This window comes from Shewanella indica, from assembly GCF_002836975.1.
In the GTDB taxonomy this organism is placed as follows: Bacteria; Pseudomonadota; Gammaproteobacteria; order Enterobacterales; family Shewanellaceae; genus Shewanella; species Shewanella indica.
Genome location: NZ_NIJK01000052.1, coordinates 1 through 57,671, shown reverse-complemented (window position 1 = coordinate 57,671; position 57,671 = coordinate 1). Strand labels below are relative to the sequence as shown.

The 57,671-nt window shown below is 52.2% G+C and carries 58 protein-coding genes and 1 pseudogene (1 of these 59 running past the window's edge); 41 read left to right on the top strand and 18 right to left on the bottom strand.

The annotated features are described in order from the left end of the window. The 12 genes from CX650_RS18315 to CX650_RS18265 all read left to right on the top strand — a co-directional run. Positions 1-374, top strand: the final stretch of a protein-coding gene (locus tag CX650_RS18315; protein ID WP_226684639.1) for a class I SAM-dependent methyltransferase. It extends 928 nt beyond the left edge of the window; the window shows 374 of its 1,302 coding nt (coding positions 929-1,302); its start codon lies beyond the left edge, outside the window; its stop codon occupies positions 372-374. A 201-nt stretch (positions 375-575) separates the two neighbouring features. Then, positions 576-1,625: a 3-oxoacyl-ACP synthase III gene (locus CX650_RS18310; RefSeq protein ID WP_101096657.1), complete on the top strand. Its 1,050-nt coding sequence runs from the start codon at positions 576-578 to the stop codon at positions 1,623-1,625. Positions 1,626-1,713: 88 nt separating this feature from the next. Next, the gene (locus CX650_RS18305) at positions 1,714-2,700 is read left to right on the top strand and encodes an alpha/beta fold hydrolase (RefSeq protein ID WP_101096656.1); all 987 of its coding nucleotides are present in this window, start codon (positions 1,714-1,716) and stop codon (positions 2,698-2,700) included. Between the two features lies 1 nt (position 2,701). Next, a complete protein-coding gene (locus CX650_RS18300) occupies positions 2,702-4,558 on the top strand; it encodes a fatty acid CoA ligase family protein (protein WP_167388659.1) in 1,857 nt (618 codons plus the stop codon). 160 nt (positions 4,559-4,718) lie between these two features. Next, entirely contained in the window at positions 4,719-5,789 is a 1,071-nt protein-coding gene (oleD, locus tag CX650_RS18295; protein ID WP_373297499.1) for a 2-alkyl-3-oxoalkanoate reductase, read from the top strand. A 145-nt stretch (positions 5,790-5,934) separates the two neighbouring features. Next, a complete protein-coding gene (locus tag CX650_RS20110) occupies positions 5,935-6,111 on the top strand; it encodes a hypothetical protein (RefSeq protein ID WP_157823082.1) in 177 nt (58 codons plus the stop codon). Positions 6,112-6,369: 258 nt separating this feature from the next. Beyond that, positions 6,370-7,260 carry an ABC transporter ATP-binding protein gene (locus CX650_RS18290; RefSeq protein ID WP_101096654.1) on the top strand — a complete coding sequence of 297 codons (891 nt, stop codon included), beginning with the start codon at positions 6,370-6,372 and terminating at the stop codon, positions 7,258-7,260. Positions 7,261-7,270: 10 nt separating this feature from the next. Beyond that, the gene (locus CX650_RS18285; RefSeq protein WP_101096653.1) at positions 7,271-10,828 is read left to right on the top strand and encodes an ABC transporter permease/M1 family aminopeptidase; all 3,558 of its coding nucleotides are present in this window, start codon (positions 7,271-7,273) and stop codon (positions 10,826-10,828) included. A 280-nt stretch (positions 10,829-11,108) separates the two neighbouring features. Then, a complete protein-coding gene (locus CX650_RS18280) occupies positions 11,109-11,414 on the top strand; it encodes a hypothetical protein (protein ID WP_025009827.1) in 306 nt (101 codons plus the stop codon). 234 nt (positions 11,415-11,648) lie between these two features. After that, complete coding sequence (locus CX650_RS18275) at positions 11,649-13,370, top strand: phospho-sugar mutase (RefSeq protein WP_101096652.1); 1,722 nt, start codon at positions 11,649-11,651, stop codon at positions 13,368-13,370. A 335-nt stretch (positions 13,371-13,705) separates the two neighbouring features. Further along, positions 13,706-14,728 (top strand): protease SohB, encoded by a 1,023-nt coding sequence (gene sohB / locus CX650_RS18270; protein ID WP_101055904.1) that lies wholly within the window; start codon positions 13,706-13,708, stop codon positions 14,726-14,728. A 129-nt stretch (positions 14,729-14,857) separates the two neighbouring features. Next, positions 14,858-15,868: an AraC family transcriptional regulator gene (locus CX650_RS18265; RefSeq protein ID WP_224867317.1), complete on the top strand. Its 1,011-nt coding sequence runs from the start codon at positions 14,858-14,860 to the stop codon at positions 15,866-15,868. 93 nt (positions 15,869-15,961) lie between these two features. Here CX650_RS18265 and CX650_RS18260 read toward each other — a convergent pair whose 3' ends face one another. Further along, the gene (locus tag CX650_RS18260) at positions 15,962-16,471 is read right to left on the bottom strand and encodes a diguanylate cyclase domain-containing protein (RefSeq protein WP_101096650.1); all 510 of its coding nucleotides are present in this window, start codon (positions 16,469-16,471) and stop codon (positions 15,962-15,964) included. Between the two features lie 79 nt (positions 16,472-16,550). Between CX650_RS18260 and CX650_RS18255 the strand changes: the two genes are divergently transcribed. The 19 genes from CX650_RS18255 to CX650_RS18170 all read left to right on the top strand — a co-directional run bounded on the left by CX650_RS18255 (position 16,551) and on the right by CX650_RS18170 (position 28,123). After that, positions 16,551-18,386 carry a DUF885 domain-containing protein gene (locus tag CX650_RS18255; protein ID WP_101096649.1) on the top strand — a complete coding sequence of 612 codons (1,836 nt, stop codon included), beginning with the start codon at positions 16,551-16,553 and terminating at the stop codon, positions 18,384-18,386. A gap of 118 nt (positions 18,387-18,504) precedes the next feature. Beyond that, positions 18,505-18,861 carry a peptidylprolyl isomerase gene (locus CX650_RS18250; RefSeq protein ID WP_472544889.1) on the top strand — a complete coding sequence of 119 codons (357 nt, stop codon included), beginning with the start codon at positions 18,505-18,507 and terminating at the stop codon, positions 18,859-18,861. A gap of 19 nt (positions 18,862-18,880) precedes the next feature. Further along, positions 18,881-19,414, top strand: coding sequence for a GNAT family N-acetyltransferase (locus CX650_RS18245; RefSeq protein WP_101096648.1), 534 nt, complete (start codon positions 18,881-18,883; stop codon positions 19,412-19,414). A gap of 87 nt (positions 19,415-19,501) precedes the next feature. Then, the gene (locus tag CX650_RS18240; protein ID WP_037475159.1) at positions 19,502-19,723 is read left to right on the top strand and encodes an RNA-binding S4 domain-containing protein; all 222 of its coding nucleotides are present in this window, start codon (positions 19,502-19,504) and stop codon (positions 19,721-19,723) included. Positions 19,724-19,739: 16 nt separating this feature from the next. Beyond that, positions 19,740-20,126 carry a ribonuclease E inhibitor RraB gene (locus tag CX650_RS18235; RefSeq protein WP_025011246.1) on the top strand — a complete coding sequence of 129 codons (387 nt, stop codon included), beginning with the start codon at positions 19,740-19,742 and terminating at the stop codon, positions 20,124-20,126. Between the two features lie 99 nt (positions 20,127-20,225). Further along, positions 20,226-20,423 (top strand): nuclease-related domain-containing protein, encoded by a 198-nt coding sequence (locus CX650_RS18230; protein ID WP_101096647.1) that lies wholly within the window; start codon positions 20,226-20,228, stop codon positions 20,421-20,423. Next, positions 20,390-20,986, top strand: a complete 597-nt coding sequence (locus tag CX650_RS18225) for a serine/threonine-protein kinase (RefSeq protein WP_157823080.1) — start codon at positions 20,390-20,392, stop codon at positions 20,984-20,986. Before CX650_RS18230 ends, CX650_RS18225 begins: the two co-directional genes overlap by 34 nt. 327 nt (positions 20,987-21,313) lie before the next feature. After that, on the top strand, positions 21,314-21,595 hold the full coding sequence (locus CX650_RS18220) for a 7(1) septoil knot domain-containing protein (RefSeq protein ID WP_039033949.1): 282 nt from the start codon (positions 21,314-21,316) through the stop codon (positions 21,593-21,595). 163 nt (positions 21,596-21,758) lie between these two features. After that, entirely contained in the window at positions 21,759-22,508 is a 750-nt protein-coding gene (locus CX650_RS18215; RefSeq protein ID WP_229799964.1) for an alpha/beta hydrolase, read from the top strand. After that, positions 22,483-22,896: a hypothetical protein gene (locus CX650_RS20490; protein WP_229799966.1), complete on the top strand. Its 414-nt coding sequence runs from the start codon at positions 22,483-22,485 to the stop codon at positions 22,894-22,896. The genes CX650_RS18215 and CX650_RS20490 overlap by 26 nt, the downstream gene beginning before the upstream one ends. A 69-nt stretch (positions 22,897-22,965) precedes the next feature. Beyond that, entirely contained in the window at positions 22,966-23,823 is an 858-nt protein-coding gene (locus tag CX650_RS18210; protein ID WP_101096645.1) for a hypothetical protein, read from the top strand. 110 nt (positions 23,824-23,933) lie between these two features. After that, positions 23,934-24,602 carry a Type 1 glutamine amidotransferase-like domain-containing protein gene (locus CX650_RS18205; RefSeq protein WP_071476234.1) on the top strand — a complete coding sequence of 223 codons (669 nt, stop codon included), beginning with the start codon at positions 23,934-23,936 and terminating at the stop codon, positions 24,600-24,602. Between the two features lie 129 nt (positions 24,603-24,731). Next, the gene (locus CX650_RS18200; RefSeq protein ID WP_039034013.1) at positions 24,732-25,025 is read left to right on the top strand and encodes a hypothetical protein; all 294 of its coding nucleotides are present in this window, start codon (positions 24,732-24,734) and stop codon (positions 25,023-25,025) included. Between the two features lie 44 nt (positions 25,026-25,069). After that, positions 25,070-25,375 (top strand): hypothetical protein, encoded by a 306-nt coding sequence (locus tag CX650_RS18195; RefSeq protein WP_101096644.1) that lies wholly within the window; start codon positions 25,070-25,072, stop codon positions 25,373-25,375. Positions 25,376-25,780: 405 nt separating this feature from the next. Then, complete coding sequence (locus CX650_RS18190; protein ID WP_101096643.1) at positions 25,781-26,362, top strand: GAD-like domain-containing protein; 582 nt, start codon at positions 25,781-25,783, stop codon at positions 26,360-26,362. A 103-nt stretch (positions 26,363-26,465) separates the two neighbouring features. After that, positions 26,466-26,711: a hypothetical protein gene (locus CX650_RS18185; RefSeq protein WP_101096642.1), complete on the top strand. Its 246-nt coding sequence runs from the start codon at positions 26,466-26,468 to the stop codon at positions 26,709-26,711. 6 nt (positions 26,712-26,717) lie between these two features. Beyond that, the gene (locus tag CX650_RS20605) at positions 26,718-27,143 is read left to right on the top strand and encodes a DUF6559 family protein (RefSeq protein ID WP_039033955.1); all 426 of its coding nucleotides are present in this window, start codon (positions 26,718-26,720) and stop codon (positions 27,141-27,143) included. 133 nt (positions 27,144-27,276) lie between these two features. Beyond that, on the top strand, positions 27,277-27,618 hold the full coding sequence (locus tag CX650_RS18175; protein ID WP_101096641.1) for a hypothetical protein: 342 nt from the start codon (positions 27,277-27,279) through the stop codon (positions 27,616-27,618). Between the two features lie 97 nt (positions 27,619-27,715). After that, positions 27,716-28,123, top strand: a complete 408-nt coding sequence (locus CX650_RS18170; RefSeq protein WP_101096640.1) for a PaaI family thioesterase — start codon at positions 27,716-27,718, stop codon at positions 28,121-28,123. A gap of 293 nt (positions 28,124-28,416) precedes the next feature. On the opposite strand, the gene CX650_RS18165 is transcribed toward CX650_RS18170, so the two are convergent. The 7 genes from CX650_RS18165 to metG form a co-directional block, all read right to left on the bottom strand. Beyond that, positions 28,417-30,468 (bottom strand): TonB-dependent receptor, encoded by a 2,052-nt coding sequence (locus CX650_RS18165; protein ID WP_101096639.1) that lies wholly within the window; start codon positions 30,466-30,468, stop codon positions 28,417-28,419. 442 nt (positions 30,469-30,910) lie between these two features. Further along, on the bottom strand, positions 30,911-34,510 hold the full coding sequence (locus CX650_RS18160; RefSeq protein WP_101096638.1) for a DEAD/DEAH box helicase: 3,600 nt from the start codon (positions 34,508-34,510) through the stop codon (positions 30,911-30,913). 16 nt (positions 34,511-34,526) lie between these two features. Further along, entirely contained in the window at positions 34,527-34,961 is a 435-nt protein-coding gene (locus tag CX650_RS18155) for a hypothetical protein (RefSeq protein WP_101096637.1), read from the bottom strand. Positions 34,962-35,050: 89 nt separating this feature from the next. Continuing rightward, positions 35,051-35,584: a hypothetical protein gene (locus CX650_RS18150; protein ID WP_025010489.1), complete on the bottom strand. Its 534-nt coding sequence runs from the start codon at positions 35,582-35,584 to the stop codon at positions 35,051-35,053. Then, the gene (locus tag CX650_RS18145; RefSeq protein ID WP_157823078.1) at positions 35,581-36,603 is read right to left on the bottom strand and encodes a non-structural maintenance of chromosomes element 1 family protein; all 1,023 of its coding nucleotides are present in this window, start codon (positions 36,601-36,603) and stop codon (positions 35,581-35,583) included. Before CX650_RS18145 ends, CX650_RS18150 begins: the two co-directional genes overlap by 4 nt. Before the next feature lie 158 nt (positions 36,604-36,761). Beyond that, the gene (locus CX650_RS18140; protein ID WP_101096635.1) at positions 36,762-37,187 is read right to left on the bottom strand and encodes a DUF7079 family protein; all 426 of its coding nucleotides are present in this window, start codon (positions 37,185-37,187) and stop codon (positions 36,762-36,764) included. A 151-nt stretch (positions 37,188-37,338) separates the two neighbouring features. Next, entirely contained in the window at positions 37,339-39,369 is a 2,031-nt protein-coding gene (metG, locus tag CX650_RS18135; RefSeq protein ID WP_039033962.1) for a methionine--tRNA ligase, read from the bottom strand. Positions 39,370-39,528: 159 nt separating this feature from the next. Between metG and apbC the strand changes: the two genes are divergently transcribed. Genes apbC through CX650_RS18090 form a run of 9 tightly spaced genes read left to right on the top strand, consistent with a single transcriptional unit; the run spans position 39,529 to position 46,501 of the window. Further along, positions 39,529-40,644, top strand: coding sequence for an iron-sulfur cluster carrier protein ApbC (gene apbC, locus CX650_RS18130; RefSeq protein WP_101096634.1), 1,116 nt, complete (start codon positions 39,529-39,531; stop codon positions 40,642-40,644). 12 nt (positions 40,645-40,656) lie between these two features. After that, entirely contained in the window at positions 40,657-41,295 is a 639-nt protein-coding gene (udk, locus tag CX650_RS18125) for a uridine kinase (protein ID WP_100142708.1), read from the top strand. A 30-nt stretch (positions 41,296-41,325) separates the two neighbouring features. Continuing rightward, on the top strand, positions 41,326-41,907 hold the full coding sequence (gene dcd, locus CX650_RS18120) for a dCTP deaminase (RefSeq protein WP_071477180.1): 582 nt from the start codon (positions 41,326-41,328) through the stop codon (positions 41,905-41,907). 14 nt (positions 41,908-41,921) lie between these two features. Continuing rightward, positions 41,922-42,755: an aminodeoxychorismate lyase gene (pabC, locus tag CX650_RS18115; protein ID WP_101096633.1), complete on the top strand. Its 834-nt coding sequence runs from the start codon at positions 41,922-41,924 to the stop codon at positions 42,753-42,755. Beyond that, positions 42,752-43,759 (top strand): endolytic transglycosylase MltG, encoded by a 1,008-nt coding sequence (gene mltG / locus CX650_RS18110; RefSeq protein WP_101096632.1) that lies wholly within the window; start codon positions 42,752-42,754, stop codon positions 43,757-43,759. Before pabC ends, mltG begins: the two co-directional genes overlap by 4 nt. After that, a complete protein-coding gene (gene tmk / locus CX650_RS18105; RefSeq protein ID WP_025887713.1) occupies positions 43,759-44,391 on the top strand; it encodes a dTMP kinase in 633 nt (210 codons plus the stop codon). Before mltG ends, tmk begins: the two co-directional genes overlap by 1 nt. Before the next feature lie 19 nt (positions 44,392-44,410). Continuing rightward, on the top strand, positions 44,411-45,328 hold the full coding sequence (holB, locus tag CX650_RS18100; protein WP_101096631.1) for a DNA polymerase III subunit delta': 918 nt from the start codon (positions 44,411-44,413) through the stop codon (positions 45,326-45,328). Positions 45,329-45,338: 10 nt separating this feature from the next. After that, entirely contained in the window at positions 45,339-45,665 is a 327-nt protein-coding gene (locus CX650_RS18095; RefSeq protein WP_025011164.1) for a PilZ domain-containing protein, read from the top strand. 44 nt (positions 45,666-45,709) lie between these two features. Further along, positions 45,710-46,501, top strand: coding sequence for a TatD family hydrolase (locus CX650_RS18090; RefSeq protein WP_039034016.1), 792 nt, complete (start codon positions 45,710-45,712; stop codon positions 46,499-46,501). Positions 46,502-46,603: 102 nt separating this feature from the next. Here CX650_RS18090 and CX650_RS18085 read toward each other — a convergent pair whose 3' ends face one another. From CX650_RS18085 to sodB, 4 genes are all read right to left on the bottom strand, one after another. Next, entirely contained in the window at positions 46,604-48,124 is a 1,521-nt protein-coding gene (locus tag CX650_RS18085; RefSeq protein ID WP_101096630.1) for a SpoVR family protein, read from the bottom strand. Between the two features lie 12 nt (positions 48,125-48,136). Next, entirely contained in the window at positions 48,137-49,405 is a 1,269-nt protein-coding gene (locus CX650_RS18080) for a YeaH/YhbH family protein (protein WP_101096629.1), read from the bottom strand. A gap of 51 nt (positions 49,406-49,456) precedes the next feature. After that, positions 49,457-51,391, bottom strand: a complete 1,935-nt coding sequence (locus CX650_RS18075; protein ID WP_039033972.1) for a PrkA family serine protein kinase — start codon at positions 51,389-51,391, stop codon at positions 49,457-49,459. 266 nt (positions 51,392-51,657) lie between these two features. After that, positions 51,658-52,242, bottom strand: coding sequence for a superoxide dismutase [Fe] (sodB, locus tag CX650_RS18070; protein ID WP_025011619.1), 585 nt, complete (start codon positions 52,240-52,242; stop codon positions 51,658-51,660). 221 nt (positions 52,243-52,463) lie between these two features. Here sodB and CX650_RS18065 point away from each other — a divergent pair, with 221 nt between their 5' ends. Beyond that, positions 52,464-52,799 carry a Grx4 family monothiol glutaredoxin gene (locus CX650_RS18065; RefSeq protein ID WP_039033973.1) on the top strand — a complete coding sequence of 112 codons (336 nt, stop codon included), beginning with the start codon at positions 52,464-52,466 and terminating at the stop codon, positions 52,797-52,799. A gap of 316 nt (positions 52,800-53,115) precedes the next feature. Here CX650_RS18065 and gloA read toward each other — a convergent pair whose 3' ends face one another. The 6 genes and pseudogenes from gloA to CX650_RS18035 form a co-directional block, all read right to left on the bottom strand. Further along, complete coding sequence (gloA, locus tag CX650_RS18060; RefSeq protein WP_039033974.1) at positions 53,116-53,526, bottom strand: lactoylglutathione lyase; 411 nt, start codon at positions 53,524-53,526, stop codon at positions 53,116-53,118. A 363-nt stretch (positions 53,527-53,889) separates the two neighbouring features. After that, positions 53,890-54,531 (bottom strand): endonuclease III, encoded by a 642-nt coding sequence (gene nth, locus CX650_RS18055; RefSeq protein ID WP_039033975.1) that lies wholly within the window; start codon positions 54,529-54,531, stop codon positions 53,890-53,892. A gap of 9 nt (positions 54,532-54,540) precedes the next feature. Then, entirely contained in the window at positions 54,541-55,236 is a 696-nt protein-coding gene (locus tag CX650_RS18050; protein ID WP_039033976.1) for an electron transport complex subunit E, read from the bottom strand. Beyond that, a complete protein-coding gene (gene rsxG / locus CX650_RS18045) occupies positions 55,233-55,868 on the bottom strand; it encodes an electron transport complex subunit RsxG (protein ID WP_189484294.1) in 636 nt (211 codons plus the stop codon). The genes CX650_RS18050 and rsxG overlap by 4 nt, the downstream gene beginning before the upstream one ends. An 18-nt stretch (positions 55,869-55,886) precedes the next feature. Then, on the bottom strand, positions 55,887-56,939 hold the full coding sequence (gene rsxD / locus CX650_RS18040) for an electron transport complex subunit RsxD (protein ID WP_101096627.1): 1,053 nt from the start codon (positions 56,937-56,939) through the stop codon (positions 55,887-55,889). Between the two features lies 1 nt (position 56,940). Next, positions 56,941-57,671, bottom strand: a pseudogene (locus tag CX650_RS18035) (electron transport complex subunit RsxC); the annotation flags it as partial.

Below are 57,671 nucleotides of genomic sequence, written 5' to 3'. Positions count from 1 at the left end.
TCGGATTCGATAGTCTGCAGCGTGAAGTGCGCGCTCGGGACACTTATCTACCACTGCCTGCTGTGCGGCAGAGTCAGTTGTCCGGCAGCTTCAAGGAGTTCTGTCTTTGGGCCGCGGCGCAAAAGGGAGTGCTATTGCCTGAGACTGTGGATTTTGCCGCCTATCAGCACCTGGGGGAGCAAAGGCGCAGATTAACCGCCCGTATTGACTTGGCGGCACATCTGTTTCGGCCGGTTATTGAACGGTATCTGCTGCTTGACAGGGTATGTTTCCTGTTGGAGGCCGGTTACCGGGTGCAGCTCGGCGCCTTTTGTGAGCAGGCCACCACGCCGCGCAACGCTTTGATCCATGCCTGGTTGCCTGGCGGCCGATAAATGAAATAACAAGGCCCGCTTGGACAGAGATGTCTCGCAAGCGGGGAATTAGTCGGCGCCAGGTACCGGCTTAATGCGTTTTTTATTGAATACCCCGCCATTTCTTGTTCAAATGGCGCCAGCCTGGGGCATAAGACTTAATTATCACGACCCCAAAAGATAACAAGGGCACAGAGCGCCCGAGAGAGCGATTGGCTTTTCATGAATTATTCCCGTGTGTATATCAATAGTCTGGCTTATGAGTTGGCGCCGGAAATGGTGTCCAGCCGCGAGTTGGAATCCCGGCTTGCGCCGCTTTATCAAAAGTTTCGTATCCCCATTGGACAACTCGCTGCCCTGACGGGTATTGAGGAGCGTCGTTGGTGGCCCAAGGGCTTCAAGGTCTCCCAAGGCGCTGTGTGCGCCGCCCAAAAGGCGCTGGCCGAGACTGGGCTGGATCCCAAAGCGCTTGGCGCCTTGGTTTACACCGGCGTGTGCCGTGACCAGCATGAGCCGGCCACGGCTTGCGCTGTGGCTTCTGCCATAGGTATCGGGCGCGGCTGCGCCGTTTTTGATATCAGCAACGCCTGCCTGGGAGTCCTGTCCGGTATTCTGGATGTGGCCAACCGTATTGAACTGGGGCAGATCCGTGCCGGTATGGTGGTGTCCTGTGAATCATCCCGGGAGATAGTCGAGGCGTCCATAGAGCAGATGCTGGCCGAACCCAGCATGGCAAACTTTGCGGCGTCTCTGGCCACCCTGACCGGCGGCTCAGGTGCCGTGGCCGTTGTCCTCACAGATGGCAGCTTGCCGCTTACCACCTCCCGCAAGCATCAGCTGCTCGGTGCCAGTCAGTTGGCGGCGCCGGAGCATCATCAGATGTGTCAGTGGGGCTTTGTCGAAGTCGGTAACCGCCTCTACCGCGAGGTGATGCGCACAGATGCCGTTGCCCTTTTGAAGGAGGGGGTGGAGCTGGCACGCCAGACCTGGGAGCAGTTTTTGCAGCAGCGCCAGTGGCTTGCCGGACAGGTGGATAAGGTTATCTGTCATCAGGTGGGGGCTGCCAACCGTAAGCAAGTACTGGGCGCCCTGGGCATTGCCGAGCACAAAGAGTTTCCCACCTTTGCCCGCCTTGGCAATATGGGCACTGTCTCTTTGCCTGTGTCGGCGGCGCTGGCCCACGGTGAAGGCTTTTTGCAGGCAGGCGACCGGGTGAGCTTTCTTGGCATAGGCTCGGGGCTCAACTGCATGATGCTGGGGCTGCGCTGGTAAGCCCTTGATACAGGTTTTAGACAATGCCCATTCGACAGGGCCCATTAGAATAGTGCCTAAATAACCAAAATTAACAACAGGATAGCCAATGGCCACCCTAGATACACTCTTCCCGTTCAAGCGTCATTTCATCACGCTCGGCGGCCACAAACTGCATTATGTGCATGAAAAACCCGCCGGAATTAACGGCCGACGCCCCGATGCCGTGGTGATGGTGCACGGTAACCCCAGTTGGTCTTTTTACTACCGTAACCTGGTGCAGGCGTTAAGCGACCAATATGAATGTGTGGTGCCGGATCATATAGGTTGCGGCTTGTCCGACAAACCGGGCGATGATGCCTATGACTACACTCTGGCGCAGCGTATCGACGATCTGGAAGCACTGCTGGACAGTCTGGATATTCGCAGCAATATCACACTGGTGCTGCATGACTGGGGCGGCATGATAGGCATGGGCTATGCCGCCCGCTATCCCGAGCGGATTAAACGCCTGGTGCTGCTCAATACCGCCGCCTTCGGTTTGCCAAAGAGCAAGCCCTTACCGCTGGCGCTAAAAATCTGCCGCGATACCGCGCTTGGCACCCTGCTGGTGCGGGGCTTCAATGCCTTCTCGTCCGCCGCTTCCTATGTGGGGGTCAAACGTGCGCCCATGGCCGCGGATGTGCGCCGTGCCTATGTGGCACCATTCAACTCCTGGCAAAATCGAATCTCGACTTTGAGGTTTGTACAGGATATTCCGCTCAAGCCCGGCGACAGAAACTGGGACTTGGTACAGTCGATTGATGCCAGTTTGCAGCAGTTTACCCAGGTGCCGACCATTATTCTTTGGGGCCTCAAGGACTTTGTCTTTGACCGGCACTTCCTTGAAGGTTGGCAGCAGCGCTTGCCCAAAGCCGAGCTGCACGCCTTTGCCGACTGCGGCCATTATATTCTTGAAGACGCCAGTGATGAGGTGATAGCCCATATTCGCCGCTTTATCGCTGAAACGGCCGTGGCTGAAAGCGCCGACGAACAAACATCTAACCCTGAAGAAAAGGCATCGGCGGAAATCACCCCAGCCGGGAGCGCTGACTGAGATGCTCCCACCCGCCGAAGACTCGCAAATGGCTGCCAATGAACCGGCCCCGGAGGCAAACTCCGCCAAGGGGCACAACCTGTGTCGCCACCTGAAACAGGCGGCCATCAGCCAGAGCGAGGACCTGGCGGTTGCAGTGCAGCGCCGCCGCGCTGGCAAGTTCAGTTACCAGGAGCTTGATTTCAAGACCCTGGACAGCGACAGCGACCGACTCGCCAGCGCCTTGCTCGACTATGGCTTCAAGCCCGGGATGAAAGCCGTGCTTATGGTGACTCCTGGGATAGAGTTTTTTGTGCTTACCTTTGCCCTGTTCAAGGCGGGGATCATCCCTGTGATGGTGGACCCAGGTATGGGGATCGCCAAGCTCAAGCAGTGTCTGGCCGAAGCCGAGCCCGACGCCTTTATCGGGATCCCCAAGGCCCATGTGGCCAGATTGCTGTTCGGTTGGGGCAAACCCAGTATCCGCTTGTTGCTGACGGCAGGTGAAGGCTTTCTTGGCCGTAACCCTCCTTGGGGTGGCAGCAGTGTCAGCCGTTTGTTGGCCAGGGCACCCGAGTCAGTCACATTTCCCATGGCGAAGCTCGGCGCGCAGCAGATGGCGGCCATCTTGTTTACCAGTGGCAGCACCGGCACTCCAAAAGGCGTGGTTTACAGCCACGGTATGTTTGAGGCGCAGATAACCGCGCTGCGACATGACTATGGCATTCGTCCCGGCGAGCGGGATCTGTCTACCTTCCCACTGTTTGCCCTCTTTGGTCCGGCGCTGGGGATGGCATCAATTGTGCCTGAAATGGATGCCAGCAAACCGATAACCGCCAGACCGGAAAACCTGTTTGCCGCCATAGAGCACTATGCCTGCAGCAATATGTTTGTGAATCCCGCCTTGCTCGACCGTTTGGGACAGGGCGGAAACGGGTGCCGGCTGCACAGCTTGAAGCGGGTGATATCCGCCGGCGCACCGGCCGACCCCAAGGCGATAGCGCGTTTCTCCGCCATGTTGGCCGAGGATGTCGAAGTGCTCAACTCCTATGGTGCCACCGAATCCCTGCCTGTCTCCATGATTGGCAGCAAGGCGCTTGGCGCTACCGCCGCCATCACCGACAAGGGGGGCGGCATCTGTGTCGGTAAGCCGGTATCCGGAATAAGGGTCAGTATCATAGGGATCAGTGAAGAGGTCATCGACAGCTGGTCGCCGACTCTCGAGTTGGCGACGGGGGAGATAGGCGAAATCGTCGTTGACGGCGCTGTGGTCAACCAGAGCTACTATCGCCGCGAAGGCGCCAACAAGCAGGCCAAGATTGCCTATGAAGGCAGGCAACTGCACCGGATGGGCGATCTCGGTTATCTTGATGCCGAGGGCCGCTTGTGGATGTGTGGCCGTAAGGCCCACAGAGTGGATGTCATTGAGGACGGTGAGCTGCAAAAGCGCTATCTGTCTATTCCCTGTGAGCGGATTTTCAATACCCATCCTCAGGTTAAACGTTCGGCATTGGTTGGCGTTGAACTGACGCAGAATAAGCCTGGCGGCGGTGGGAAAGTCCAAGAGAGCACTTTCTCTTATACTACTGGCGCTGAGAGCACTTTCCTTGATAGCACTTCTCTTGATAGCACTGTGCCCGAAAAAGTACCGCTTATCTGCATCGAGCTTGAGCAATTCCTGTCGCCAACTGAGCAGCAACAGCTGTTTACCGAGTTGCAGGCACTTGCCGACAAGCAGCCACTGACCCGGGGCATCAGGCATTTTATGTTGCATCCTGGTTTTCCCATGGATGTGCGCCACAATGCCAAGATATTTCGCGAGCAACTTGCCGTTTGGGCGCAAAAACAGTTGGCTGGAAACGGCTGGAAGCCAAAATAGATAACAGAGACAGAAACCCACTATGGCCACATCTGCACCGCAATCTCAATCACCTGAGTCAATAGCCTCGTCATCACAGGACTGTTCACCGGCCTCGTCGCAGGATTTGCCCGCGGCTTTGTCACAAGAGACTGCGGCTTTATTACAAGAGACAGCGGCTTTGTCACAAGAAAACGGGCATGATGAACTTCATCCCGAGCTGTTGGCGCTGGCCCGGGAACTCGCGACCCGAGTCAAGCGGGTGTTGGTGACAGGCGCCGGAGGCTTTTTGGGAGAAGCCATATGTCGGCCGCTGCTGGCCGCCGGTATTCAAGTAGTGGGGGTGGCCAGGGGCCATTATCCGGCGCTCGAGGCCATGGGCGCCACCATGGTGCGCGCCGATATTTGCGACAAGCAAGCATTGAAACAAGCCCTCGATGGCTGTGAGCTTATCTTTCACGTTGCCTCCAAGGCTGGAGTCTGGGGCAGCAGAGCAAGCTATTTTCGCCCCAATGTGTTGGGGACAGAAAACATCATCGCCTGCGCCCGTGAATTGGGGATTGGTTATTTGGTTTATACCAGCACGCCGAGTGTCACCTTCGATGGCAAGGATGAGGCAGGTATCGATGAGTCGGTTCCCTACGCCAGGCGTTATCTCAACCATTACGGCGCCTCCAAGTCGGAAGCGGAAGAGTTGGTGCTGGCCGCTGCCCAAAACGGCTTGAAGACAGTGGCTATTCGGCCGCACCTGATTTGGGGGCCTGGCGATCCTCATCTGGTGCCCCGCGTGCTGGAGCGAGGTCGCAAGGGCCGGCTCAAGTTGGTGGGCCGTGAAGACAAATTGGTGGACACCATCTATATCGACAATGCCGCCTTTGCCCACCTGAGTGCGGCCAGAAGCCTGCTGGCCGAACCTAGCCGCTGCAATGGCAAGGCCTATTTTGTCAGTAACGATCAGCCCCTGACTATGGCGGCCATGCTCGACAGCATTCTTGCCTGTGACAATTTACCCGCGGTGGAAAAGCGGGTGCCGGCCACTTTGGCCTACGCCATTGGCGCCATGCTCGAAGGAATATACCGACTGCTGGCTATCAAGCAGGAGCCACTGATGACCCGCTTTGTCGCCAAACAGCTTTCCTGCAGCCACTACTACGACATCTCAGCCGCCAAGCGGGACCTGGATTACAGGGTCATCGTCAGTATGGAGCAGGGAATGAATAAGCTAAGGCGCTCTCTTGGTCACTCGAGCTAAGGAAGGTGCGAATAAGTCCTCGTGGCCTTCACTTTTGTAGAGAGTGGCTTACACAGCAATTGGCGTTCAAGGCATCTGACTGAAGGCATGCCGGGGCAAGTCGAAGTCGGCTTCCCTAAGCTCAAGAAAATCATAAGCAAATGATATGTTGCAGCTGTTGTCCGGCACAAAGCCGGCGCTTATTTATATCGAATTCAATGCCAAACGTATCAGGCTCACCCTTGCCGACAGTCGCCTTAGCCTGGGACAAGTCAGCCTTGAGCCCCTTCCTGAGGTGGCGCTGCAAAAAAGTGAAATAGTCCAGCCAAGGTACTGCACATAGCATAATCCATCACCGGCGACATTTTTTGGAGCGCGAACCAGGGGTGCCCGCTCAGGATAATCAATGTATCTGCTAATTCTTCTTGATGATGCCTCGAGCCGTTGGCAAACGGCACAAGAGAAAGTGTCCAGTAAAAGGTTATCGGTGTTAGCGAACAAAGTATGTTAAATGTATGATTTTTTGTTACAAGTTTTGCGGGTCGCAAGGTTTAAATCATGCTAGCTTGGTCATCATTTATCTCTCCGGCATGAGGAAACTATGCTCAGTATCGAAGCCCTAAGCAAGACCTATGATAACGGTGTTAAGGCACTGGATAATGTAAATCTACAGGTAGAGAAAGGGATGTTTGGTCTGCTCGGTCCCAACGGTGCAGGCAAATCCTCTTTGATGCGCACCATAGCCGCATTGCAAAGTGCCGATAGCGGCAGCATTAGTTTCGACGGCATAGACATTCTCAAACAGCCGCAAAAATTGCGCCAGACCCTGGGGTATCTGCCGCAGGATTTTAATGTTTACCCCAGGATCAGCGCCTGGGACTTGCTCGATCACCTGGCTATTCTCAAAGGGATCAACAACAAGGGTGAACGGCGTGAGATGGTGGATGGCTTACTGGCACACACCAACCTTTATCAACACAAGAATAAGGCGGTCAGCGGTTTTTCCGGCGGTATGCGTCAACGTTTCGGGATTGCGCAGGCGCTGCTTGGCGACCCCAAACTGTTGATTGTTGACGAACCCACTGCCGGCCTGGATCCTGAGGAGCGCAACCGTTTCCACAACCTGTTGGTGAGCCTGGGGGAAGAGAAGGTGATTATCCTCTCGACCCATATAGTGGAAGATGTCTCGGAGCTTTGCGCCAATATGGCGGTGCTCGCCGCTGGTCAGATCCTGCTGCAGGGTAATCCCATGGATTTGGTGGCCTCTTTGGAGCAAAAAATTTGGACTCGCACCGTTAGCCAGGCCGAGGCCAGCGAGCTTGAACAACAGCTCAATGTGATTGCCAAACGCCTGTTTGCCGGTCGCACTGTGCTGCATGTCTGGGCCGATTCGGCGCCGGAAGGTTTTACTCAGGCAACGCCGGGGTTGGAAGATCTTTATTTCAGCACCCTGCATCGCCACCGCAACAGCAAGCCGGCTCAGGCTGCCTGAGGAACTGCCCATGTTTGTTTCCATGTTACGCTTTGAATGGCGCTACTATCTGCGGCAGCCATCTTTTTATGTTGTTTCTTTGCTGTTGTTTTTAATCAGCTTTCTATCCGTTGTATCCAACAATGTGCAGATAGGTGGTGGTGGAGAGGTGCTGAAGAACAGCCCCTTCAGCATTGCCCAGACCCTGCTGATCATGAGCTTTATCTCCATGTTTGCCGTGGTCAACTTTGTCGGTAGCACAGCGGTGCGCAACCAGCAGCACGGGATGGAGGAACTGATCTATTCCAAACCGCTGACACCGCTGGCCTATCAGTTGGGGCGTTTTTTCGGCAGTTATCTGGTGGTCATGGCGGTGTTTTCTATGGTGCCGCTGGCGATGTGGCTCGGCTCTTTTATGCCTTGGGTCGATGCCAGCCGTTTCGGTGAAAATCGGCTCAGCTATTATCTGCTGCCCTTGCTGCTGTTGGCCGCGCCTAGCCTGTTGCTGATATCGGCGCTGTTTTATGCCATGGCCAGCCGTTTTCGCTCCATGATGGGTTTGTATCTGACCGCCGTAGCACTGCTTATTATCTATAACCTCACCGGCGAACTGGCCAGCCAGCCGCAGTTTCGCACCCTGGCGGCCATGTTGGATCCCTTTGCACTGCGCACCTTTGCCGACCTTACCCGTTACTGGACCATAGCCGAGAAAAACACCCAGTTGGTGGAGCTGACCGGTGTTATGCTCAGCAACCGCGCCATGTGGCTTTCTCTGGCTGTCATCTTGCTGCTTGTAGCCAAGGTTTGGCGCCAACCAACACTTACTCGCAAGAAGGACAAACGCGCCGGCAAGCAGTCTGCAACCCCGACATTGCAGCCTTTGCAGCAACTGAGCCGCGCAAGCTCGCCATCGACTTCGGCGCAGTTCAAGGCTCGAGTCGGCTTTGAAATCCGCCAGGTGCTCTACACAGCACCGTTTGTGATTTTGGGGCTGCTCACCGTCTTTAACCTGGTTGGGCCCATGTTCGGTGATTTTGGTTGGTATGGTACCTCCAACTGGCCGCTGACCCAGGACATGGTCGATAATATTGCCGGGGCCACCGGCTTGTTGATGGTGATAGTACTCATCTACTACAGCGCCGAGATTGTCTGGCGTGAGCGCAACTCCGGAATGGGGGACATAGTCGACAGTCTGCCTGTGCCGAACCTGGTGTTCTGGGCTTCCAAACTGGTGGCTGTGGTGTTGGTGATGGCGCTGCTGTACCTGTTGGCGACCCTGACTACAATTACGTTCCAACTGTTCAAGGGGCAGTACAATCTCGAATTGGCTCAATACGCCATCAGGTTGGGCTTTTACTATCTGTTGCCACTGCTGATGTCGGCGGTTCTGGCGTTTTTCTTTCAGGTGCTCAGCCCGAACAAGTATGCCGGTATGGGGCTGTTTGTCGCCTACTACCTGACGACCTTTGTGATGGCCAGTTGGGGATTTGGTCATTCGCTGTATAACTTCGGCGCTTCCCCTTACCTGGTTTATTCGGATATGAATGGTTACGGCTGGGGACTCTTGAGCCACAGCCTGTATATGCTCTATTGGGGCGGTTTCTCACTGCTGCTGTTTGTGCTCGGTTATGGTCTCTATCACAGGGGGCCGAAACAGCCTCTGAAACACAGGTTTGCGCTGCTGGGCAGTCAGCTGGGGTCCAAGGGACGCTTGCTGGCGGCCTTTGGTGTGCTGCTGTTTGTTGCCAGCGGCAGCTATATCTTCTACCAGACCAAGGTGGTCAATCATTACTATACCAATGATGAGGAAACCGACCTGCGTGCCGACTATGAGAAGAAGTTCAAGCAGTATGCGTCTTTGCCCGTGCTGACCACCACTGCGGTCAAGGCCGACATTGATATCTATCCCGAGTCACGGCGAATCGAGGCCGATATCAAGCTTGATTGGGTCAACAAACAGGACAAGCCGATAAGCAAATTGCTGGTCAGTCTACCGTCCCACACCCGCGCGGAAGATCTCAGTATCACCTTACCGGGGGCGACTCTGGGCGAGTTTGACGATAAGTTCAATATCAGTTGGCTGGTGTTTGACAAGCCGTTGCCGCCGGGGGAGAAAATCAGCGGCCGCATTCATTTGATTCGGGAAACCCAAGGGGTTGAAGAGTCCAACTTCGATCTGTCCATGGTCGAAAACGGCACCTTTATCAATAATATCGAGCTGCTGCCTCAGTTTGGGTATCAGGAAGGCTATGAACTCAGCGATCGCCACGAGCGTGAGAAACGTGGTCTTGAAGACAAACCAAGAGCCAATAAGCTGGAAGACACGCGCTTTTATCGGCAGAACTTCTTTGGCGTAGACGGCGACTTTATCGATTTTGAAGCCACGGTTTCCACCTCAGGCCAGCAGATGGCACTGGTGCCCGGATACCTGCAGCGGCAATGGCGTGAAAATGGTCGCAACTTCTTCCATTACAAGATGGATAGCCCCATGGTTAACTTCTATTCGATCCTCTCCGGACGTTTCGAAGTGGACCGGCAGAAGTACAAGGACATAGTGATCGAGGTGTACTATCATTCGGCCCACTATTGGAACGTGGAGCGAATGATAGAGTCGGTGAAAGACTCTATCGACTATTACACCCAGGCTTTTGGTCCCTATCAACACAAGCAACTGCGTATAGTAGAGTTTCCCGGTTATCGCTCCTTTGCCCAGAGTTTTGCCAACACTGTGCCTTACTCTGAGCGTATCGGCTTTATCGCCGACCTGCGCAACTCGGACAATATTGACCCCGTCTATTATGTGACGGCCCACGAAGTGGCACACCAGTGGTGGGGGCATCAGGTTGGCGCTGCCGATGTACAGGGCAGTGCGGTTATCTCCGAGAGCCTGTCGCAATACTCGGCGCTGATGGTGATGGAGCACAAGTATGGCCCGCAGATGCTGCGCCGCTTCCTCAAGTATGAGCTTGACCGCTACCTGCGAGGTCGCTCATCGGAAAGCAAGGGCGAACAGCCGTTGCTGCGCAGTGAAGGGCAGGGCTATATCCATTACCAGAAGGGCTCGGTGATCATGATGGGGATCCGTGACCGCCTGGGTGAAGAACGGCTCAATGCCAATTTGAAGGCATTCCTTGAGCGTTACAAGTTCCGCGGCGATCCTTTCCCGACCACTCTGGAACTGCTCAGCTATCTGAAACGGAATACGGACGGTGCCGAGGCGCGTTTCATTGAGAACTCCTTCTCTGAGATCAGTCTCTATGACCTGCGTCTGACCGAGGCCAAGGTAACCGAAACGCCGGAAGGCCAGTTTAAAGTCAGTCTGGATATCTATGCCCAGCGCCGGGTCGCTTCAGAGAAGGGCGCCGAGCAGGAAGTACCGCTGGATGAATGGATTGATATAGGCGCCTTCAAGGTCAACCCGGACAAGCTCAAGCAGGATGATCAGGTGTTGTCGCTGCAGAAATATCGGCTCAAGAGCGGAGAGAACCATCTCGAACTGGTGCTGAGCGAAAAGCCTGCCTATGTCGGGGTCGACCCCTTCATCAAGCTGGTGGACCGGGATTCAGGGGATAATATTTTCAAGTTTTAGAAAACCTTATAATAATTTCTGACGTTTTGCTAAATGCCTCGCAATCAAGTTTGCGAGGCATTTTCGCCTCATGTATTCCCCATCAATTCAGCTGTGCAATTCGGTTTGAAGGCTATTCAACTCCTTAGTTTGCTGTGCTCGACTATAGTTTATGAATATAGCCAGCCGATGACTAACTAACTTGGCTCGCCATAGGCACTCTATGCCATCGCCAATTTGGCTGGGTTTCAAACGGCTGACAAAGCTTTGAGTGGCTCAAACTTCTATAAGGAATGGGATTATGTCTATGGTCAGTGCCAAAGAGTTTGCCGACTGGCTTTACAAGCGCTTCGAGCAGGTAGAGCATGGGGTAAGCATGAGCCGTGAGGATATCAACCAGCTAACCGGGCGGCAGAATTTCTCCATGGTGTTTGTCCATGATATCCACTACGAATTGATGCAGCACGGTATGGCGTTTGTGACAGACACTTCTCGTGAGCAGTTCTTTCTGGTGCGCGTCTGTCCCATGCCCTGGCGGCAGCAACTGGAGCAGCAATTTGACAAGGAGATCTTCAACAATGTCATCTCCATTAATATGTCCCGCTGAAATAGTTGCACCTATCTGTTTGTAAGTCACAGGTGTTATGAAAGCCGAGAGCTCAACCTTCCTTAGTCCTTAATTGCCGCTGTAGACACCCCAAACTGACGACAAACAGCTAACTTAAACCGGAAGAGGGGCTCTAAAGCCTGAGCAAAATCATAAAATTAATGCAAATTCACTTGTCGCGGACCTGAGATTTTCTTACTTTGGAATGAAACTGATTATCAAAGAGGCCACCCTATGAATACTCATCTGGAGCTGCAACTGAAACATTGGCTGGAGATAGATCCCGACCCTAAAACCCGGGATGAGCTATTGAGTCTTAAAGCCGAAGGCAATGAAACTGAATTGGCCGCCCGCTTTGCCGGCCGTTTGGCCTTCGGCACCGCCGGTCTCAGGGGCGTGGTCGGCGCCGGTCCAATGCGAATGAACCGTTTGGTTATCCGCCAAACCACAGCGGGCCTGGGGCAGTATCTGCTCGCCCAGGTTAAAGATGCCGCCAGCCGCGGTGTGGTGATAGGTTTCGATGGCCGCCATGATTCACGTACCTTCGCCCATGATGCCGCTAGCGTGTTGACCGCCATGGGGATTAAGGTGCGACTCACCGCCAAAGTGGCCGCCACGCCGCTGGTAGCCTTTGGGGTGAAACACTTTGAAGCTGCCGCCGGCATCGTAGTGACCGCCAGCCATAACCCGCCGCAATACAACGGCTACAAGGTTTATTGGGGGAATGGCGCGCAGATCATTCCGCCACACGACTCAGGTATTGCAGCCTGCATAGATAAGGCTGCCAACGAAGAGCTGCCTTGGCTGGAGCAGAGTGAAGCCACCAAGCAGGGTAAACTCATCTGGCTGCAGGATGATTTCTATCAGGACTATCGCCGCGGTGTGTTCCATGCCGATGTGTTGCAGCACAAAACGGCGCCCGAAAGGGTGAGCCTGGCCTATACCGCCATGCATGGTGTTGGCGCAGAAATGGCCAAGACAGTGCTCAAGGATGCCGGTTTTACCCAGGTTTATTCTGTCGCCGCCCAAGAAAAACCGGACGGTGACTTCCCAACGGTTAAGTTCCCCAACCCGGAAGAGAAGGGCGCCATGGATCTGGTGATTGCCGAGGCCAAGCAGCATCAGGCGCTGCTGGCCTGTGCCAACGATCCGGATGCAGATAGGCTGGCGGTGGCCGTGCGCCGTGATGACGGCGAATATCAAATGCTTACCGGCGATCAGGTGGGAGCCTTGCTGGGCCACTATTTATTGTCCAAGGCGCCGGCCAATCAGCGTCTACTGGGAACCACCATAGTCTCTTCAACCTTGCTCTCCAAAATCGCCAAGGCCAAGGACGGTGAGTTTTATACCACGCTCACAGGTTTCAAATGGCTCACCAATGTTGGTATGCAGCGACAGAGCGACAGCAATAAATTCCTGTTTGCCTATGAAGAGGCGCTGGGCTACACAGTGGGCAGCATGGTGTGGGATAAGGACGGCCTGTCGGCGCTGGTGGCTTTTGCCCAGCTGACTGCCGAGCTGGCGGCACAGGATAAAACCATCTGGGACAGACTGGAACAACTCTATCGCGACTATGGCTTGCACCTCAATACTCAGGTGAGCATAGCGCTTAAGCCGGGAACGCCGGATATCGGTGCCCATCTGCGGGCCAATCCTCCCGAGTCCATTGCGGGCATGGCGGTATTGGTGACCGAGGATCTCAAATCGGCCGAGCGGCGTTACGCCGATGGGCGGCGGGAGATCATCGAATTACCGGCCAGTGATGTGCTGACTTTCCATCTTGAAGGCGGTGCCCGAGTGATAGTAAGGCCTTCGGGAACCGAACCCAAGATCAAGTGCTATTACGAAGTGGTTGAGCCTATGAAGGCAAGCGACAGCCTGGCTGATGCTGAAAGCCGCGCCAGAACAGCATTGGATGCTTTCGTCAGTGGCCATCAGGCATCGTTACCCAAGTAGATACTCGCACCGGCGATATTTTACATAGGAATTGATTCATTTTGAGAGTGAAAGAAAGGCATTAACGAATACAAGCGCCAAATGCGGATTAGTTTGCCACTTCTTTAGATAATCAGGCATGTTCGACTCACAACTTGGCCGAAAAAATAAAACGGCGTTTTAATAGGCAAACGATAGAGACAACGAGGGCTTTAGAGGGACTTTCAAACTCCTTCTGAAGCCCTCAAGTTTATTGATGTTCGCTTAACTGATTTGCATCGGGTTTTTTTATCCGTAAAAGGACTGCTAGAATAGCGCAATTTTGTGTGCTTTCTCGCAGTGAAAGGAACCCCTTAGTGGAATTTTTATACGAGTACGGACTATTTCTTGCCAAGGCGATTACCCTGGTGGTTGCTATCGGCGCCATAGTGGTGATTGTGGTGGCTTCGGCAGTAAAACAAAAGAGTGACAGGGGCGAGTTGAAACTGACTCATCTCAGTGATGAACTCAAATCGCTCAAGCATCATCTCAAGGCTGAACTCTTGGGCAAAAAGGCATTCAAGGCCTATGAGAAACAACTCAAAGCGGAGCAAAAAGCCCATGACAAGGCACTGGATGCCGGGGACGTCAAAGATCCCAAGGTATATGTCGTCGAGTTCAAAGGCGGCATAGAAGCCGCCGAAGTCGCATCGCTGCGGGAAGAGATCAGCGCTATTTTGGCGATTGCCGAGGAAGGTGATGAAGTTGTAGCCAGTGTTGAGAGTGGTGGTGGCATGGTTCATGGGTATGGCCTGGCTGCCAGCCAACTGGACAGGATCCGCAGTGCTGGATTGCCGTTGACCATATGCGTGGATAAAGTGGCTGCCAGTGGCGGTTATATGATGGCCTGCGTTGCCGACCGCATTATTGCTGCACCGTTCGCTATCATAGGCTCCATAGGTGTTGTTGCCCAATTACCTAACTTTAACAAGCTGCTGAAGAAGCATGACATTGATTATGAACAGCATACCGCCGGCGACTTTAAGCGTACCCTGACACTCTTTGGTGAGAATACTGATGAAGGCAGAGCCAAGTTTCAACAGGAACTGGAAGAAACCCATTTGCTGTTCAAGGACTTTGTCGGTCGCTATCGGCCGCAACTGGAACTGGACAAGGTGGCAACAGGTGAGCATTGGTATGGTCAGCAAGCTATAGAGCTGGGACTCATAGATGAAGTGGGCACCAGTGACGATCTCTTGCTGAAGCTGGCCTCGGATCGGACTGTGATCAAGGTAAAATATCAGCTGCGTAAGAAACTGGCTGACAAGTTGGCTCACAGCGCTTCTTTGATGCTTAATGCCTGCTATAACAAGTTGGCTGAGAAAAATCGACCAATCTAACCCTTGATATCTCGCTAACTCGATAATCAGACCCCGGCTTCCCGGGGTTTTTTATGCGGTACGTCTTTAATTCTCTTGCTGGATACGCTAAAACAGTTTTGGGTGATTAACAAAAAGATAACAATGGCAATGCAGATCAAATACCGAGCCAATATGATGGTTGGGGATCAGGCGTACCCGGCTTTTGAACTGGCCAACCTTATTCGTTTTATTCAGTCACAATTGGGAACCGAGGCTACCGAAGAGCTATGCCAGCACATAGGCACGGGTATCAATGAGCTCAAGGAGTGCCAATGGGTAAGGGTTTGGCAACTCAGCGCCACGATAGCGTTTTTAATGCAGCGCAGCCGACGTGAGGATGTTAGCCTGCTGGCCGGTCTCTACACTCGGGTAACTGACTTGGGCTTTCTGTTGCCTTTGCTTGGAGAATGTCGGAGTCTTGGTGAGTGCCTGGAGTTTGTGCTAAATCATCCCAAGTGGGTGGGAAGTTTTGCTGATCTTTTACTGCTGGAGGATGAGCATCAAATCAGCCTGCGCTGGCTCAATACCGGCCGGGCCGAGCCGTTAATCTATCGTGGCGAATTTCTTCACAGCATAGGCGCACTGCTGAGTTTAGCGCGGGAGTTGACCGGCCAAGAGATCGTTTTTAACGCTATCAGTATTACCGGCACCTTGAGGCCGTCTGCAGGCTTGGCAAAACTGGCCAAGCGGGTGGAGTTTCAGAGTGATTTCAATGAATGGCGCCTCGACAAATCTTGGTTGGCGCTTGCAGTGGATCTGACTCAGTTCTCGGCTCGCAGTCAAAACTTTGAGCAGCAGAGTTCGCTGATTGAAAAAATTATTGACGAACTTGATGGCGATTTCCCCTTTGTGCCAACGCTGGAAACCATGGCACTCAGGCTACACATGAGCAGTCGTAGTTTGAGGCGCAAGTTGGCAGCCCTGGGCAGCAGTTATCAACGCCTGGTGGATCAGCAAAGGTGTCAGCGAGCGGTAAGCTGGATCCTCGAAGGCCAATTGTCGGTGAGCGAGATTGCCGAGCGTTTGGGGTATAGCGATAGTTGTCACTTTCGTCAAAGTTTCAAGCATTGGCTCGGGTATCCACCCGGTTATTTCAGCCGTTTGGGGCAGCAAAACTAACCAAGGCCAGGTTCATTTTATCCTGGCCAGTTTAGTCATCAATAATCTGCTGTTGAGACCTTTGCGATTCTGCGATAAACCTTTTGCAATGATTCAGTGGATCTCTCTGACACTGGAAAGTGTGTTGTCTTGCTGTTCCAACTGATGGGTCAGGGTTTCAACATCAATAAACAGGGTTTCGGGTTTCAGTTCTCTGCTGGGTTGGCAAATACAGGCCGCCAGGCGGTAGTCCAGCTGCAGGTGATGAAATTTGTTATATTCTTCGCTGAACTTGTTGATTTTCTCATTAATCCGTTCAATTACCTTCTTGGCTCCCATCTTATCGACGTTGAATAGACCGAGGGCGAACAGATGGTGGTTCATGCGTCCCATTAGGTCGGTATTGCGCAGCAAGGCTTCTTGTATCTGTTTGGCAAAGAATTCCAGCAGGTGAGGTTGGTTAACTGTTTCATGTATGTGAGGGCAAAGATACAATAGCGCCAGACTCTGGTGATCTCGCAGATGGCGATACCATTCGCGGTGGAAGACTTCCATAAAATAGGTCCGGTTATAGACCCCGGTTTCCGGATCCCTGAAACCCGAGTTACTGAAGGAATAAATCATGGGTTGGCTCCGAGCTAATGAATGTTACAAGTATAGTTAACCAATCCATCTACTGAGTTGTGACAGGAGAATGACGACAATGAAAAAAGGGTTTTTGCTGTGCTCTATTATTTTGGCGTTGAGCGGTTGCTCCAAAGAGGAGAGCAGTTTGGTGACTCAGCCTCAGGCGGAGCAACAGCCCGCTGCGGTAATGGTACAAACGGCAGAGCAGGCTTATCTCGCCATGGTGGATCAGTTCTTCAAGGACTACCTCAAGCTTGAGCCCATCTACGCCACCTTTGTTGGGGTCAATGACTATAACGATACTTTCGGTGGCGACCTATCCGAGGCCTACCTCAAACAGCGTCATGAACTCAACAGCCGCTACGCCGCCCAGGCCAAGACCATAGACAAACAAGCCTTGCCCGAACAGTTGCAACTCAGTTACGACATGTTTGTCTATGACAGGGATATGGCGTTGGTGGATGAAACCTTCCCCAGCCGTTTTATGCCAATAAGCCAGTTCTACAGCACAGTGATTACCATGGTGCAGCTTGGCAGCGGTGAGAGTGCCCAGCCTTTCAATACCCCGCAGGATTACGCCAACTGGCAGCAGAGGGTGAAAGGTTTTGTCAATTGGACAGAGCTGGCGAAACAGCGTATGGATGAGGGCATTGCCAGCAAGGTTGTGCTGCCACGGGTATTGGTCGAGCGGCTTATCCCTCAGTTGCAGGCACAGTTGGTGGATAAGCCTCAAGACAGTATCTTCTACGCCCCTGTGACCAAGATGCCTGAGAGTTTCAACGCCGCCGAACGCGCCTTGATTGAGCAGGAATATCAGCAGATGATCAGTCAAGAATTGCTGCCGGCTATCGCTTCTCTCAAGCAATATTTTGAGCAAACCTATCTGCCGGCCTCGCGGGCCACTGACGGTTGGTGGGCGCTGCCTAACGGTAAAGTTTGGTACCAACATCTGGCCAATGCTCATACCACAACCACTATGGCGGTGGACGATATTCACCAAATCGGCCTCAAGGAAGTGGCGCGGATCCTCGATGAAATGGACAAGGTGCGCCAGCAAGTGGGTTTTGAAGGTGATCTCAAGGCCTTCTTTGCTTCACTGTCATCCGAGCCAGAGTACTTCTTCAGTGACAGGCAGGGCTTAATTGACGGCTATATGGTGCTTAAGGATAAAATCAATGCCGTATTGCCCGGTTACTTCAATGTGATGCCCAAGGCCGACTATGTGGTGAAGCCGGTTGAAAGCTTCCGTGAAAAATCGGCCGCGGGAGCTTCCTATGAAGCACCGGCCGTCGATGGCAGTCGTCCAGGGGTGTTTTACATCAACACCTATAACCTGAAAGCTCAGCCCAAGTGGGGCATGACTACCTTGTCATTGCATGAGGCGGCGCCGGGTCACCACTTCCAAATAGCCATCAAGCAAGAGCTGCAGGGCGTGCCTGAGTTCCAACGTTTCAGCGGTTATACCGCCTTTGAAGAGGGCTGGGCCCTCTATGCCGAATATCTTGGAATAGAGATGGGTTTGTTTGAAGATCCGTACCAATATTTCGGCAAGCTCTCGGATGAAATGCTGCGGGCGATGCGTCTGGTGGTGGATACCGGCCTGCATGCCAAGGGCTGGAGCCGCGAACAGGCGATTCAGTATATGAAAGACAACTCTCCACTGGCGGAAAGCGACATCATCGCCGAGGTGGAGCGCTATATGGCAATTCCTGGTCAGGCACTGTCTTATAAAGTTGGTCAGCTGAAGATCCTGGAGCTCAGAGCCCGGGCCGAGAAAGCCCTGGGGGATAATTTCGACCTCAAGGCCTTCCACGATCAAATTCTCACCACAGGTTCCTTACCCATGGCGGTGATGGAAGCCAAGATAGATCTCTGGATAGAAAAACAGCTGAAGCAAAAAGCATCAGCCTGAGACTGAATTAAAGTCGAGTCTTTGATAAGCAAACTCAAAACGCCGTCATCTGACGGCGTTTTTTATCTTTGACTCACGGCCTGCCATTATTGTTGTGTCAGTTAACTTCTGACACAGAATGATATTATACTGGCCGGGTTTGTTCGGTGACCGACCGAAAAAAGGCCACTTGGCCAAGATTACTGAGGAGCAAATTATGGTACAGGCAACAGCAAGACATCTACTGGTAAAAACCGAAGCAGAATGCGCCAGCTTGAAACAACAGATTATCGATGGCGCCGATTTTGCCGAGTTGGCCCGTCAACATTCTGCCTGTCCTTCTGGTGCACAAGGCGGCGAGCTGGGCTCATTTGGCCCGGGAATGATGGTGCGTGAGTTTGATGAAGTGGTGTTCAGCGCGCCGCTCAATGAAGTACAGGGGCCGGTGAAAACGGCTTTTGGTTTTCACCTGCTTGAAGTTACCAGTCGCGGTTAAGCTGTAAGAGTTTAAGCAAGTGATAGAAATCTATACCGATAGACTCAGGCTCAGGACTCTGAAGGAGCAAGATTGGCCGGCGTTTCTGGCACTGCATTGCGATCCTGAGATGGGCCGCTTTGTTAGAGATCCCGAACCCGAACCACTGCTCAAAGCCAAGTTTGAGCAGCGCAGCCAGCCTTGGCATTACGAGTCCGGCGACTGGCTGACGCTGGTGATTGAAGAACTGGGCAGTGATAGCTTTGTCGGCTTGACCGGCTTTTATTGCGTCGATCCTGAGCTGGCGCAGGCCGAGGTGGGTTACCTGTTGCATCCAGATATGCAGGGGAAGGGCTATGCCACTGAGTCGCTGCGCGGGGTAATAGATTGGGGCTGTTTGAGCTTCAATATTCATAAGTTCATCGGTCACTGCGCCAATGATAATCTGGCTTCGGCCAAGGTCATGGAGAAGTGCGGCTTCGAGCTTGAGGGAATATTGCGGCACAACTTCCGTATCGGCGGTCTTTGGGTGGATGACAGAGCTTATGGCCTGCTCAGTGATGAGCGTCGTTGACTTCTCTCCCCCAAGCGGATGCTTGCTGCTATAATCCGCCCCAAATCGAGTCAATTCCAGCAAGGCAAGGTCACAGTGACACAGAAAATGAGCGAATTCACCCTCAATAGCGGCGATGAGTATATTGAGCTTTATAAGGTGCTGAAGGCAGAAGGCATGACCAGTGCCGGCGCCGAGGCCAAGCATGTGATTGCCGAAGGGCTGGTGCTGGTCAATAACGAAGTTGAAACCCGCAAGCGCAAGAAATTGCTGCCGGGCGATCTGGTCAGCTTCAACGGCGAAACGGTTAAAATAGTGGCGGCACAATAAGCGCAAGGGGAACAAAATGCAATTTCCAGATGATGACAACGGCAAGATGCTGCAGGCAATGCAGGAGTCGGGTATCGACCTGAGCAAGCCTTTGGATGTGGACTTTTTCCTGGTGTTTGATGATCAGCGCGACGCTGAATCGGCATTGGAAGATTTGAGCCAATCCGAGCAGGCAGGCGAAGTTGAGCTGCAGTTCAACGAAGAGATAGAAAAGTGGGAGCTGATTGTCTGCATCAATATGGTGCCCGAGTATCAGGCATTGGTGGCGCGCGAAACCGAACTGAACAGTTTTGCCGCCGAGTTTGATGGTATGACAGATGGCTGGGGTGTGATGCAGCATCAGGACGGCGATGACGAGTTTGCCGATGATGACCATGAGTGTGATGAGCACTGCCACCACTGAAGATAAGTGAATTTTCCTAAGCCACCCAAATTTGGGTGGTTTTTTATTCTCTAGCTTTTTATTCTGCCCCCACTGATTGCCAATCTCAGGGAGAGTGATATGGCCAAACACATCAGTTTTGGAACCCCGGTCAACGACGCCGAGCGCTGGGCCTTTGAACTGCTGGGTGATGAGTTACCCAAAGATTATCTGCTGCTGACCAATATTGAGATCCCGACTCAGTCCGGGCAAGCGATGGAGGTGGATGTTCTGGTGGTCGGCGAGTGGGGCGTGTATGTCATCAATACCGCAGCCTGAGCCGCATCTATCACCCCAATGTGGAGCGGGTATTGGCCTTTGGCGAACTTGGCGGCAGCGACCGGGTCTTCATTGCCAGGGCCTGGGAGCGGGGCGTTGCTTTGGATTGCACCGAGATCCAATCGCCGCAACAGGTGATAGGCTGGTTTCGGCAGTTGCTGACGGCGCTGCAGTATCTCCACAGATTGGATATCTTCCATCGAGCCATCTGCCCGAAGAATATTATCTGTAATGGCGACAGCGCCGTGCTTTTGAACTTTGGCCTGGGTCAGGACATAGCGGCCAGACACTATGCTGCTCAATATGCCGACCCGGATCTCTGGGCCCTGGAAGGGGATGCCGAACGGGATCTCTATGGTTTGGTGGCCAGTTTTATTGACGTGTTCACCCCTATAGAGCTCAAGGGCGATGCCGGCCCTGCAGGCATGCTCAGGGCCCTCGAGGCTTTTGATCCCCGTTGGTTGGGAGAGTCTTTGTTTGCCATGTGTTACAAGGTGCTGCGCTTAGAGGTCAACCCAGGAGACAATAATGACTATATGCCGCTATTTGGTTTTAACTCATAAGCAGCACAACTACGAGTGACGACTGAATATGAATGCATCATGCACAAACTCACTCGATTTTGGGTAAATGATTATTTTGGGCATGGATGATAAGAAACAAGAAATGTGACGCCTGTGCAATCAAGGTGATTAAGTTATCCAACGAAACTGCATGGTCATAGTGTTGAACTCCTAATCCAGTCTCTGGCTTTGAGTCTGAGAGGAAGGATGTTTATACCTGTCGTCATTGTAATACCGAAAAATATTGTAATTGGATCTTGAGTTTGCTGATTATCTCGGGAGTTAACATCCACATTACAAATAGCCAAGCTACTACAGGGAGGTTTTATGGCACTTATTTATGAGGTTCAGGTTCGGGGAGCGGCCAAGGTGCTGGTATATGAAGTCAGCTCCCGCGCGGCCGCCGATCTATTGGTTTATCGAGTCGACAGCCGCGGCGCTACGCACAATCAGGATAGTCTCTGGTATCAGGTGGCGAGCCGCTCAATGGCCACGTCACTGATTCATTGGGTCAGCCATCGCAGCGCCGCTGATCTGCTGGTGTATTTTGTCAGTAGCCGCGGAGCCAGCGGTTGGCAAACTCAGCACCCGCTCAAAGGCCGTTTGTAACCCGGCGCTTTTAAATCCAGGTAAAGAGGACGCCGGGAAGGTGAATACAGACTTTTGGCAACGACGGATGCCTGCGGTCATCAGCTATTGACCGACAGCCTTTCATCCCGCGCCGGCCGACCTTTGAAAGCCCGTTAAAGACGTTTTACTGACAAGGATTTCCATGAGATTTGTATTTTTGCTTTGTGCCTTGCTGCCTCTGACTGTATTGGCCGAACAGCAGCGTTTTACACTTGCGGCCGGGCTTATCGATGAAGCCGTGACAGTTCAGATTGCTTTGCCCGAGAGTTATCGACATTCAGACAGTTTTCACTACCCCTTGCTGTTGGTACTTGATGGTTCGACCCAGTTTCATCATGTGGCATCCAGCGTCGGCTTTTTGAGCACATACGCCATAGTGCCGGAAATGATAGTGGTGGGCATAAGCACCCGCGACAGACTCAAGTACTTTACTCCCACAGAGCCGGAAGATTTCGCCGCAAGGGCGGGAAAGGCTGATGTTTATAACCGTTTTATCGCAGAGGAACTGCTGCCTGCATTGAGTGAACGTTACCGTCTTGCGCCTTACCGGACGATATTTGGCCACTCTTTGGCCGGGCTTTACAGCAGTTATCAGGCGCTCGGTCCGGCGTCTTCCTTCAATGCCGCGATAGCCATTAGTCCCAGCCTCTGGTGGGACGATGGCGCCTTGATTACAGATTATGACAAATACCAGGCTCGCGAGCGCAAAGCGCCCATGCGCTGGTTTCTCAGTATGGCGAGTGAGCCAGGCGAGATGGCGCAGGCCTTTGACGCCATGCTGCAAAAACTGGAAACCAAACAGCCGTCAAAGCTACAGGTTTTCAATGCCCGTTTTGCCCGAGAAACCCACGACAGCAAGCACCCCCTTGATTGGCAATGTCGAGGGGCTTAAAGCCATCTTCAGTGGCTGGAACGCGGTACCGGAAGTTGATGTGATGTCGCTGCAACAACTGCAGGCGTTCTACAGGGGAAAAACTGCCGAGTATGGCTATATCTTTCCGTTGTCGGCACATCAATTCAATGTATACGGCCTAAAGGCCGCCTATGAGGGCCAAACTGCCTGGGGCGTTGCCATATTGGAGCAAGGAGTAGAGAAATTCGCTCGCTCGGAAATCCTTTGGGACAGCTTGGCAACGGCCTATACGCTTAACCAACAGCTCGATAAGGCAATGGCGGCTTCTATCAAGGCGCTGCAATTGGCCAGGCTGCATGGTTCGGTTTTTCTCGAAGAGATTATGGCTCAGAACCGGGCGCTTGAGCAAAAACTGAGTCAGCCCTAACTCAGGTCTTTTACCTACCTGGCCCGGGATTTCCCGGAGAAGATTTACACCTGTTATGAGAGAAATGCCGTGTTTCGTGGATTAAATGAGATAAAACAACATATTGAAGAAGGCAATCTGGACTATTTGCGCCAGCATATGCCGAAAGCCTGGTCCCAATATATGTTCAGGATAGAGAAAGACCCGGCCGGGCTTGAGATCATCTCTTATCTCAGGGCGAACGCCGTTATCAAGGACTATCAAATCTATTACCTTATGTATTGCCGTGTGACGTATTATTCCGAGCCGAAGCAGTTTACGCCGCTATTTGACATCATCAAAGTCAACGGCCCGGATGGCAGCTTGGTCGAAGACGACCCTGAACATCTTTACCGGCTGTGTCACGATGTTTATCTCGGTTTTATTAGCGCGTTTATTTCAGTGGGTGGCCGCCTGGACCATAACCGGTTGTTGGAATTGGTCTTTGCAGGAGAGTCTGACGCTTACGCCATTTTTAATTTTCTACTGCCCAGATACGCCTTCTCCCATGAGGCACTGGCTACGGCGGCGGCCTGTTTGTTTTACAATGAATACCATTTGAATGGAGCCGGTGAACAGGCTTTGGCTGCCTTGCTAAGTCGGGGCATAGCGTTGGATTACTGCTTTGATGATGACAGTGAATTCGGCGAATATGCTTGCTTGGCGGCATTGATCTTCGGTCACAACCCAAAAAGGTTTAACCAGCTGTATGCCGATGGTGTCGAGCAGGCGCTTGTCGACAGTTTCGATTGGTCGTTCCTGCTTACCGAGCATGAACTGACTCTTGAGCATATTGAATCCCTTAAGCTGTTGTCCCTCAGCGCTACGTTACCCATAGATGAGATTGGCGAGTGCCTGTTAGAAAGAGAAGATGAAGCACTGCTGGCTGCTTTTGACTCCCTGCGCTGATGTCTTGGGCTGAAGAACTTTATCAATCACGGCGCGAATGGCCGTTGAGGCTGTGAGCGGGAAACTCAGGGTGTTGTAAGAAGTTGCCGACTTTCAAGGAGTGAAAAAGTATGAATCTACTGCTGCTCAGTAATCACCAAAGCGCAAGAGGCCGTGAGGCGCTTGCGTTTGTTATTGAGGCTCTGGGGCTTAAAGGGCAAGCGGGTGGTTACATAGGTTCAGAGCCTGATCCCGAGGGGGATTTCTACCGGCCAACACAGGCGTTTTATCAAGGCCTTGGCATAGGTCTCAACACCTACCTGGATTTTGAACAGGGTTTTAACAACACTGTGATGCAGAGGTTACTGGATAAGCCTTTAGTGCATCTCTCGGGCGGGGATACTTACCGTTTTTTACATGGCTTGCATAGTCGCAATCAACAGCAGAAACTCAAGAGTTATGCTGCATCCGGACATCTCTTGGTTGGTGTCAGTGCCGGCGCCATGCTGCTGACTGCCAACATAGAAACCGCGGCGCTTTGTGGTGACAGCAATACAGTGGGCCTTGAAAACCTGAAGGCGCTGGGCTTGGCCGACCTTTTATTTGTGCCCCATGTGGTTCATTCGCAGAGCCGAGACCAATCCCATGGCCTCAGCCAAAAACGGCGTGCAAAGCAATTGGCAGAGCGGCATGGTTTGCCCGTTTATCTCTGCTCGGATGAAGACGCGCTGGCCATTATTGATGGCTATCTTCACAGTTTTGGCGCGCCGGAGATCATCCTGCCAGAGGCTATCGCCTGAGCCCTGCAGTGCAGCAGTGCCTGTTCATCGGGATGACAAATCCCATTTATTGGGGTAGTTTGAACATTATTGATGGCTTATGCCAACAAGGCCTTAAGGAAGCAAGGCATCACCCAAGAGGAAGCAAGGATGGCAGCAGAACTGATCAAATCGTCAATGACTACAGTGCAGAACGGAGTGGCCAAAGCCGATGGCAAGATTTCTTTGACCGGCAATGAACTCAAGTTTGTGCCTTTCAATCAGCAACTGGGGCTGGGGCCCTACACTCTCAAGCGAGATGATATCTGCGCGGTAGAAAAGTGTCTGGCTACTGGCGGCGGTATTTTTCCTATATCGGCAGATGCGCTGCGGATCATTCTCAATGATGGCAAACGCTATGAGTTTATTCTGGCAGATACCTCAGAGTGGCTTACGCTGCTGTAATTTTGTGCCTCTTTCGGCAAAAGCGGCATAATCGGGAGCTGAGTATGAGAGTACTGGCGATGGCTCAAGGGCAATGGTATTTGTTGGAGCATGAAGGGCAGCTATATCTGGACGTGCTTTGCCAACATAACAACCGCTTTATGGTCCAGCTCAATGAGCGGGAAGTGGCAGAGTATCGCCGCTCCGGCAATGCCTTTCTTAAACAACAAGCCCGTGATATTCAATATGCAGTACCTATTCGCAAGGGGACTCGCTGCGGTTTGCAAGGGCGGGATCAGCGTCGTCAACTGGGGGAGTTGGCTAATACCGCGGAATGTGAATGGCTGGCGGCTAAAGAAGCTGAGCAGTGACCAACGGAGGTACAGCTTCAAAAAAAATTTTATAAGGAAAGCCGTGCAAGCAGTATTTAAGCAAACCGAGGGTGATTACCTCTAAGCCGTTATTGAAGTGGCGGGGCAGCCGCTTACTGTGATGGATGAATTCGGTGGTGACAGCCTGACTTATGGTGGAGGGCTTTGTTATCGGAAGATGTTTCCGGAAAAATACTGATACTGTCGCAGCGATTTTTGGGCTCTGTGTATAAGCCGGTGCGTCTCTCGGGATTGCAATCATGCTATCAAAGGCCGCATAATCGAAGCCGGCCTTATCCAGGTCTTATATCTATACCTAGGTGCCTTAAGGCTTTCAAATCAAGGTCACGGAAAACCCAAGGTTTTGTGACAGTTATTCTGATAGGAAAAAGGAATTTTACCTCAATGCTTCTGCAATCTTTTATCGACCATCTGCCACCCGGCGCAGATATCAAATCAGTATCGGCGCCAACTCTTGCCAAATATCAGGAGCATTTGCCCGAGTGCTTATTGGAACTGTGGCAACAACATGGCTTTGGCCACTATGGTGATGGTTTAATCCAACTTATTGATCCGGATGAATACCTGGACAATCTCTGGGGCTGGCTGATGTTGGATGAAGACATGAGTCGCATCCCGTTCGCTATCAGCTGTTTTGGCGACATTTTTTATTATCGGCTCCTGAGCGATGAAGGGGATGAAGATATCGCTTTTATCGATCCCCACACTTCACAGACAGATGTGCTCACCTGGAACATGGAAGACTTCTTCAACGACTGGTGTTGTGACGATGAAGTGCAAACCAGCTTCTTCAGGAAGAGGGAACTTCAACAAGTCAGCGACCAGCAAGGCAGGCTGCAGCCAAACCAGATCTACTTTTACACCCCGGCACTGCGTCTCGGGGGTGAACCAGCTATTGATAAGACTCAAAGAGGCGATGCCAGAGTGCAACTGGACTTCTTGCTGCAGTTGGCTCTGGAAGCCTAGCCGCGAAACCAGGATGAGAAATTGAACCGGGCTGTGGTCATAGTTTACTGCCTGGTCTGATACGCTCGGCAAGCTGGTTTTATCGGCGACAAGACGGAGCGCCATGAACGTATGCTGGTTGGCCGCCGGGCTTATCTTTATTTACGGTTTGTTGCGGATTCTGGGACAAGGCTCAGGCGGCGCCGAAACCATCATGACAGGTTTGGGTGTGGCGTTGCTGTTGTTTTATAGCCTGATCATTAACTTATTTGCCGCGCCATATCTGTTTTTTGGTGCTGCTCGGCAAGTGGGATCCAATCAGGCTTTGAGCACAAAGCGGCATATTGGAGAAGCGAGCCAAGCAGAGTGAGTTCTTATGTTTGCCCATCTGTTTCGAAAACAAAAAATAAAGCAATATGCCCGTAGGCTATCCAGGGATTTGCTAAAGCATTATGGCAAGAAGAGATATTACTCCAGAAATCAGCTGGAAAGGGCCTTAATCAGACAAAAGCTCAGGCGTCCTCCCAGAGCCTGTGATAGTCATGGCGGTATTTCGACCAACGAATATTATGCCTATGCCATGTACTGCTCACCGGCCGAATTTTCCCGCATTTCGATGCAAACTTCCATAACTCAAGGTTCCAGTGAGCCGGACTATGGTCAACTGAGAAGGGAAGCTGCGGAGGTTATCTTTGGCCGGCCACAGGATTTTACGGTCGCTAGCCTGCATGAGGCCAGTGCCGGCCATAGTGCAGCGGAAACCGCCGCTGCGGATCCGGGGTGTGATTCTGGCAGTGATTAAGCTGAAAGTGAGCGAGTTGGCCGTGGGTGCTTGACCTTTGTTTCTGCGATGACCACTCCTGGCTGACAGGCGATCTCCGGTCAGCGCTGTAAATCGGGTAAAAGGGTTGGAAGCTTATACTCAGGGAGAGGGAATGCCGGAACTATTGATCCAGTTTGTGCTGGGTTTTGCGCTGTTGACGGGCGTTTGGGGCTGGTTTGCCTTGATGTTTGCCTCGCTTCCCTGCGCCGAGCTGCGTCGCAGTTTGTCTATGCGTCTGGTGCGAGGATTGTTCTACAGCTATCCCCTTTGGGTGTTGGTGCCGCTATATCAGCTTAAATACACCATGGTAGCAAGCTCAATGGGTTTGCTTTGGGGGATAGTTCCAATGCTGCCTTTGCTGTTAGTCTGGTTGATATTTACCCTTCAGGGGCGGGAGCTTAAACGGCGGCAACAATTAAAAGCGGTATCAAAGCCCAGAACCAAACAGGAGTAGAAGGGCAAACATGGCTAAACCAGAGGCTGTTAATGCTCAAGTGATACCCATGGCCCATTGATACCGCAAGATTGACCAAATAATCAAGGAGGTTTAGATGGTGACTATCGCTGAGCTGCAAGCTTTTATCGAACGCGAGCTGCCACAGAGCGGTATTGTGATTGAACATCTGGGAGATAAGTCGGCCAGAGTGCGTAAGCCGATAACTCAGGTGCACCTGCGCCCCGGCGGTACTGTCTCAGGGCCGGTCATGATGGAGTTGGCCGATATTGCCATCTATATCGCCTTGTTGGCGGAAATAGGCATAGTGCCTCTGGCAGTAACTACCAACCTGAATATCAACTTCCTGCGTAAACCCAGCGCCGAGTGTGACATAGTTGCCGATTGTAGGTTGCTGAAACTGGGTAAATCATTGGCGATTGCCGAAGTGTCTGTGTTTTCAGATGGACACAGCGAAGTTGTGGCTCATGCCGTGGGCACTTATTCTATTCCGCCGACGAACTAGCCCCTAACTCCATTCAAAAATTGTTGCTGCCCTTGTGATTCGATCCTTCCTGGGGCTTGGGCCTTGCTCAATGCCGAACTCGATAACTGTGATGTATCGTTTTTTGGGCCTTCGGCATCCAGGGAGTATCTGCAGCCTGGCCAAGTGTTTTCTGGATAGATGCTGTAAAACTATGCCTACTTCATGTGGTTTGCGGCTCAGTCATGAACCGGCTTTGAAACCGTAACCCTTTGTCAAAGGGGCTTCAATAAAATTAAAAAGGCTCCCTTTGGAGCCTTTGGGCTTATCTAAGGCTAAAACCGGTAGGTGACAGAGACCCCAAAGTTACGGGGATCGACTATTGCCGCATAGCCATCCGGGTAGTTACGGGCAGCCGGAGAGCGACTCAACACGGCTTTCTCATCAAAGGCGTTGTTGACGAAGGCGTTGAAGATCCAGTTGTCTGTCTCATAATTGAGCGACATACGTGCCAGCACATAGTCACCGGCAACTCGTTCCTCCGTGTTCTCAAAGTCACCATAGTACTCACCAACATAGTTGGCGGAGACACTCAAGGTAAGCTGATCTGTCAGCCAATACTGGGCACCGAGATTGGCGGTCATTGAGGGGGCCGAATCCAGTTCATTGCCCTTGGCAGAAGCATAACCTTCTCCCGGTTCCTTGATTTCCGAACTCAACAGCCCAAGGCCGCCGTGCAGGCGCAGATCCCGGGTCACCATGGCTGAGGCTTCAAACTCGGCACCATAGGTAATCACCTTGTCCATGTTGATAACCCGTCTGGCAGAGCCAGTGGCCTGATATCCGTCGTAGTCGTTGTAGAACAGGTTGGCGCTCAGGTTGATATTACCGCCATCCAGGCTGGTTCTCAGCCCAAGTTCATAGGCGTTAACGTACTCTTCATCGTAGAAGTAGAACTCATTTTCCGGGAAGCCTATCGCCGCACCGGCGGCGTTGTAGCCACGGCGACCGCTTAAGGAGACTGTGGTCTCGGCATTGATATCGTACTGCAATACCAGCTTGGGCAACTTGATGGTCTTACTGTTGTCCAGGGTATCTTCTATGGGCGTTTGCGGCTGCTTCATCCAGAAATTACGCAGTTGGGATTCCCGTTCAACCCGGCCTCCGGCGGTGATCCTGAAGTCATCGGTGACGTTATAGGTAAATTCGCCGAAAACCGCCTTGGAGTCACTATTGTCGTCGCCGCGATAAACCGTACCGCCGCTACTGTTGAAGTCTTGATCGCGCTTGAAATAGTAGAGGCCGATAAAGCCGCTGTAAAGCTCGCTGTTAAGGCCAAAATGCAGCTTGGTTTCAGCCGTGGTGTTGGACTCCTCCATACTCACCACTTGCTCGGTAGCAGGATCCTTGTCATAGGTATCCATCACCCAGTGGTAGTTCATTCTGGCCAGCAAGAAGTCGACCGAAAAATTGTCACTGATCCTGTAGTCCAGCTTGATGCTGCCGGTATCTGATTCAGTGTCCATGTTTCTGGGGTTGATGGGCTGATACTTAAAGGGATCGTCACCACTGAAGTATTGTCGTCCCGTGTTGCCGCGCTCATGGTTTTTGGCATAGCTGAGCATGGCCTTGAGGCCGTCAATGGCTGCGGGCTCCCACAGGAGTTTGGCTCTTATTCTGTCTGTGTTGAGCTTATTCAGATCAAAGCCCGGCGGGTTAGCTTCATGGATAATCGGGTTGGCGTAAGTTTCACCATCGGTATGCTGCGCCGATAGGCGAAAGGCCAGTTCATCCTCAATCAAAGGGCCGGAGATGGCGGCGGCCGAGTCTATATATTGGCTCTCACTGCGGTAACCCACCCGAGCGGCACCCTGCCAGTCAAAAGTCGGATCCTTGGTCTTGATAAACATGGCGCCACCTATGCTGTTGCGGCCATTACTGGTGGATTGGGGACCACGGAACACTTCAATCTGCTCTATGTCCCACATGCCGGTATCGCCGGTCAAATCCGCCATAAAAGGTTCTGCCACACCATCGGTTATGGTTGATACCCGGGTCTTGGCGCCGCCGGAAACCCCACTAAAGCCGGTGGCGGCGCCGTTACCGGAAATCCCGCGGATATTGGGCATCTGCCCTGACAGCACTACCAGGTTGGGTATTTCAGAGATGGCTTCATGCACCGACAGGTATTGCAGCGTCTTAAGCTGCTCCTCGGTGATGACAGATACAGATGAACTTACGTCTTTCAATGATTTCTCTGTCTTTTCCCCCAAAACGACAATTTTTTCGATTGATTGATTTCCGCGCTCGACAGCATCGTCGGCAAAGGCCGGTGATGCCAGCATAGCGAGCAGCAGGGCATTGAGCTTAAATTTATAGCTAGGCATGAGTATCTGTCCTGATTAACAAATGAAGCGAATGAGCAAATAAGCGTTAAGTGGGGGACAAAGTTATAGACCTATAAATACGATCGCAAGTGATAATTGTTATCATTTGATAAAATGTGATCGAATGCCGGAATACCTTTTGTAACCGGGACAAAATGGATACACCAAATGAGCTGTTGCAGACGAAAGGATAGATGGAGCAAGTATCTGAGCGCTCACAAGGTGAGTTGTCAGAGTTAAGTTTGCTCTTGGAGGGAAAATACGAACAAAAGGCTTGCCGTCGCTTTGATAATCAGGCCTTTGCAATTGTTCGGGCGCAGTTGAAGTTTACGGCTACTTGAAAGCCACACTCCGGATAAGTGAGCATGGCTTACCTGAGAATTTATAACAGTATGGCGCCCGAACTCCATTTCGGGCCAAGCCCAAGGAAAACAGACAGTTATTAAACCGTCTGCTCGGTCTTGGGCGCGCGTTTGTGCCGTTTATGCCTTGATTGTTTATCATTGGGAGGCCGATTCTTTGACGGTTTTCCCATTGGTCTGTTGGGTGAATGTGTCGCTTTTTTGCCTGTAGCTTGTCTTGGGCTTTTGCCGTCGGCATCCGGTTTTCTTCGTAATCGGCAATGTTTGGGAATTCTGGCTATCACTTCGGCAAACAGGTTTCTGTATTTCCCGGCGGCGCCAGGGCGACTCAGAAACTCGAGATCGCCGAAGAAGAGCAGGCTTTGCTTGGCGCGGGAGCAGGCCACATTGAGTCGTTTCCAGTCGAGAATAAAGCGCAGGTTGCCCCGGGTTCGCACTGTGGAATAACAGACTATCTCATCTTCGCTGCCTTGAAAGCTGTCCACTGTATTGATGCGGATATTGAACTGACCCAGGCGATATTCCCCACTTGCCGCGGGCGATGATAACTCGCTCATCAGGGCACGGATCAGTCGTTTTTGGGCGCCATAGGGGGTGATGACGGCGATGCCCAGAGGCGTGGCAGGCTGATGAGTCACCCGGCTCTCAGTGGTGTTTTCCTGGAGATTATTTTTGTCTGCCAGATTCTTGATAAAGGTGACTATCGCCTCGGCTTCTTCGCGATTGTACTTACTGGTGCCTTCTTGTTGCTGTTGACCGGCGACATCTTTCCAAATCAAGGTGTGCGGCAGGACGAAGTCTTGTTCATTCAGTTGTCGGCCGTTGAACAGTTGTCGCTCACCGTCCGAGCTGTAAAAGAGCTCGGCGACCAGATCGCCTATCTTTTCCGGCATTCTGAACTGTTCAGCCAAAAAGCTTTTGCTTGTGGGCGGCAATTGTTCATAAAGGCCTTCAAAGAAACTGGTTTCCAGGAAACATTCGTTCAAAAAGGGTAATTCGTCATTGGCTTCATCTGTTTGCAGTAGCGGCGCAACGCTGGGAGGCAGTTGGAAATGATCGCCAATCAGTATCACCTTGCGGGCTCTGAGCAGAGGGATCATGAGTTCGGGTACCGTGGAGCGACCGGCTTCATCAATGATCACGAGGTCGAACCTGAGCTGATCTATGCTTTGACGTCTGGAAGCCAGTCCAACGCAAGTCGCGCCAACCAGATTATGATCTGCCAGTAACATCCAGTTGAGCTCTTTATCAAGCCTTTGTTGTTCCTGCTCTGTGCCCAAAACGCCGTAAAGCCAACGGTGAGCTAGCTCAGGCAAAGGTTCGGCTTCGGTTGTACAGGCCAGGGCACTGCGGCGACTTCGCTGTTCAAAGTCATTCAGCTTTTGTTTAATGGTGTAGTCGCTGAGTTTGCCACTGACCTTGTCATCAGCCCCAATTCTCAATAGCCGTACCTCTTGCTGCTCCAGCAAGGCTTGGTGTAAATCAATAAAGCGTGCCAGGGCGTTGTCCACCGCCGCATGTTGCTGCGATACCAATAATACCCGGGTCTCTGGACTATGGTGGAAAATCTGGTGCAGCATCTCCACTATGCAGGTGGTCTTGGCGGTACCGGGTGGCCCCTGGATCAGAGCAAGATACTGCTCACTGAGTGCTGTGCGGATAACCTGCTTCTGGCGTTCGGTCAGTTGGGTATTTTGCCAGCAAAGATCTGCGCGCAATCTGTGTTGCCAGAATGGATCCTGTTGCGGCGTATAGCTGCCCGGTGCCAGAAGTATCTGCTTTAGCCTGGGCTCGACCAAGGCATCGTTACGAAATGCATCCAAAGCCGCTTGTTGTCGCTGAAGCGCATCGTCAAACAGCTTGAGACTGAGCCGCAGGCATGTTTTTGTTGAACCGACCTGAGTGGATTGCAGCTCTTGTGCCCATTTTTGCGGCAACCTCAGCTGCATACTACCGGAATCGATAGTCACTTCGAGGCGGTTTTGTTGCCGGGCGGGAAGGGGATTGAGCCAGACAAATTCGCCTGCGGCGGTTTCGCCCCAGTATTCGAGGGTGCAACGAGGCGAAAAACCACTGCTTTGCTGCGCTTTGAACCCGGCTTTGAAATCCGCCAGCAGCTGGTGCTGACTGCCATCGACGATAAAGTGCAGCAGTAAGTCCTGCTCTTGCTCCTGCAGCTTGTCGGCCCGTCCCACTAAGGTGATATCCAACTGCGCCTGCTGATAATCGAGCACGCTTTGCCACTGACACAGCATTTTCAGTTGCGCCATCCGCGTCTGGCTGTCGGCTTCACTGCTGCTCAAGTGGTTGATAAAGGCGACAAGGGCACTGATACCATCCGGATTGGCCAGCACACTGGACTCAAGAGCACTGTCTGCCGGGATCAACATAAAGGGCAGCTCATACCCCTGACCTCTGTCTTCAAAGTCTTCGACATCGCTGACCCGCAAACAGGCTTGCTTGGTATCAATTTGGCAGTTCAGCGCCAGAGTGTGGCGGGCCAGTCGCAAGTCACCGCTGTGCTGTTCCATATCGGAATGGAGCAAGCGCCAGGGCGTTGGATCATCCGCCCGCAGCGCCATGAGCTCCTGCTCAGAAAATAGCTCTGAAGGCAGGTAAAGATAGAGTGAGCCTTCATCTGTGCCGCCGAGTTCGGCCGTGTCCAGCATATTGAGTTGAATTCTTCCCCGGGATTGCTGCTGGCCAGGGCTGGCGTCTAGCGTCAGGTTGTAAAGCTCTGGCCAGGCTTGTATCTGTTGGCCCGGTAGCAGTTCCAACATGGGGTTGGGGGTCATCTGCCTTGGCAGAAAGGCGGATATGGCCTTGCCTTGAGTATGGGCCAGATAACCTTTGGCTACCCGGCGTTCAATTTCGAATGCCATTGGCCTGGCCGCCATTATCGCCTCTACCCAGGCGACACCTCTGGCGACACAGGCATAGAATAACCGGGTGCCATTCTTGCCGCTGCGTTGGTGAGTTATTTGCAGCGGAATGGCTTGTGGATCGTCATAGCTGAAAAACAGCTTGCGCTGCAGGTCGTTGCTCCAGCCCTGCAAGCCCAGGTTATTGCCAAGATGCAGCCTGCTGTTGAAGGGCAGGTCTGTATCCAGTTCATCTTGCTCTACCAGCACCACTTTCCCGACATAGAGCCATTCTGCGGGTAAGGTCGGGCTCGGTGGCGTAAGCTCATCCAGGTGTTTTTTGAGTTCAGATACCGAAGGCTCGGTGTCGAGCGTATCCCGCACGGCTTTGAGTTGTGCCAGATACCAGTCGAGATAGTCTTTGTAGGCCACCAGGCGGCTGCGGGCATCTTCTACCTGACAATAACTTTGCTGCAGCGCCCGGCGCCGATAGGGGCTCAGCCCCTCATCATTGAGCTCTGTGGCTATTTGCTCGGGTAACAGTTGGAGTTCGGCGTCTATCAGGCTGACTTTATTCAGCAGCTCATGATATTGAGCTTCCATTTTGGAGAAGAGTTGCTGCAACGATTGACTCAACTGTAGAGCTTGCTGCCTGTCGTGCTCTGCCGCCATGCGGCTATAACGCCGATTGAGAGCGTCTATGTCTCCGCGCAACTCGTCGTGGCGCTGATGCTCTTTAGCTGTGGCTCTATCGAACAACCAAGCGGTCGCAGTTGCTGTGACAGTAACCCCTATGCCTATGATGATGGCTGGCAGCACTCAATAAACTCCTGGATTAAAGGTTTGGCAATTTATGCAGCAGTTGCAGCAGCTGATATTCTTCATCGCTGGCTTCACCCAAACTCACCTTACGGCGCAAAATCTCAATCGTTTGCTCGCGACTTTGATGATTCTGTTGCCAGCGTTGATGGGCCAGTTCATTGAGTTGATGTTCATTGTCGGCCTTGAGCCTGTCGAGGGCGATTTCCTGACAGCGCTCCTGATGTTTGAGTTGCGCCTGACGTAATTCGTTGTCGGACAGCTCTATCTCTTTTAACGCTTCGGCTTTTACTCTTTCAGTTTCCGCTCTGGCAGTTTCCAGTTGGTTGTAACTCTGATAAGCACTGACCGCCTCTTTGGCTAGTGCAACGACTTCTGCGCCGCTTAGCTCCGGGGTTTTGCTTTGTGGTTTGGCCGGGGACTTGGTGACAATTCGGCTGGGAGTTTTCATTTGTGTATGCCCTCTGAACTTCAATAGCCTTGATTTAGGTGAATTAGGGTTGACGATAATGAATCGCAAATCTTTAACTAAGCTTGGTGTTACTCAAAAGCGCTGACCAAGCACAAGAGTTGTGCCTTCATTAACTCATCGGTCAGTCTGCTGAGTCGTCTGAGCTCTGGGCACTCACGGCGAGCGGTACTTCTCAGATGCTGCAACTGTCCAAGAAATAGCTCCAGACTCTGGCGGCGACTCTGTAGTTCTGCGACAAGTTGAGTCGTCAGGTGATTGTCGTGCTGTAATCTGTGTTGCAGCAGTGTCATGCGCTCCTCGGCCTCCATTTGCCAGAGCGTTTGCTCCAGTGCCATCTGTTTGCTGAGGTTTTTGAGTTGATGCTGCAACGTACGTTTTTGTGCTTGCAACTGCTCGGTGACTTCTTTGGCACGCTGCAGCTTAAAATAGGAGTTGAGGCAGTCAAGTACCGAAATGGCGGCATCGACCCACACCAATACAGGGTTAACCCCTTTGGCGCCGCGCATCAGTTGGTAACCTATTCGGCCAGCCTGGTAGAGCCTCGCCTGCCGGGCACTGCCAATTTCCAGGGTCTTACTGGCAAACAGTGAAACAGTTTTCATTGGTTTGGCTCCAACGAGGTTTCAAATTGTGCCTTGAGTGCCGCCATCAGCTGCGGCTTGTCGAGTCGCAGTGGGCGCAGGTTCTGGTTCAGCGTGATGTGACGACTAATGCCGGTATCAAGGGGCTCATCTTTCGTGCCGATGACCTGCAACAGTTCGCTTATGGGCTTTTCAGCACTCTTGGGCCAACTAGCGTTGCCTTCAACTCGCTCGCTGGTGTTGATAATGGCGCCGCTCAACTGGCACAAGTGGAGTCGACTGGGAGGGGGACTTGCCAGTGTTGAATCGAGCAGGGGCGGCACAGTGTAATTAGCTTGATATTCGAGTATCGGGGCTTTTAATAGCAGTGTGCCGCGTTTTTCCGAAGTTAATGATGTTTCGCTATCAAGCTCGACCCAGGCATAACGAAGCTCTGTTTCATCGCCGATAATCTCAAGCAGTGGCTGCCAGGCAGTACGCTGCTCCTGGAGCATCCTGTGATACTTGGTCGGACAAAGCTGTTGCATCAGCTCTGTTAGCTCCCCTTGATTTTCCAGGCTGGAGGCCAATCGGCGGTTCAGTCTTTGCTGTTGCAGCACCGTCTGAATATTCCAGTCTGTTTCGTACTCTCTCAAGGTCATCCAGGGTTCGGAGGGGTTATTTTTCAATAATAGTTGTTCATCGTGGCACCAAACGGGATTGAGTTGCGGATCCATCACATCAAGCCACAGCACAAAGCTCAGCTCGGTCAGCTCACAAGCCAGCGCCATCTGACTCCCTTGTGGGGTCAATTGGCGCAGATCATCTTCCAGCCAGCCGAGCGCACATAAACGTTCGAGTAGTGGCGTCAGTTGTGAGCTTGTCAGTGCCGTAACTTGCTGGATCTGTTCCTGGGTTACACCGTATAAGGTAAAAGATTGCAGCAAAAAACGTGAGACCTTACCCAGGATATCCAACTGTTGATGACGAAAGCTCAACCGATAACGACGCATGGGCAGAAGAATATTCAAAGGGGCTGGAAGGCTATTTGTATGGGCCACTGTTGGATCTTACTTATCTGTTTGAGCTGGAGGTTTATGTCATGAGAGACGGCGCAAACCTTAACACGAAAGTTGAAATAAAAAACCAGATATTGAGTGTTTTTTTGAAAAAATATTAATATATGCAACAGCTTGCATAAAATTGATTCAATATGATTTCAAAGCTTGTCAGCGAGTGTGTTATTGCGCCTACCATGAATCTGTGTCGATAGCAGTTGCCAGTGAGGTGTTAAGTAATCATTGAACATTCGTTGCGCCAAGTGCAGCTTTACTCTTTGCCAAAGACTGGGAGAATTGTTGAGTCGCAGTAAGATTTGCTCCTTGAGCCATTGTTCATCAAAGCCCGCCCATTCACCACAGACGTCGAATAAATTGGGGCCACAAACAGGCGCAACTTCCCGATAGAGAATATGCTCCAGTTCTTTTAGGGAATAAGGAGAAAGAGCACATACCCGGATAATGCCGGGGTAGTGCAGAGTGACATCGGTATCGAGAAACAAATCCGACATTGCGCTCCATACCGCTTGGCGGATGGGGAGTTTTGCTGTTTCCTCCAGCATGATATGGAAGGGGGGTTCAGCCATAGGATCCTTCCTTTAGGGCTGTTATTTATGCACAGAGGGTAACCAAAGGCATCAGAGACATCAAGTTATCAAGCTCTAATTGCTAATTTAGCTGGGTAGATCCAATAAAAAGGCCACGGAAGTGGCCTTAGGGGGATTTATGGATGTGAGTTTATTTGACTCTCATGCCCGGCTGAGCACCTTCATGGGGCTCAAGGATCCACAGTTCTTTACCACCAGGGCCCGCGGCCAGCACCATGCCCTCAGACAGGCCGAAGCGCATCTTGCGAGGAGCCAGGTTGGCCACCATTACTGTCAGTTTGCCTTCGAGATCTTCCGGCGCATAAGCCGACTTGATACCGGCAAATACCTGACGGGTTTCGCCGCCGAGATCCAGCTGTAATTTGAGCAGCTTGTTGGCTTCAGGGACATGCTCGGCCTTCTTGATAAGCGCAATCCGCAGATCCAGCTTGGCAAAGTCGTCAAACTCTATGGTTGGGCTGATAGGGTCATCCGCCAATGGACCACTGGCCTTGGGGGTGTCTTCGGTTGCTTTGAGGCTTTCCTTGGAGGCTTCCACCATGGCGCTCACCTTATCGAGCTCGATACGTTGCATCATAGGCTTGAATGGGTTGATTTGGTGACCGGCCATATCCATTGCCAAGCCGCTCCAGCTGAGTTCCAGCTTGAGGAAGGCTTCAACATCGGCGGCCAAGCGCGGCAGTACCGGCTTAAGATAAGTCACCAGAATACGGAACAAATTCAGCGCCACTGAGCATACCTGATGGGCGCGGGCCAAGGTTTCTTCGTTTTTCACCAATTGCCAAGGAGCTTCATCGGCAACGTAAGCGTTGGCGACATCGGCCAGCGCCATGATTTCACGCATCGCCTTGCCGTATTCGCGACCTTCATACAGCTCGGCGATCAGCTCCTGTTTGGCCAGGAAGGATTCGGCCAGGCTGTTGTCTTCCACTTTGGCCAGTTTGGCGTCAAAACGCTTGACGATAAAGCCGGCGGTGCGGCTTGCCAGGTTAACCAGCTTACCGACCAGATCCGAGTTGACTCTGGCGGCAAAGTCTTCCAGGTTCAGGTCCAGATCGTCAATGCGGCTGGAGAGCTTGGCGGCATAGTAGTAGCGCAGATATTCAGGATCCAGATGATCCAGGTAAGTACGGGCCTTGATAAAGGTGCCCTTGGACTTGGACATTTTGGCGCCGTTGACCGTGACATAGCCGTGGGCATAGACACTGCTTGGCTGACGGTAGCCGGCACCTTTGAGCATGGCCGGCCAGAATAGACTATGGAAATAGACTATGTCTTTGCCGATGAAGTGATACACCTCAGCTTTTGAGTCGGCATTCCAGAACTCGTCAAAGTCCAGCTCCGGGCGCTTGTCGCAGAGGTTCTTGAATGAACCCATGTAGCCCACAGGCGCATCGAGCCAAACGTAGAAGTATTTGCCCGGCGCATCGGGGATCTCAAAGCCAAAGTAAGGCGCATCACGGGTGATATCCCACTGCTGCAGGCCTTGCTCGAACCATTCATCCAGCTTGTTGGCCATTTCACTCTGCAATGACCCTGAATGGGTCCACTCTTTGAGCATGGTTTCAAAGGCAGGCAGATCGAAGAAGAAGTGCTCTGTCTCTTTCATGACCGGGGTGGCACCGGATACCGCAGAGCGCGGATTGATCAGCTCGGTTGGGCTGTAGGTGGCGCCACAGGCGTCGCAGTTGTCGCCGTATTGGTCTTCAGACTTACACTTGGGGCAGGTGCCCTTGACGAATCTGTCCGGCAGGAACATGGACTTTTCCGGATCGAACAGCTGGGAAATAGTCTTGCTCTTGATATAGCCGTTATCGCGCAGTTTGAGGTAGATCTCGTTGGCCAGCTGGCGGTTCTCTTCGCTGTGGGTGCTGTGATAATTGTCAAAGGCAATATTGAACTCGGCAAAATCCTGCTGATGCTCTTGATTGACCTTGGCGATCATCTCTTCGGGTTGGATCCCCATCTGCTGGGCCTTGAGCATGATAGGTGTACCGTGGGCATCATCGGCACAGATATAATGACACTCATGGCCACGAAGTTTTTGAAAGCGGGACCAGATATCTGTCTGTATGTACTCGAGCATGTGGCCCAGGTGAATGGGACCGTTGGCATATGGAAGCGCGCTGGTAACAAGGATTTTACGTTGTGTAGTTGCCATCTTTTCTCTGTTAAATCTAGGCCCTGAAAGAATGGCATAGATACTAACCGATTAATCCGGCTTTTTCATCAAAACCTGACATGAGTGGGTTAATTCTACTCTAATAATCGCATCATTATCTGGTACACTTGGCGAAATTTATCAAAAGGGGATTGCGTTTTGTCTTCTGCTTCTCAGGACTATCGTCTCAGTGACGATCTGCTCGGTCCGGTTCTTGCCATTCTCAATGCGTTTCAGGATCCATACCTGGCCCAGGGTTTAGTCGATGCCGGTTGTATTCGTAAGTTGGATTTGGATGGTAAAAGGCTGCTGCTGACCATCTTGTATCCATATCCTTGTCAGACCCAATATCGCGATACTGTGATTGCGCTGACCAATGAGTTGTCCAAGCTCGATGCCATCGACGAGGTGGAGTGCGAGATTGGCTTTGAGCCTTTCAGCTACTCGGCCCTTGGCAATATAGCCCCTATTCCTAACGTGAAGCAGGTGATTGCCGTTGCTTCCGGTAAGGGTGGTGTGGGTAAGTCTACCACTGCGGTTAACCTGGCCTTGGCCCTGGCGGCTGAAGGCGCCCGGGTGGGTATTTTGGATGCCGATATCTATGGCCCCTCCATTCCATTGATGCTGGGGATCCCGACATTCAGACCAGTATCCCCCGATGGCGTGCATATGACAGCCGCCACGGCTCACGGTATCAGCGCCCAGAGTATCGGTTTCATGCTGACCGATGATCAGGCCGCGGTATGGCGTGGTCCAATGGCCGCCGGCGCTTTGGCGCAACTGCTCAATGAAACCCAATGGCCTGAGCTGGATTATCTGATGATTGACATGCCTCCGGGCACAGGGGATATCCAACTTACCCTGTCACAAAAAGTGCCGGTCAGCGGCGCTGTGATAGTCACAACGCCTCAGGATATCGCCCTGGCCGATGCCAAGAAAGGTATCACCATGTTCCAGAAGGTGAACATCCCCGTCGTCGGTATTGTGGAAAATATGAGTTTCCATCTGTGTCCTGCCTGTGGTCATAAAGAGCATCCTTTCGGTACTCACGGCGGCAGCAAGATAGCCGAGCGTTATCAAGTGCCTTTGCTGGGTGCCTTACCTCTGCATATCAATATCCGTGAGGATATGGATAACGGTGAGCCGACTGTGGTGGCCGCGCCTGAGGGTGAAGTTGCCGCCATTTACCGGGATATCGCCCGCCGTGTGGGTGCCCAACTGGCAAAACAAAAGAATCACAGCGGTATTTCAATCGCAATAGCAGATGATGAGTAAGGTTTTCGCAGCATGAATTCGCCACAGTGTGTCGTTATCGGGATAGCAGGGGCTTCGGCGTCAGGTAAAAGTTTGATCGCCAAGACCATATTTGAAGAGCTATGCCGAGACTTAGGGACAGATCAGATAGGGGTTATCAATGAGGATGCCTACTATCGGGATCAGAGCCATATGTCCATGGAGGAGAGGGTCAAGACCAACTACGACCATCCCAAGGCGTTGGACCATGAACTGCTCAGCACTCACCTGGTAGCGCTCAAGCAGGGGCAAGCAGTGGACATTCCCTGCTATAGCTACGCCGAGCATACCCGCACCAGCGATACCTTGAAGATGACCCCTAAAAAGGTCATCATTCTCGAAGGTATTCTGCTGTTGACCGACCCTAAGCTGCGTGAACTGATGGATGCCAGCGTGTTTATGGATACACCGCTGGATATCTGTCTGCTGCGACGTCTGACCCGTGATGTGGCCGAGCGAGGCCGCACCATGGAGTCAGTGATCAGCCAATATCAGAAAACGGTAAGACCCATGTTTCTGCAGTTTATCGAACCCTCAAAGCAGTATGCAGACATCATAGTGCCAAGGGGCGGCAAGAACCGGATTGCCACCGATATTCTCAAGGCCAGAATCCAGCATTTGCTGGCGAAATAACCACAAGAATCCAGGGAGCTAGAAGGCGAAATGCGATTAACTGATATCGAAATTGAACAATGTCTGGACGAGGGCAGCATAGTCATAGATCCCCGTCCCGGCATAGAGGCCATCAGTGGCGTGAGTGTTGATGTGCGTCTGGGTAACCAGTTTCGGGTGTTCAAGGATCACACTGCGCCTTATATAGATCTCAGTGGTCCCAAGGCCGAAGTGCAGGCCGCGCTGGATAGAGTGATGAGCGAGCAGATTGATATCGCCGATGGCGAAGCCTTCTTTCTGCATCCGGGCGAGCTGGCATTGGCGGTTACCTATGAGAGTGTTCACCTGCCTTCCGACATAGTCGGTTGGCTTGATGGTCGTTCATCACTGGCGCGTCTGGGCTTGATGGTGCACGTAACCGCGCACCGTATCGATCCGGGCTGGCAGGGGCGGATTGTGCTTGAGTTTTACAACAGCGGTAAATTACCGCTGGCATTGCGTCCCATGATGACCATAGGGGCACTGAACTTTGAGCGCCTGTCTCGTCCTGTGGCCAGACCCTACAATACCCGCAAGAACGCCAAGTATCGCGATCAGCAGGATGCGGTCGCCAGTCGGATCAGCCAGGACTGAGCCCTGGATTGCGCATGAGTGGTGTCTGGGTTCAGGGAAAAGAGCAGGATAGCGTCTGCGTTCGCGATCGAGGCTTTACCTATGGTGATGGTCTGTTTGCAACCATGGCGGTAGATGGTAAGGGACAGATAGCCTTTCTGAATGAACATCTTACCCGCTTGACTCAGGGGGCGCTGCGTTTGGGTTTTGTCTGGCAGGCATCGGATGCCTTGCGCTCAAGCCTCAAGCGTATCGCCGCCGCCAATCCCCATAGCTGCCTTAAGTTGCAGCTCACCCGGGGAGAGGGGGGACGTGGTTATACGCCGCCGGCAGACGCTTTAGTCACCGAAGTCATCAGCCTGGCGCCATTGCCGGCGCATTACCCAGATTGGCAGCAAAAAGGGATTGCCCTCAAGACCTCATCCATCAGGCTTGGCAAACAGCCTAGGCTTGCCGGCATCAAACACCTCAACCGTCTGGAACAGGTGCTTATCAAGGCGCAGTTATTGCCTGAAGGCTTTGATGATTGGTTGGTACTGGATTGCGACGATTTACTGCTCGAATCCTCGATGGCCAATCTGTTTCTGCTACTACCTAATGAGCAAGGTAAACTGACGGCATATTCACCGGCCATGAATTACTCTGGTGTCTCCGGAGTGATGCGACAGCAGTTGATCGTGGCCTTGCTCGACCTGGGCATTGACGTGCAGCTGTGCCCTATCAAAACAGAGATGCTGCAACGGGCGCGGCACCTCTTTATCAGTAACAGCCTGTTGGGTTTGGTCGATGTTATTGCTGTGGATCAGCAAAACTTTGAACTCTGGCCCGGCAGCACACCTCTTCGCAAGGCACTTGCTATCCAATTATGAAAAAATGCTTAGTTGCGGCCCTGGCCTTTGTGTTTACCCTGATGACTCTGGCGCTGGGCGTCGGCTTTTGGGGTTATAGCGAACTCAACCGCTTTGCGGCCACCGAGCTGAAACTGGACGAACCCAGAGAGCTGCTGCTGAAACGAGGCACCTCCTTTTACCAGTTGGGGCAAGAGCTGCAAAATCAGCAGCTGTTGGAGTTTGACTGGCACTGGAAGCTCTGGGGTAAGCTTTACCCACAGATGACCGCCATTCGCAGCGGTCTCTACCAGATTGAACCCGGCGATACACCAGTGTCTTTGCTGGAGCGGCTGGTGGCCGGTGACGAGAAGACCTTTACCCTGACGCTGGTAGAGGGCAAGACTATTCGTGAGTGGCAAGCGTATCTGCAGACCCTGGCGCATCTAAAAGTCAGCGACGAGCCGTTTATCGATGTGCTCGAAGCCCAAGGGGATAGCAGCGGCTTGCCGGAAGGCAAATTTTTCCCGGATACCTATCAGTATCGTGCCGGCACTGAGCTCAATACGTTGTTGACCCAAAGCTTTATCAAGATGCAGCAACAGTTGGAGAGTATCTGGCAGCAGCGGGATCAGAGTATTCCGCTCAAGAGTCCCTATGAACTCTTGATCCTGGCTTCCATTATAGAAAAGGAAACTGGCCTGGCAGAGGAGCGCGGCAAAATAGCGGCGGTATTTGTCAATCGCTTGAAAAAAGGCATGCGTTTGCAGACAGATCCCACCGTAATTTACGGCATGGGTGAGCGCTTTGATGGCAATATCACCCGTAAAGATCTGCGTGAAAAAACGCCATTTAACACCTATCGTATTTTTGGACTGCCGCCAACGCCTATTGCCGCGCCCGGGCGGGAAGCCTTGCTGGCGGCCGCACACCCGGAAGCCGTAGAGTACCTCTACTTCGTTTCCCGCAATGACGGCAGTCATGTATTTTCCCGTACACTGGCCGAACATAACCGCGCCGTGAACCAGTATCAGAGAAAGAGATAATGCCACAAAAAGCCACTGCAAAATTTATCGTTATCGAGGGCCTGGAAGGCGCCGGTAAGTCCAGCGCCATCGCATTGGTGCGAGACTTTATCGAAAAACATACCGGTAAGGCACCTGTCTGTACCCGTGAGCCGGGCGGTACCCCGTTGGCGGAGAAGATCCGCGACTTGGTGAAGGTGGCCGATGCAAGCGACCCTCTGTGTGATGAATCTGAATGTCTGCTGCTGTATGCCGCCAGGGCGCAACTGGTGGCCCGAGTGATCAAGCCGGCACTGGCCGAGGGCAGTTGGGTACTCGGCGACAGACACAACCTGTCGTCCCTGGCTTATCAGGGCGGTGGTCGAGGTTTGATGCCATTGGTCAGCGCAGTCAGTGCCGCCACCCTTGGGGATTTTAAACCAGACTTGACCCTATATCTCGACATAGAGCCAAGCCTTGGGCTAACCCGCGCCGCCAACCGTGGTGAGCTGGATCGAATCGAGCAGCAGGAACTGGCCTTCTTTGAACGCACCCGTGCCACCTATCTGAGCCTGGCACAACAGGACGACAGCATAGCGGTTATCGACGCCAGTCAGAGCATGGCCGAAGTACATAAAGATATTCTGGCTGTGTTGCAAACCAAAGATTGGTAAGCACGCGGTATAAGGAGTGATGAAAGTGGACATGCCCTGGTTGAGTGACGCCAAAGCCCGTTTTATGCAGCAACTGCACTCGGCTCAGATGCCTCATGCCTTGCTGCTGGGGCTTTCCCAGGGCTATGGCGGCCTGAAGCTTGCCGAAGAGATAGCCGCGGCGGCCTTGTGCAGCGAACCCACAGCTTGGGGAGAGTGCGGTCATTGCAAGAGCTGCCAACTGCTGCTCGCCGGCAATCATCCCGATTTTCATCTTCTCGAAGCCGATGGTAAACAGATAAAAGTGGATCAGGTGCGGGCGCTTTGTCAGGATCTCACCTCCACGGCCCAGCAAGGTGGGCGGCGTGTGGCGCTTATCGCCCAAAGTGAGCGCCTCAATCAAGCTGCGGCTAATGCACTGTTGAAAACCCTGGAAGAGCCGGGGCAGGGGACGCTGATTATTCTTCAGACCGACAGCACCGCCGGGCTGCTGCCGACCATATCCAGTCGTTGTCAGAGAGTGCAGGTAAAACTGCCGGACAAGAGTGCCATTCAGTCCTGGTTGGCGCAGCAATTGCCGCTGCCGGCCGATGTTACCTGGTGCTTGCCCGTCGTCGGCGGGCCGCTAAAATTGGCAGAGGTTTTGCAATCTGACAGATACCAGACCTTATTGGATTATCGCCGCGATTGGCGGGCCAGTTTGTTAACGGGCCATCTGTGTGCTAGTTTGTTAACAGTAGGTGAGGAACAAATCTCTGATGTACTTAGAGTTTTATACTTGGTGTTACATAGAGAGCTGTTAACCACCGAAGGGGAGGACCCCTTGCTACGGACGCGAATAGCGACCCTGGCTGCCAAGGTGATGGATACCTGTAATCGTCTGAGCCAGATGCCGAGTGTCAACTACTTGGCGCTTTGCCAGAATTATGTCTTAGAATATAAGAGACTGAAAACTTAAAAAGTATCCTATGGTCGATCTGACAGTGAATTTTGACACCCTGCACCAGTTGTATCGTGCTTACATGCCTTTTATTCAGCCGGCGGGCCTGTTTGTGGCAACGACCGAGGGGCATTTCCTCGGTCAGGAGATCCAGATAGGTTATCGTTTGCCGGGCTCCACTCATGTCAATGAGTTTCAGGGGGTCGTGGTGTGGATTAACCCGCTCGGCGCTTCCGGAGGACGGCCGGCCGGAATAGGGGTTAAAATTCTCTCGGATCCCGAATCACACAAGCATCATATCGAAAAACTCCTCTCCAGAGAGCTGGCCTCGGGCGATTTGACCTGCACTATGTAGGGCGCTATCCTTGCCGTCCTTTTCTATTTTGGGTGGATGTTCAAGTGTTAGTTGATTCCCATTGCCATCTCGACCGCCTCAAAGCCGCGCCGGATCCCGACAGTCTCAGTCAGTTGCTCGATGCCGCCAAGGCTCGGGGGGTAGACTATTTTCTTTGCGTCAATGTCCGGCAAAAAGGTTTTGCAGAGATGAAGGCCAAAGTCGCCGGGTTTGAGCAGGTGTTCCTGTCTTCCGGGGTGCATCCTCTGGATGTGAAAGAGGGATTGGATCTCAATGAACTCAAGCGTTATGCCGCCGACCCGAAAGTTGTGGCCATTGGCGAGACAGGGCTGGATTATTTCTATGCCGATGATACCAAGGCCTTGCAGCAACAATGCTTTGAGCAACAAGTGGCGCTGGCAAGAGAAGTGGCCAAGCCTTTGATTGTTCATACCCGGGATGCCAGAGAAGACACCATAGCCATATTGAAGAACGGTGGCGCTGAACAGTGCGGCGGGGTACTGCACTGCTTTACCGAGAACTGGGAAATGGCCAAGGCGGCGATGGATCTGGGTTTTTATATTTCGGTTTCCGGTATCGTCAGCTTTAAAAATGCCGGTGAGCTACGAAGTGTTATCCGTAAAATCCCCAAAGACAGGCTGCTGGTCGAAACCGATTCGCCTTATCTGGCACCCGTGCCTCACCGGGGAAAAGAGAATCAGCCAGCCTTTGTTCGTGATGTCGCCGAGTTTGTTGCCGAGCTCAGAGGTGAGTCCTTTGAAGAGTTGGCCCAATACACCACAGATAACTTTTTTACCCTGTTTAAGGATGCCGCTAAACTAACAGGTAGAAGCTAACTCAATGAAACAGAAAGGCTCTTGCGTATAGCAGGAGCTTCTGTTTTGCGTTGTGAGTAAATGGCCTGTGAGGCAAGGTGGGACAACCTACTCAGATGACGGTCAGATATATTCGCCTTTGTCAGGACAAGAGGCCAGTACTCTGATCTCGCCGTCATCCTCTTTCTGCTCCAGGGTTACATCAAATCCCCACAATCTATGCAGGTGTTTGAGTACTTCCCGGCAACTGTCTGCCAGAGGAATGCCGTTACTGGGGATATACCTCAGTGTCAGCGAGCGATCGCCATTGACCATGACATTATGAACCTGAATATTGGGCTCATTGTTGGACAGATTATATTGTGAAGACAAAATTTGCCTGATCTCCCGGTATCCCTGTTCATCATGGATGGCAGATACCGACAGATAGTTTTTGCTTTCATCATCGAGTACGCCAAACAACTTGAATTTGCGGATCATGGTGGGGGATAGATACTGGCTGATGAAGCTCTCATCCTTGAAGTTTTCCATGGCAAAATGCAGCGTTTTCAGCCAATCGCTGCCGGCGATATCCGGGAACCAATATCTATCTTCTTCAGTTGGCTGTTCGCAGATGCGGCGAATGTCGCAGAACATATTGAACCCCAGGGCATAGGGGTTTATGCCGTTGTAATAAGGGCTGTTGTAGGCGGGCTGAGCCACCACATTGGTGTGACTTTGTAAAAACTCCAACATAAATCTGTCGGTGACCAAGCCTTCGTCATAGAGATGATTGAGCAGGGTGTAATGCCAGAAGGTGGCCCAGCCCTCGTTCATTACCTGGGTTTGACGTTGCGGGTAAAAATACTGCCCCATCTTGCGTACGATACGCACCAGCTCCCGTTGCCAGGGCTCCAGCAATGGAGCATGTTTTTCGATAAAGTAGAGGATGTTTTCCTGTGGCTCTGACGGAAAACGTTTTTGCTGTTTGGCTTCCTCCTTGGTCTGCTGTGAAGGGATGGTGCGCCACAAGTCGTTGACCTGGGTTTGCAGATAGGCCTCGCGCTCTTTCTGGCGCGCCTGCTCTTCACGAAACGAGATTTCTGTTGGGCGCTTGTAGCGGTCGACGCCATAATTCATTAAGGCGTGGCAGGAGTCCAACAAGTTTTCCACCTCATCTATGCCATATTTACGCTCGCATTCACTGATGTATTGCTTGGCAAAGACAAGATAATCAATGATGGAACCGGTATCTGTCCAGGTGCGGAACAGGTAGTTGTTTTTGAAGAAACTGTTGTGGCCAAAGCTGGCGTGAGCTATCACCAAGGCCTGCATGGTGAGGGTGTTTTCTTCCATCAGATAGGCGATACAGGGGTTGGAGTTGATGACTATCTCATAAGCCAGCCCCATCTGGCCGCGCTTATAACCCTGCTCGGTTTCAATAAAACGCTTACCGAAGGACCAGTGAGTGTACCCTATGGGCATCCCAATGCTGGCGTAGGCGTCCATCATCTGCTCGGCGGTGATCACCTCTATCTGATTGGGATAGGTCCCAAGACGATAATGCTCCGCGACCCGGGCGATTTCCTTTTCATAGGTTTCCAGCAGCTCAAAAGTCCATTCAGGCCCGTCGCTCAGTGGCTGGCGTGTTTTCATTTTGCTCATAATCGCTTCCCCTTAAACCGCCTGCTTCTTGAACAATTCGCGGAAGACGGGATAGATATCCTCCGCCTGGCGAATATGTTGTACCGCCATATTATCGAATTGTTTTTGCAGGGTTTCATATTCACGCCAGAGCGTCTGGTGCGCCCTGTTGGTGATTTCTATGTAACTGAAATAGCGTACTACGGGTAGCAGTTGTGTTTCGAGGATCTGATAACAGGTGGGCGAGTCATCTGCCCAGTTGTCGCCATCGGATGCCTGGGCGGCATAGATATTCCATTCATTGGCCGGATAGCGTTCCTGTTGAATTTCGTGCATCAGTTTCAGCGCACTGGAAACTATGGTGCCGCCTGTCTCCTGAGAGTAGAAAAACTCATGTTCATCCACTTCTTTGGCCTGGGTGTGATGACGGATATAGACGACCTCTAGATTCTTGTAAGTGCGGGTTAGAAACAGGTACAACAATATATAAAAGCGTTTGGCCATATCCTTGGTGGCCTGATCCATAGAGCCGGAGACATCCATAAGACAGAACATCACCGCTTGACTGGTGGGCACTTCCCGTTTGGCAAAGTTGTTGTAGCGCAGATCGAAAGTGTCAATAAAGGGCACCTTGGCGATGCGCTGTTTAAGCTCCTCAATCTCCTCTTTGAGTTGCAAAATCCGCTCGGCACTGGCTCCCGGGGTGTTTTCCAGCTCTGCCAGTTCGTTTTCCAGCTCCAGCAGTCGCCGCTTCTTGTCTGCAGACATGGCGGTGCGCCGCGCCAGAGACGATCTCAAAGAACGGACGATATTGATATTGGAGGGCACACCATCATTGGTGTAACCGGCTCGGTAAGTTTGATATTCCACCAGTTTGTTCAGGCGGTTTTTCTGCAGGTTGGGCAACTCAAGATCTTCAAACAAGAGCTCGAGGTATTCATCTTTGGAGATTTGAAATACAAAGTCATCCTGACCCTCGCCTGAGTCCGAGGCATCGCCCTTGCCGCTGCCACCACCACCGCCGCCCTGAGGCCTGTCTATCTTGTCGCCGCGGGTAAATTGGTCGTTGCCCGGATGCACTCGCTCACGCACGCCGCCAGGGCCTTGATGGAACACGGGCTCGCTGATATCCTTGGTGGGGATACTGATCTTTTCTCCCTTGTCGACATCTGTGACGCTGCGGTGAGTGACGGCATCACTGACCGCTTTTTTAATTTGTTGTTTATAGCGGTTAATAAACCGCTGACGGTTAACCGTGCTCTTTCCTTTGGCATTCAACCGCCTGTCGATAAAGTTCGCCATACGCACCTCCCAAAGCAAATACCGGGGCCCGAGAGCCCCGAAAGGGCACAGCTATGAGGACTTACGTACCCGTAAGTACCACTCGGACAACAGGCGCACCTGTTTCTTGGTGTAGCCTTTCTCCATCATACGATTGACGAAATCATCATGTTTGCGCTGATCGTCTGTGGAGGTCTTGGCGTTGAAAGAAATGACTGGCAGGAGATCTTCCGTATTTGAGAACATCTTCTTCTCGATCACGGTTCTGAGTTTCTCATAGCTGGTCCATTGCGGGTTGTTGCCATCGTTATTGGCCCTGGCCCTGAGCACAAAGTTGACTATCTCATTGCGGAAGTCTTTGGGATTACTTATCCCGGCCGGCTTTTCAATTTTCTCCAATTCGGCGTTGAGTGCGGCCCGGTCAAACAGTTGGCCGGTTTCCGGATCTCTGTACTCCTGATCCTGGATCCAGAAGTCGGCATAGGTGACATAACGGTCGAAGATGTTCTGACCATATTCCGAGTAAGATTCCAGATAAGCGGTCTGGATCTCCTTGCCGATAAACTCAACATATTTAGGGATCAGATAGCCCTTCAGAAACTCCATATACCTTTCTGCGGTATCGGAAGGGAACTGCTCCTGCTCTATCTGCCGCTCCAGCACATAGAAGAGGTGCACTGGGTTGGCGGCAATTTCAGAATGGTCGAAGTTAAAGACCTTGGAGAGGATCTTGAACGCGAAGCGGGTCGATAGTCCGTGCATACCCTCATCGACCCCGGCATAGTCACGATATTCCTGGTAAGACTTGGCCTTGGGGTCGGTATCCTTGAGGCTTTCACCGTCATAGACCCGCATCTTGGAGTAGACGGAGGAGTTCTCCGGGGTCTTGATCCTTGAGAGCACGCTGAATTGAGCCAAGGTCTCCAGTGTGCCTGGGGCACAGGGCGCCTTGGTCAGTTCTGAATTGGCGATAAGCTTGCGGTAAATCTGCATCTCTTCCGACACCCGCAGGCAGTAGGGCACCTTAACGATATAAACACGGTCGAGAAAGGCTTCATTGTTTTTATTATTTTTAAAGCTGCTCCATTCAGACTCGTTGGAGTGAGCCAGAATAATGCCGTTAAAGGGCAGGGCCGATAAACCTTCAGTGCCGTTATAGTTTCCTTCCTGAGTGGCGGTTAGCAGTGGGTGCAGCACCTTGATCGGTGCCTTGAACATCTCCACAAACTCCATCAAGCCTTGGTTGGCACGGCACAATGCTCCTGAATAGGAATAAGCATCAGCATCATTCTGGGCAAAGTGCTCCAGTTGGCGAATGTCGACCTTGCCCACCAGAGAAGAGATGTCCTGGTTGTTGTCATCTCCTGGCTCAGTTTTGGCGATGGCAATTTGATCCAGCACCGAAGGAAACACTTTGACGACTCGGAAGCGAGAGATATCGCCGCCAAATTCATGCAGGCGTTTGACCGCCCAAGGCGACATGATACTGCGCAGATAACGGGTCGGGATCTGGTACTCTTCCTGCAACAACTTGCCATCTTCCTCGGCATCAAACAGGCAGAAAGGGTGGTCGTTGACCGGACTTCTGACTCCATCGGCGCTGAGAATATAGATGGGCACTTGTTGCATCAAGGCCTTGAGCTTCTCTGCCAGCGAAGATTTACCGCCACCGACAGGTCCCAGCAGGTAAAGGATCTGCTTGGATTCTTCCAGCCCTTGGGCCGAGTGTTTAAGGTAAGAGACTATCTGCTCTATGGCATCTTCCATGCCGTAGAAGTCTTTAAACGCTGGATAGCGAGAGATTAAGCGGTTAGAAAATATCCGGCTCAGAACCTGATTTTTGGAAGTGTCGATCACTTCCGGCTCACCGATGGCGATTAGCAGTCTTTCTGCTGCCGAAGCGTAGGCGCTGCGATCTTGCTTACAGATTTCGAGAAACTCCTGTAATGTGTATTCTTCATCGAGTTTCTTCTCATAGCGCTGTTGGTAGTGCTCAAATATGCCCATGTTAAACCCCCTGAAACGCCAAATATGTCTGGGAAGGGAACTGTCTTTGGCAGTCACCTACCATTAATCTTAGACACTAATTTGTGTTGCATGTCAAAAAAACATAAATAAAAACAAAGGCAAATAGTTGCAAAAGCAATAGTTGCACTTGTGGCGTGAAGGGGCGTTATGAGCTTACGATGGTTGGATTTGTCGGTGAGGAAGTGTTTGTGAACCATAAAAAAGGAGCCATCAGGCTCCTTTTCAGTGACTCAGTTTGATGAGAATTAACCGGCGAAGTTCTGGTTAACAAAATCCCAGTTAAGCAACTGCCAGAAGTGCGCCATGTAGTCAGGGCGAACGTTACGGTAGTCGATGTAGTAAGCGTGTTCCCAAACGTCAACGGTCAGCAGTGGGGTTACTGAAGCATCAGTCAGCGGAGTAGCTGCGTTGCTGGTGTTAACGATAGCGACAGTGCCATCCGCCTTTTTCACCAGCCAGGTCCAGCCGCTACCAAAGTTGTTGACCGCGGACTCGGTGAACTGAGTCTTGAAGGCTTCAAAAGAACCGAAAGCAGCATTGATGGCTTCGGCTACAGCACCAGTGGCTTCGCCGCCGCCGTTAGGCGCCAGACAATTCCAGTAAAAAGTGTGGTTCCAAACCTGAGCTGCGTTGTTGAAAATACCGCCGCTGGAGGTTTTTACTATCTCTTCCAGGGTCTTGCCGGCGAATTCAGTGCCTTCGATCAGACCGTTCAGCTTAACCACGTAAGTGTTGTGGTGCTTACCGTAGTGGTATTCGATGGTTTCCTGAGAAATGTGGGGTTCCAGTGCGTTCTTGGCATATGGTAATGCGGGTAATTCGAAAGCCATTAGTATCTCTCCATGGACTTGGTTTATCATTTTCAGACTTGCTCACTGCCACCTATTGTACCGATAAAATTTGTGAAGTGAATCATTGTTTGAGTGATTGAGCAGATTGACATCATTGAAAAATCAAATGGCTAAATAACCTTACAAATAGTGTGATTTTGTTCTGCGTTTCTCTCGCGTACAATAGCGAATCAAATATAGTGTCGTACTCAGGAACGTAAATGGAAACTGTTGAAAAAATTAAGCAGCAAATTGCTGAAAACCCCATCATCCTTTACATGAAAGGTTCGCCCAAATTACCCAGCTGCGGTTTTTCCTCTCAGGTGGCTCAGATCATGATCAATATCGGCGAGCAGTTCGCGTTTGTTGATATTCTGCAGCATCCTGATATCCGTGCTGAATTGCCCAAGTATGCCAATTGGCCGACTTTTCCTCAGCTATGGGTAGAAGGTGAGCTGATCGGCGGTTGCGATATCCTGACCGAGATGTACCAAAAAGGGGAGCTACAGACCTTGATCAAGGAAACTGCTGCCAAGTACAAGCAGGATGAAGCCTGAGATTAATCTCAGCGCTTTATAAGCGCATCAGTGCAAGAGGCCGGAGATGTTCCGGCCTTTTCTTTTGTCACACTGAATTCACCTGCTATGGAGGTGAGCGTTTTTCTCGGCTTTACCGTCGCGCTTATGTTAAATACTGCCACCCATTAGCTGATTTTATGAAAGGGGGCAACAATAAAGCGGTTTGTATGAGAACTGGCCAGAAATATCAGCTGCAAGCAGGCTATAACCCTGGTTGGGCGCAGCTAGCTCAATGCTGTTAGGAAGTAGGTCAAAAGCCACCGGCTTTGCCGATGGCTTCTTTACATTTGCGTTGTTAGCCCAAGCCGTTTTCAGCTGAACTCATTTGAATGAGCTCGATTTTGTAACCGTCAGGATCTTCCACAAAAGCGATTTCAGTACTGCCACCGGCCACTGGGCCCGGTGCACGGATAACTTTGCCACCGGCTGCGCTGATAGCTTCACAGCGAGCATAGATATCTTCTTCACCTATGGCGATATGACCAAAGGCATTACCCATATCATATTGCTCTGTACCCCAGTTGTAGGTCAGTTCGATGACGGCCTGACCGCTTGATTCTTCGCCGTAGCCGACAAAGGCCAGAGTGTATTTATATTCAGGATTTTCCGATTGACGCAATAGCTTCATCCCCATGATTTCAGTATAGAAATGGATGCTGCGTTCAAGGTTTCCCACTCTAAGCATGGTATGCAGAACTTGTGACATTACTACCTCTTTTGGTTCTATAGCGGAAACTGAATGAGTTTCCGTAGCGTGGATAATCAAGCAATATTCAGCGAACTGAGAATCTCTCCCAAATGGATTGGCTCTGACCGCTGCGAACTTGATAGCCAGTTCACAAATCCATGAAATAAACATGGTATTTGTGTCTGCTTCATTAATAATGGTGTCAACCCTATCTTAGCTGGATGCAGGAGACAAGCATGACTACAGAATTGAAAATGGCTATTGGATCTACCTTGGTAATTGCAATCGTTTTCGCCGCTATGATTGTACAGATGTTCTGATTGGCGTTGAGCAAGAATACGTAAGACAATGCCGCCTTCGGGCGGCATTGTCGTTTCCGGATCAGTCATCCGGATAGATTTTTTCTTTGAATTCACACAGATCTTCAATCAGACAACTGCCGCAGCGGGGCTTTCTGGCAATGCAGGTATAGCGCCCGTGAAGAATAAGCCAGTGGTGGACGTCAACCTTGAACTCGGCCGGCACCACTTTGAGCAGTTTATCTTCTACTTCCTGAACATTTTTCCCCGGCGCAAAGCGGGTGCGATTGCTGACCCGGAAAATATGAGTGTCGACCGCTATGGTTGGCCAACCAAAGGCGGTGTTGAGCACCACATTGGCCGTCTTACGGCCGACCCCGGGCAGTGACTCCAACGCCTCGCGGTTTTCAGGGACTTCGCCGTTGTACTGCTCGACAAGGATCTTGGACAGTGCCACCACATTGATGGCCTTATTGTTATAGAGCCCTATGGTCTTGATATACTCCTTCAGCCCATCAACCCCAAGGTCTGCGATAGCCTGTGGGGTATTGGCCACCGGAAACAGCTTGTCAGTGGCCTTGTTGACACTGACGTCGGTTGCCTGCGCCGAAAGCGTTACCGCCACCAGTAATTCAAAAGGGCTGGAATAATTCAGCTCTGTCTGGGGATGAGGATTATTGTCCCGCAGGCGTTCGAGTATCGCCCGTCTCTTGTCTTTGTTCACTCAATGACCTCAGTTGACTTTGGTGATCCTGGCGCGTTCCACTGGCGCAGTTTGCTCTCTGGGTTGACGATCGGCGAGTTTCTTGTCGATTGCGTTTTTCAGGGCAATCAGCAGTCCCATACCCAAAAAGGCACCGGGAGGCAACATCGCCAGCAGGAAGGGGGTATCGACTTGCCAAACTTCAATACGCAGGCTCGCAGCCCAAGGCCCAAGAAGCAGATCGGCGCCGTCAAATAGGGTGCCTTGCCCCAGTATTTCCCTGCCGCCACCGAGCACCATCAATACCAAGGTAAAGCCAATACCCATCATCAAGCCGTCAAAGGCGGCATCCATAGGTGAATTACGCGAGGCAAAGGCTTCGGCGCGGCCTATGATGACGCAGTTTGTTACGATAAGCGGCAGGAAAATACCGAGAGACAGGTAGAGGCCGTAGGCGTAGGCATTGATTAGCAACTGCACTGCGGTTACCAGTGCGGCAATGATCATCACAAAGATGGGGATGCGGATCTCTTTGGGGACAAAGTTGCGCACCAGGGATACTGTGGTGTTGGAACCAATTAACACTACTGCGGTAGCGAGTCCGAGCCCCAGGGCGTTGGTAAAGGTAGAGGTCACCGCCAACAGGGGGCAGAGTCCCAACATCTGCACCAGTCCGGGGTTATTTTTCCACAAGCCTTGCCAGGCGATATCACGATATAAACTCATTGGCTTGCCTCACATGTCTGTGATTGCGAAAAGAGGGCCTGCTTATTGGCTTCAAAGAAGGCCAGGGTATTTCTTATCGACTTGACGTAGGCCCTGGGGGTAATGGTCGCCCCGGTAAACTGATCGATTTCACCACCGTCTTTTTTCACATGCCAGGCCTTGTCATCACTGCCCTGAAGCTTTCTGCCGATAAAGCTGTCCACCCAATCAGATTTTTTGCGCTCAATCTTGTCACCCAGCCCAGGGGTTTCCTGATGCGACAGGGTGCGAACCCCAAGCACAGTGCCGTCAGTCTTGATACCTATGATCAAGCGTATTTCACCATTGTAGCCATCTGGGGCTATGGTTTCGATGGCAATGGCGACTGGCTGGGCATTTTGGGTAGCGATATAGGCCGGCATGGGCTGAGTCGTGCCCAGGGCGTCTCTGTCCTGCAATAGAATGCAGCTTTCCTCGAGCGGATTGTCGTGCAGTTCATTAGGGATGATCTGCTCCAGGGTGCGTTTGAGCTCCAACTTTTGCTGAGCCATAATCGCATCCCGGGTACTGTCATTGACAACCGCCACCACAGCGGTGCATATCAGGGCAAACAGGCCCAAAAGCAGGCCATTTTTCAACATGGATTTTTGCACTGTCTATCTCTCTTGCTATCAATGTCCGGCACGATGGCCATAGGCTCGGGGTTTGACATAGTAGTCGATCAAAGGGGCGCACAGGTTGGCCAGCAGCACCGCAAAAGCAAAGGCGTCAGGGTACCCGCCAAAGCTTCGGATAAGGTAAACCACCAGGCCGATAAGGGCGCCGAAGATCAATCGGCCCCGGTTACTGGCCGGCGCGGTTACAGGATCTGTGGCAATAAAGAAAGCCGCCAGCATGGTGGCGCCACTGAACAGGTGAATAAGCGGGCTGACATGGGTATCTGGCCCAAGCGCATAGGCAAAGCCGCTACAGATAAACAGCGACGCCAATACACCAACACTGATATGCCAGCGGATAAGCTTCATCTTCAACAGCGCCAGGCCGCCGCACAGGTAGGCCAGGTTGACCCAGAACCAGCCACTGTTGATAGTGCCGGCAAAAATCGGTTTTTGCAGGCTTTCGGTGGTGGTCATTCCCATAGAGAGATCCGTCTTCAGCGTATCAAGCGGTGTCGCCATGGTGACACCATCGATACCGAGCTGGAAGTATTCGGCAACGCTGCCTTGGCTGGCGCCGAAAATCACCTGCAAGCTGGTGAGAAAATCCGGAGAGTGCTGGGCAACCGTCGCCGGAGCAACCCAACTGGTCATCTGTACCGGGAAGGCTACCAACAGCAGCACATAGGCGGCCATGGCCGGGTTGAACAGGTTGTTCCCCAAACCGCCATACAGCTGTTTTGCCATGATGATGGCAAAACTTGTGCCTATCACCACCATCCACCAAGGGGCGAGCGGCGGTATGGCAATACCGATAAGAACCGCTGTTAGAGCCGCGCTGTTATCCGACAGCGTCGAAAGTACCTTGCGTTTGCGCAACTTGAGGATGGCGGCCTCTGAAATCAAAGCGACCATCACCGCCAGCAGTACCTGAATAAGGCTGCCCCAGCCAAAAAATACACACTGGACTACCAAGCCGGGCAGGGCGCAGAGCAGCACCCTTTGCATCACAGTGCTGGTTTGCAGCGGCCGGCTGACATGGGGGGAGGAGGCTATTTTAAACGCCATATCAATCTTTCTCCTGTGCGCTGAGCGCCTTCTCTTTGGCCTTTTGTTTGGCTTTGGCTACAGCCCTGGCAATACGCGCCTGTTTGCTGTCGTCGTCTGCGGTTTGTTTTGTCGCTTGGCTTGCGACTTGGTTTACTTCGGCACCTTGCGCTGCTCCCACGTCATTATTATCGGTCGCAGTTGATTCAGATGCCGCCGCAGCTTTTTTGGCCTTGGCTTTGGCAAGCGCTGCCGCGATACGGGCCTGTTTGCTGTCATCGCTTGCGGTTTGACTTGTAGCTTGACTTGCGACTTGGTTTACTTCGGCGCCTTGCGCTGATCCCACGTCATTATTATCGGTCGCAGTTGATTCAGATGCCGCCGCAGCTTTTTTGGCCTTGGCTTTGGCAACCGCTGCCGCGATACGGGCTTGTTTACTGTCGTCGCCTGCGGTTTGTTTTGTCGCTTGACTTGCGACTTGGTTTACTTCGGCGCCTTGCGCTGCTCCCACATTATTATCGGTCGCAGTTGATTCAGATGCCGCCGCAGCTTTTTTGGCCTTGGCTTTGGCAACCGCTGCCGCGATACGGGCTTGTTTACTGTCGTCGCCTGCGGTTTGTTTTGTCGCTTGACTTGCGACTTGGTTTACTTCGGCGCCTTGCGCTGCTCCCACATTATTATCGGTCGCAGTTGATTCAGATGCCGCCGCAGCTTTTTTGGCCTTGGCTTTGGCAACCGCTGCCGCGATACGGG

Bases quoted from the DNA above. Each gene is read 5' to 3' on its own strand.
- CX650_RS18220 (WP_039033949.1), top strand. From the start codon at position 21,314: ATGGCACTTATTTATGAGGTTCAGGTTCGGGGAGCGGCCAAGGTGCTG.
- metG (WP_039033962.1), bottom strand. From the start codon at position 39,369: ATGGCAACTACACAACGTAAAATCCTTGTTACCAGCGCGCTTCCATAT.
- dcd (WP_071477180.1), top strand. From the start codon at position 41,326: ATGCGATTAACTGATATCGAAATTGAACAATGTCTGGACGAGGGCAGC.
- CX650_RS18265 (WP_224867317.1), top strand. From the start codon at position 14,858: ATGCAGATCAAATACCGAGCCAATATGATGGTTGGGGATCAGGCGTAC.
- CX650_RS18285 (WP_101096653.1), top strand. From the start codon at position 7,271: ATGTTTGTTTCCATGTTACGCTTTGAATGGCGCTACTATCTGCGGCAG.
- CX650_RS18085 (WP_101096630.1), bottom strand. From the start codon at position 48,124: ATGAGCAAAATGAAAACACGCCAGCCACTGAGCGACGGGCCTGAATGG.
- CX650_RS18200 (WP_039034013.1), top strand. From the start codon at position 24,732: ATGGCAGCAGAACTGATCAAATCGTCAATGACTACAGTGCAGAACGGA.
- CX650_RS18230 (WP_101096647.1), top strand. From the start codon at position 20,226: ATGGCCAAACACATCAGTTTTGGAACCCCGGTCAACGACGCCGAGCGC.
- CX650_RS18080 (WP_101096629.1), bottom strand. From the start codon at position 49,405: ATGGCGAACTTTATCGACAGGCGGTTGAATGCCAAAGGAAAGAGCACG.
- gloA (WP_039033974.1), bottom strand. From the start codon at position 53,526: ATGTCACAAGTTCTGCATACCATGCTTAGAGTGGGAAACCTTGAACGC.
- CX650_RS18185 (WP_101096642.1), top strand. From the start codon at position 26,466: ATGAACGTATGCTGGTTGGCCGCCGGGCTTATCTTTATTTACGGTTTG.
- rsxD (WP_101096627.1), bottom strand. From the start codon at position 56,939: ATGGCGTTTAAAATAGCCTCCTCCCCCCATGTCAGCCGGCCGCTGCAA.
- pabC (WP_101096633.1), top strand. From the start codon at position 41,922: ATGAGTGGTGTCTGGGTTCAGGGAAAAGAGCAGGATAGCGTCTGCGTT.
- CX650_RS18155 (WP_101096637.1), bottom strand. From the start codon at position 34,961: ATGAAAACTCCCAGCCGAATTGTCACCAAGTCCCCGGCCAAACCACAA.
- mltG (WP_101096632.1), top strand. From the start codon at position 42,752: ATGAAAAAATGCTTAGTTGCGGCCCTGGCCTTTGTGTTTACCCTGATG.
- CX650_RS18140 (WP_101096635.1), bottom strand. From the start codon at position 37,187: ATGGCTGAACCCCCCTTCCATATCATGCTGGAGGAAACAGCAAAACTC.
- CX650_RS18195 (WP_101096644.1), top strand. From the start codon at position 25,070: ATGAGAGTACTGGCGATGGCTCAAGGGCAATGGTATTTGTTGGAGCAT.
- CX650_RS20110 (WP_157823082.1), top strand. From the start codon at position 5,935: ATGTTGCAGCTGTTGTCCGGCACAAAGCCGGCGCTTATTTATATCGAA.
- CX650_RS18065 (WP_039033973.1), top strand. From the start codon at position 52,464: ATGGAAACTGTTGAAAAAATTAAGCAGCAAATTGCTGAAAACCCCATC.
- CX650_RS18150 (WP_025010489.1), bottom strand. From the start codon at position 35,584: ATGAAAACTGTTTCACTGTTTGCCAGTAAGACCCTGGAAATTGGCAGT.
- CX650_RS18310 (WP_101096657.1), top strand. From the start codon at position 576: ATGAATTATTCCCGTGTGTATATCAATAGTCTGGCTTATGAGTTGGCG.
- tmk (WP_025887713.1), top strand. From the start codon at position 43,759: ATGCCACAAAAAGCCACTGCAAAATTTATCGTTATCGAGGGCCTGGAA.
- CX650_RS18095 (WP_025011164.1), top strand. From the start codon at position 45,339: ATGGTCGATCTGACAGTGAATTTTGACACCCTGCACCAGTTGTATCGT.
- CX650_RS18170 (WP_101096640.1), top strand. From the start codon at position 27,716: ATGGTGACTATCGCTGAGCTGCAAGCTTTTATCGAACGCGAGCTGCCA.
- CX650_RS18205 (WP_071476234.1), top strand. From the start codon at position 23,934: ATGAATCTACTGCTGCTCAGTAATCACCAAAGCGCAAGAGGCCGTGAG.
- udk (WP_100142708.1), top strand. From the start codon at position 40,657: ATGAATTCGCCACAGTGTGTCGTTATCGGGATAGCAGGGGCTTCGGCG.
- CX650_RS18235 (WP_025011246.1), top strand. From the start codon at position 19,740: ATGCAATTTCCAGATGATGACAACGGCAAGATGCTGCAGGCAATGCAG.
- CX650_RS18305 (WP_101096656.1), top strand. From the start codon at position 1,714: ATGGCCACCCTAGATACACTCTTCCCGTTCAAGCGTCATTTCATCACG.
- CX650_RS18290 (WP_101096654.1), top strand. From the start codon at position 6,370: ATGCTCAGTATCGAAGCCCTAAGCAAGACCTATGATAACGGTGTTAAG.
- CX650_RS18260 (WP_101096650.1), bottom strand. From the start codon at position 16,471: ATGATTTATTCCTTCAGTAACTCGGGTTTCAGGGATCCGGAAACCGGG.
- CX650_RS18175 (WP_101096641.1), top strand. From the start codon at position 27,277: ATGCCGGAACTATTGATCCAGTTTGTGCTGGGTTTTGCGCTGTTGACG.
- CX650_RS18250 (WP_472544889.1), top strand. From the start codon at position 18,505: ATGATATTATACTGGCCGGGTTTGTTCGGTGACCGACCGAAAAAAGGC.
- CX650_RS18275 (WP_101096652.1), top strand. From the start codon at position 11,649: ATGAATACTCATCTGGAGCTGCAACTGAAACATTGGCTGGAGATAGAT.
- CX650_RS18280 (WP_025009827.1), top strand. From the start codon at position 11,109: ATGTCTATGGTCAGTGCCAAAGAGTTTGCCGACTGGCTTTACAAGCGC.
- CX650_RS18215 (WP_229799964.1), top strand. From the start codon at position 21,759: ATGAGATTTGTATTTTTGCTTTGTGCCTTGCTGCCTCTGACTGTATTG.
- CX650_RS18050 (WP_039033976.1), bottom strand. From the start codon at position 55,236: ATGAGTTTATATCGTGATATCGCCTGGCAAGGCTTGTGGAAAAATAAC.
- CX650_RS18240 (WP_037475159.1), top strand. From the start codon at position 19,502: ATGAGCGAATTCACCCTCAATAGCGGCGATGAGTATATTGAGCTTTAT.
- CX650_RS18190 (WP_101096643.1), top strand. From the start codon at position 25,781: ATGCTTCTGCAATCTTTTATCGACCATCTGCCACCCGGCGCAGATATC.
- CX650_RS20605 (WP_039033955.1), top strand. From the start codon at position 26,718: ATGTTTGCCCATCTGTTTCGAAAACAAAAAATAAAGCAATATGCCCGT.
- CX650_RS18075 (WP_039033972.1), bottom strand. From the start codon at position 51,391: ATGGGCATATTTGAGCACTACCAACAGCGCTATGAGAAGAAACTCGAT.
- CX650_RS18300 (WP_167388659.1), top strand. From the start codon at position 2,702: ATGCTCCCACCCGCCGAAGACTCGCAAATGGCTGCCAATGAACCGGCC.
- CX650_RS18165 (WP_101096639.1), bottom strand. From the start codon at position 30,468: ATGCCTAGCTATAAATTTAAGCTCAATGCCCTGCTGCTCGCTATGCTG.
- sodB (WP_025011619.1), bottom strand. From the start codon at position 52,242: ATGGCTTTCGAATTACCCGCATTACCATATGCCAAGAACGCACTGGAA.
- holB (WP_101096631.1), top strand. From the start codon at position 44,411: ATGAAAGTGGACATGCCCTGGTTGAGTGACGCCAAAGCCCGTTTTATG.
- CX650_RS18255 (WP_101096649.1), top strand. From the start codon at position 16,551: ATGAAAAAAGGGTTTTTGCTGTGCTCTATTATTTTGGCGTTGAGCGGT.